Consider the following 57,518-nt stretch of genomic DNA (forward strand, 5'->3'; position numbering starts at 1 on the left):
TGTAATCACACCGTAAACACCTAACCAAGAGTAATTCGTGACATCAGGCCTTCAGTGCAAGCTAAAGACATGTCTTATCAGGAGCGGTATTTCGCCATTCATCAGCCCCAATGCTGCGCGATCTTCCGTTTCAGGAAGTCCACGCTGCGGGCGAGCTGGTCCATGCCATCCACACCATCTTCGATGCTGATCCAGCCATCGAAGCCTTGGCTTTTGAGTTCGGTGAAGATGGCGTCGTAGTCATTCAGGCCTTTGCCGATCTCGCCATGGCGGAGGCGTTTGGCGTAGCCCATGGCACCGCCTTCTTCCTTGCGCAGATCTTCGATGGTGCCTTCAGCCAAGTAGCGATCGCTGGCATGCATGGTGACCACGCGATGTGACACCCGCTTCAAGAGCTCAAGGGGATCTTCCCCGGCCAGATAGGTGTTGCTAGGGTCATAGTTGACCCCGAAAAAGGGATGCTCCACGGCGGCCACGAGCTGGCAGAAAACGTCCATCTTTTGGGCGAACTCGGGGTATTCCCAGAAATCGTCCTTGTAGTGGTTTTCGATGATCAGGGTGATGCCACGTTCCTGCGCATAAGGGAGGCAGGCATGGATGGAATCGGCCGCGAGTTTCACACCCTCATCCACGCTCAATTCAGGGCGACGCTGGCCGCTGAGCACGCGGCAGTAGCTACCGCCAAGAACCTGGGTCATGTCAATCCAGCGCTTTTGTTTGGCGATCTCCTTTTCCCGAAATGCAGCATCGGGATGTGTGAAGTCCGGGGAGCAGCACATCATGGGGATGACCTTGCCGGTATCTTCCACCTCCCGGCGAAAGCGGGGCCAGTTTTTCTCATCGGCCATTTCCAGGAAGCCTGCATACCATTCCAGGCCTTGAATATCGAGCTTGGAGGCAAGGGCGATCCATTCCGAAACGGACATTGTGCCCTCTTTGCAGAGCTGCTGCATGAATGCTTTGGGGAAGGCGGCGAGCTTGGGCATGGCAATAAAAGGGGTGCAGGAAAGACGGCCTAACAAATTATTTGCTTGGAATCGTGGAGGTATCTTTGGGTGGATTTCGACCGATGAAAGGGTGCTGCTCCAGATCCATGACTTGGCCGCTGATGGGGCCGCTTTCATCCGCCAGCCAGAAGATAGCGGCAGCGGCGATTTCCTCCGGCCAGAGGATGCGTCCGGCGGGAGCATAGACTTTGGGGAGATCCGTGTACCAGTCCTCACGCAGGCCGTGCTCGCGTTTGCGTTTGGCCTCGTTTTCCGTCAGTACCCAGCCGGGGTTGATCTGGTTCACACGCACGCCGTTTTCACGCATGAGGGTATCACCCAGATTGCGAGTGAGGGTCATCAAGGCGCCTTTGGAAATGCTGTAAGGGAGCAGGTTGGGCTCCCCACTGTAAGCATTGACACTGCCGATGTTGAGGACGCTGCCATGCGTCTTCGTCAGCGCCGGCAAAGCGGCCTTCGTGAGGAGAAAGGGAGCGAGGGCATTCACCGACATCATCTTCATGAAAAATGCGGCATCGGTGGTGTGGATGTTCCCCTGGGAAACCATAGCCGCGTTGTTCACCACGGCGTCCAACTGGCCATAGGTAGACAAGGCGAGATCGACAAGGCGCTGCGGGCAGCCTTCATTCGTCAAGTCTTCCACATGCGCCACAGCTTTATCTGCGCCCAGTTCTGCGACGACTTCGGCCGCGAGGTCTGCTTCCAGGCCATGAATGATGACACGCGCGCCTTCGGTCACGCAGCATTTCGCGATGGCCTTGCCAATGCCCGTAGCACTGCCGCTGATGAGGATGACTTTGTTTTCGAGACGCATGGTGTTGGGTTGAAAGATCGAGATGACTGAATGCTACTCGAATCCGCCTTCTTTCCGCCACGACAAAGACTGTGTGAAATCCGACATGCTCATGGGCACGACGGCGAAGGCGCTCCCAACACCTGCCAGTCACCTACTTCAAAGCCGCCACAGCCTTCTTGCCAAGATCCGCCAAGACATCCGCCAGATAGCTCCAATAGACTTCTTTCTCGATCGTGTCACGGACGATGGCAGCCGGGAGGAAACGGCGCATTTCCTTCATGAAGTCCTGGCGCATTTCTGGCTGCACTTTCAGAGCTGCGATTCGACCCTGAAGCAAGGTCACAAACTCGGCTTCTTCGCGCTGATGATCGCGGATTTTGATTGGGATGAGTTGGGTCGGGAGTTCGATGCCTTGCTGGGTGAGCCAGGTGATGTCCCAGAGATCGCGGTTCTTGATGCGGCTCTCCTGGAAAGCGAACGCGATGATCTTGTCCGCCAAGATTTCCTCGCGGCTCTGCGCTTGAAGAATGAGCCCCGAGGTGCCGAGGTCGATGCCGTAGAGATTACGCAGCATCATCGGGCGCGGGTCGTGACTGGAGATGGCGCAGATGTCGAGATGGATGCGCTGCGCTAGCAGATGCTTCTGGCCGGGACGTGTCTCGATGGTGAGCTTCCATGTGGACACCTTGCCACCGGTTTTGACCGGTTCGCTAACGCTCACAGGCAGTCCGTAGCGGGTTTGCAGCCGCTCGGTCAGCACGCGGGCTAATTCAGCAAGATCGCTCTTTTTGAAACGGCTGCCGCCCGTGAAGTCGAGGTCTTCGCTCAGCCTGGCGGAGCCGTAACAAGCTCTCAAGCAGGTGCCGCCAATAAACGTGAGACCAGCGAGCAAACCCGCCCCGCTCATCTCGCGAAGGATGTCGTGATGCAGCAGTTCCTTCTCCACCACGGGCCGCAGGGACGTCAGCTCCGCACGTGAGCGCAGTGCTTCGTTCACGAGTTGGTCAAACAAGCTCAAGCGCCACTTCCTCGTCCACGAGTTCCATGTTGCGGCGCGTGGCCTTCATGTCCCGCAGCGCCTGCCGCACCGAGGCACGCCAGAGATGCCTCTCCGGGTCATAGGTCAGCTCGCTGCTCACATCGTCAGGACGCTGAGCCGTATGCACGAACTCGATATGCCCATAGTCCCCGCAGTCTACCACATGGCTGCGCCCAGAGGTCATGAGGCTGATCCAGTTCATTGGCACCTGTGAGATCACACCCGCGTCACTCAGCACCGTCTCTAGACTGATGTAATTGAACTCTCCCGCCCGCAGCCGGGCCGCCGCATGAAAAAGTAAATGCCCCGCCGGATAGTCCGGCACCGGATAAAGATAGACTCCTCGGCAAACTCGCTTCAACAGCCCCGCCTTCGTCGCTCGCGACAGCAGCACCGCCAACTGCCCACACCCCGGCACCGCCGCCGCCAGATCCGACGGCGCAAACACACAATGCTCCCGATCCGCGATCGTGCGGAGAACTTGATCGAGTTGCCGGAGAGGCTGCATCGCTGGACTCTACAAAAGATTGCATGAAGTGCAATGTTTTGCGGTGTTCTCTAAAGAGCATCTCAAGGAGCGATCACTGATTTCACTGAATCACGTTCTGTGACAATCACACAATCTCATCCAAAATCCTGCAATAGACGCATTACAGATCATCCTCAAGTTGGCAGATGATGAAGTTGGGTTCTCGAAGTGATGCGTCATTTATGGGGACTGTAACTAGCTCTCTTTAATTGATGCCGAGTAACAGCGTGCGACGGTGCCTCAAAGGTGACAGCTTTGACGTGGTGCACATGTATGGTCTCTAAGTCAATACTGAGCGTTGGCGCACGAGTGTCTAAGTTGTGGTCAAAGAAATGGTTCAGGCCAAACATCCAATGCGTGGCGAGACTTTCATCTTCAAGTTCTGGGGGTGGAGGCATAGTTTCCAACACTCTGTAGTCGTCTTGAACACCATCGGAATCTCTCATCTCAAGTTGAACGTCCACCTTGGTTCCTTTTGGTAATTCCACCTCCTCAACTCTAGCTGCGTGGTGGAACAACACCACGTTCGATGATTCCTGTCCGGTTTGAACAGATGGAAAAACTATTCCATCCAATCGGGCTTCGTTAGCCAGGTAGTCGGCGACTGCTTGCGTGGGCAGATATTCTGACGCCTCTTCGTGCGGCATAACGGCGCGGGACATGAGATGACTCAACACCTCCAGAAAGTTACACCTCTGCATCTGCACAATGGTGGCAGGATCGAAAATGCTTCCGCCAGCGGATACCGATCTCAGGGCGGTCAAATCGAGCAGCCGAAGGGGCCGCATGATATTGAAAATGGCCAGAGCTACTTTGCTTCCGACTGGCGGCCGAACTTCAGATAGCGCCGTTCTGGCGTCTCGAGCTCCGTAGAACACAGCGATACCCCGCGCATTCATCCTTCCTGAACAGGCAGCCTCTGTGGGCGGCGTGCCGAGATGTTTCCACGGAGCTTTAAGAGACTCGGCCAGTTTGTCGTCTTCACCAGCAAAAACCCGTGCGCGGTAAAGAGCGTTAATTGGCATTCCTGGTCCTATCGTCACCACCACTCCTGTTCGACTGGTCGTTCGCAGTTCAGCAACTCCATTGAAAATCTGATCGAGGATCAGTTTGGCTGATGGTGAGAAGAAGCGGCTTTGAGTCTTGAGGCCACGCTCGAAATCATTCCATAGAACGAGGAACTCACCGTGGCCCGCATCCTTCTCAGTATAGTGAGACTCGTGCGAAAAAGCACACTCCTCTCCAACCTCGACCAGACCATGATCGTAGTGACGATCTTCTAGCACGCACCGGATGTCCTCTGCAATTTCTTCGCAGACATCAGCAGCGTTGAGAATCGCCCATTTTGCCTCCTCACCATCTCGATCCCACCCTACTTCTCGCGACATCGCATACTCAAACCCGTCGGGTTCGGTGGCGGTGCGCTCATAGTGTTCTTCAAAAGCGCGCTCAACGAGATCTGCAACTTCCTCAATAAAAAGTGTGCGCCCTTCTTCGTCGCAGTAGGAGCAGAAGCCCACGGTTCCTGTGGTTCGGATGAGGTTTTTGAGATGATCCTCTCCCACGCAATCGGAGCATACACGATTACTTTCTTCGGCATCTGGTTCAGATAAACTCACAGAAATTAATTGTTGATGACTAGCTTTTTTTGACGTGAATCTGCTTGGCAACTGCAAGAAGGCTGCATGGAGCGAGACTGTTACCTCATTTTTGGATCGTGGCTGTCATTTTTCTACAGGAGACCACCCAGAAGGCTTCTCACGCGAGTGATGCCTGGAATTCCACCGTCTTTTCCACTAAGGTTGGAGTATTGGAAATCGCACATTTGGGAGCTGCGGGCTGATTTACGACGGCACCTCAAACAACGTCATCGTCCGAGCTATGACCTCATGCAAGAAGCTGAGGGGCACTTTGCAGATGGGCTGCCATTTGCGCTCTTTCCAGTCCAGCGAGCGAATATGATCGCAGAGAACTAGGCCACCGATTGGAAGTCCAGCAGGGACGGCGAGTTCGAAGGGGTAGCCTTTGGCTTTGCTGGTGATGGGGCAGAAGATGGCGAGACCAGTTTTCTCGTTATAGCGGGTGTGGCTCAAAACGATGGCGGGGCGGCGGCCTGCCTGCTCACGCCCTGCTTGGGGATCGAAAACCAGCCAACCGAGAGTGCCGAGTTCGGGCACGGGCGGGCCTTTGGTCTTCATGGAGGCAGAACCTCCCGGCCCACGTCTGCACCCCATTCGGTCGCCAAGTGGAGGTTTTCAGGCGTCACTTGGTCGAGCAGGTCATCGAGATTAATCTTCTTCGGAGCAGCCTTCACGGTGAGCCCGGAAGCGCCGACTTTAAGCGTCACGGGATCGCCCTCCTTGACATGAATTTGCTTGGCGACGGCAAAAGGGATGCGCAAAGCGAGACTGTTGCCCCATTTTTGGATTGTGGCTGTCATGTCTCTACATTGAGGCTACTCATGAAACTTGTCAATGGTGCCAGCTTGATTCTACGGAGAAGACACCACCGCAGTTCGCAGCGCCGCCAGCTCACCCAACTCCTCAGCGCTCAACGCCCGATCAAAGACCGCCACGCCACCGATCCAGCCGGTGAAGCCGACGCTGCGGCTGCTGTGGATGACACGGCCGATGGTGAAGGGGCCGCCGCTTTGGGCGTCCTTCGGCGTGTAGAGATCGTGCGGGTACCACCAGGGGTTCAGTCGCAGGGCGACGAGATCACGAGCGACTTCTTTTCCGCCGCGCAGTGTCACCTCGATTTTGGTGAAGCGATGCTCACGCAGTTCGATGCGTTCGTCTGCGGATTCGCGCAGCACTTTCACGCTCAGCGGCTCGCCTTCTGGTGGATTGTAATATTGATCTTTCGGGAAGGCCTCGTCCTCGCCCTCCTGCTTGCCGGGCAGCTTCGCGTAATGGCCCTGCATGTAAGCATTGTAGGCAAAGGAGATGAGCTTGTCCTTCTTCGGGTTGTCCAGCCAGCGGTCGCCGGAGATGCCATCGAGCCAGCCGGTGAGTTCGTCCTTTTCATGGTCGAAGGTCATGGCAAAGCACTGCCACGAGGCATCGAGCACTTCATGGGATGAATCGGCGGGAACTTCGGGTGAAAGGCCGGCGGAGTTGCTCTTGTGCAGAGCATACTTGTTGAGGAAGGAACTCGCGCCGTTTTCCGAAACGTGCCCACAGGCACTGCCTTGTTTGTTGAGGCCAGCAAAGAGGGCGTATTGGCGCTGCCCACGCTCCACCTTGGCGATGGTGGTCGTGCTTTTTTCTTTCAAGTCGGTGCCTTCATGCCAGATGCCTGCGAGGGCGTGATTGCCACTTTCGCGAATGGCCCAGACGACGACCGTCACGGACTTGCCAGTACCTTTGATGTCCAGCGGGGTATCATGCAGCCGCGCACGCGGCACGAAGAGGAAGGGGCGGAAGTCCGGATCGCTCTCCTTCACAATCTGAATCGCCTGACCAAAAGGGCCACGCCCCAGGAGCGGGAAATCTGCATAGGTGGCCTCACGGCCCGCACCCCAGTAATCCTTGACGTAGTTCGCGGCATCCAGCGGGTAGTCTGTCTTGGCTCCTGCGGGCACATGGGCAGTAAAGCGATGAACGCCAGCAGGCTCACGCTTCACAAAGTCCCAGAAGGCAACGAGGCCGGGTACGCTGGTGACTTCAGCGACTCGGGAGGCGGTGGCTTGTTCGGCTGCATGAGTGAAGGCAGCCGCGCTCAGGGTGAGGAAAAGAAGGCGAATCATAGGCTGGGCTGATCTTGGCAAAACCCAAGCAGAGCGCCAGCCGATGTTTAGGCCTTTTGCATGCAGGGCTGTTCTAAAACCCTGCATGGCAACTTTCTGCCCGCCTACTTGGCGATGCCCTTGATGGCGAAGTCGTCATACTCCACGTCCACCGGATTGGTGGTGAGGCTGATCAGGGATTTGGTGGCATGGGTGATGCCATCAGATTTAAAGCTGCCGACTTCTTTGCCATCAATCGTCACCTTGAGCTCGTCGCCCTGAGTCTGCACCACCAGCGTGTGCCACTCCTGCAGGGCCAATTTCACAGGCAGGCGCTTGGCTTTTGCTGCCAGCATCTTCTTTTCATCTTCGGTGAGTTGATTGGCCTTTTTACGCTCATAGAGACCGCCTTCGAGATTGAAGCCGCCGGTTTTGGCGTCGGAGAGATTCACGCTCGTGGGGCTGATGGTGGCCTGGCAGATGTGGCCGGCATGGGAGCCCTTGTAGTTCTTGTCATCGAACCAGACATTGAAGCTCTTGGCCTTGTCGCTGACGAAGCGGAACTTCACGGACACTTCGAGGTCCTTTTCACCTTCGATGCGGATGTGATCCACAGCGGAGTGATCCGAGGTGGGTGCGGTGATGCCGACCAGCACACCGTCTTTGACAATGCTGGCGCTTTTGTAGTGGCCCCAGGCCTTGCCAAAACCTTCGGCAGTAAAGTCGTCGGAGAAAAGAACACGCGGATAGTCAGCCGAGAAGGCAGCATTGACCGTGAGAGAAAGGAGAGCCAGAGGCAGCAGGATTTTCATGGGAAGCTATTAACGTGAGGCTGGGAAACAACTAGCGTCGTTTTGTGGCGACGGCCTTTTTTACACGGGCCGTAAGACACTCTTCACCACCTCGCCTTTGTGCATTTTCTCAAAAGCTTCATGCCATTCCGTGACAGGCCAGACGCCGCCAATGATGGGTTTCACGTCGAACTGGCCGCTGGCGAGGAGAGCAATCACGCGCTCCCAGATCGGCCAGTTGTGACTGAAGCTGCCCTGAAGCGTGATGTTCTTCTGCACTAGGGGATCCATGTTGAAGCCGAGGGGCTGAGGCCCCCAGCCAACTTTGCTGATCCAGCCCGCTGGGCGGACGATATCGAGGGCGATCTTGAGCGTAACGCTGGCACCAGCGGCATCAATGACGCCATCGCAGCCGAGGCCATCGCGCTCCAGAGCCCACGGTTTGGCATCGCCGATGATCACCTGGCAGCCGTAGTGCTTGCGGGCGAGTTCCAGGCGATGGGCATCCTGGGGCAAGCCAACGATGGCCACCTCCGCACCACAAAGACGGGCCATGGCCGCGCAGAGGATGCCGATGGTGCCAGGGCCGAGAACGACCACACGGTCGCCTGGTTCAATGCGGGCATTCTTCACCACCGCATTATAGGCCACGCAGCAGGGCTCCGTGAGGCAGGCCTGCTCAAAGGGCAGATGATCTGGCACGTGATGCAGGATGCGGCTGGGCACCCGCACATATTTGGTCATGGCACCGTTCACGCCATAACCAAATCCTTTGCGGGTATTGTCCAGATTGTACAAACCCCGACGGGTCATGGGATTGTCCTTGGAAATGATGGCGGCGGTTTCAGACACGACGCGGTCGCCTTCCTTCCAGCCTTCGACGTCTTTGCCCACCTGGATGATGTGACCGCCAAATTCGTGGCCGAGCACCACAGGGTAGTTCACCGGCCAGGAGTGGTCTGCTGTCCACTGGTGAAGATCACTGCCGCAGACGCCCACATTGGCGACCTCCAGCAGCACGTCCTCCGCGCCGATTTCGGGCTGCTCGATTTCACGGATTTCGACAGAGCCTTTTTCAGGCGCGTAATTGACGACGGCGGCGGATTTCATGGGTTGGAGTTGCCATGATACGACAATGCCGTGGCTCATCACCACGACAAAGTGTGTGTGAATTGCGACAAGCCTGCCTTAGATGAGCCGGCCACGACGGCGGGTGCCGAACAAGGCCATGAGCCCGAGCAGCAGCAGCATCGCGCGCCCCGGCTCTGGCACCACCACAACGACTCCGAGGGTGGCAAAGTGGCTGGTATCCCAGAACAGGCCCGAGCCGGATATATCTGGCAGGTCCAGATCCAAGCCAGCATCCAGGTCGCCGAAACGGGCGTCAGGTCCCAAGTTGGTCGAGCTATTGAAGGCCGTGGTCCAGTCCACGAGGTTGAAGATCTGGCCATTCTGCGGTGTGAAGTTCAGAGATAGCACCTGGATTTTTGCTCCAGTCGCCTGATCCAGCGTGCCGGTGATGCTCACCTGATCGTGGTTTCCGAGGCCCCCCGCATTGGCGATGATGTAGTTGTTGTAGCCCAAGGAACCGTAGGCATTGCCGCCGAAGTTGTTGGTGCTGGTGAAGCTGGCGGTCGTGATCTGCAGTTGCAGGGTGGAGCCGCTGGCGAGGTTGAGCCCGGTGCCAAAGCTGAGCCTTTCCGCCGCATCATTCACACTCGAACCTGGGGCAATGATGGAACCACTGAGGGCGGAAATGGCCCCCGTCACGCTGCCCCCACCTTCCATAATCTGGCCGGCCTGTAGCTGGAAACCACCGCTGACGGCATTCACGTTGAAGGTCGCGCCCGTGAGGACACTGATCCTGGCAGAATCATTCAGCGAGCCGGTCGCCCCGAGGGTGAGCGTGCCCGCGGCGATGGTGGTGTTACCCGTGTAGGTGTTGACCCCGCTCAGCAACAGGGTGCCGGTGCCGGTTTTAAGCAGGTTGTCTGCACCTGTTCCGTTGTCGGTGATGATCCCGGCATAACCCAGGGTTTCTGCGGTGTTCACCACGTCCAGAATCCCAGTGCCAGTGCCGCCGGCCTCTCCCAACGCGATGCCGCGGTTCGAGTTGAGCGTGACGTTAGCCCCCACGGAAAGAGAGCCGCCGTTGAGCACGATGTTATCCGGAGTGGCTGTCACCGGGGCCGCGCCCAGGGAGTTGTCATTGTTGATTCGAAGGCTGCCATTTTCCACGGTCACCGCGCCCTCTGCACGCCAGTCCAGCGAAGCGGTGTTGTTGCCTGTCAGGGCGAGAGTGCCGATGCCCGTCTTCACCAGGCCGCCACTGCCAGTGATCGTGCCGAAGATCGTCTGCAAGGTGCCAGGGCCACTATTCACGGTGACGGTGCGCAAGCTGCTGCCCCAGGCGATGGCACCAGAGAGAGTCAACGCTGCGGGCACTGCGGGGCCGCGCACGCCCAGGGTAAAGTCACCGCCGACTGCCACGGCATTGGAAACGGTGCGGGCGGTGCCATCGGCCGTCAACGTGGTGTCTTGGCCCAGGGTCAAAGTGCCAGTGCCCAGAGGGCCGCTGGTCACCGTACCCGTCGTGCTGGCTCCGATGACCAGCCCACCAGACTGGAGATCCACCCCACCGGAAAAGGTGCTGGCTCCGCTCAGTTGCAAGAAGCCGTCACCCGTTTTGATCAGGCCCGCTCCCGTGCCCGTGATGGCGCTGGAAATGTTCAACGCCGCCTGTTCAGGCGAGAGTGCAGCTTCAGCATACCGAATGGCCGCGACGTCCACGGTGCGGGTGCTGCCGCCAAGACTCAGCGTGCCCCCAGAGATGGTCGCCGTGCTGCTCACATTGGAGGAAGTGACCTCGATGTTTCCGCCCAGTGTCAGCGTCCCACTGCCGACGTTGATGGCTGGGTTGGTGCTGCCACCCGTGTTGTTAAAGGTCACATTGTTCAGCGTGTTGCTACCCGTGAGGGTCAGGACCGAGGGACCATTCAAGGTCACGTCTTGGGCGGCGATGGTGCCATTGATTTGAGTGACGGTGCCTCCATTGAGGGTCAGCCCTCCCGCAGGCAGATTTCCCGCTGCACCCGCCGTGCCGATCTGAAGGATCTGACCGTTCACCACGGTGCCGCCGGTGTAGCTGTTCAGGTTGCTATTTAGCACCACTGGGAACTGGCCAAACACACCACCCCAGACCACTAAGCGCACCGCTTGGTTGTTGGTGGGGTTGTCAATGATCGCCGAATTGATGGTGAAGAGGTTCGCAGTGGCTTTGTTCTGATAAAAAATGAAGAGGTCGGTGGTGTCTCCAGGATTGATCCCACCCGCCGTGATTCTTCCCTGGTTAGGCGTGGTGCCGATCTGCGGGGTGAAAGTGACATCATTTTCCATGCTGGCGGAAAGGCCCCCACTGGTGAGATTCAGCACGTCTGTGGCATTCGCAAAGCTGATCACCGGAGCCGGGGTGGCCGTAGTTCCAATGAAGTTAAGCGAGTTGATGTTGAGGCCGCTTGCCGCCACGGCACCCGAGGCCGCCAGACGAATGTTTTGCGTCGGTTGGCTGGTGGCTGGCAGGGCACTGCCATCGTAACCGGCAAAGCCCACCGTATTCAAGGCACCGACTCCACCGGCAGTGTCATAACCGGCAAACTCCGCCGCATTGGTGTTGAAGTAGTTCGTCACGATCGCCCATGGACCCACGATGTTGTTGGTCGTAGCAAGCCCACCCGTAACCACAATATTTTCTGAAGAACCACCGGTGCTGGCCACAAGGCCCAGACGTTCCGAACTGGTGCCCGAGTAGCTCTGGCCAAAGTTCACCGTCGCTGCGGCATCGGCATCCCGCGTGAAGCCTGAAAGCGTCAGCGTGGCCGACTGCGGCATCAGGCTACCATTATTGCTACCTGTCGCAGCGGTGATGATGTTGCTGCCCTGAGCGAGGCTCACGAGGCCCACCGTTTCCGATGCCATGGAGCCGCCACGGCCATACAGGCTGAGGGTGCCACCGCGCAGAGTGATGCCAATGTCATCCGCCAGCCGGTTTGCATCGTCGGTCAGGAAATTGTTTTCAAAGCGCAGCGCGCCGTAGCTGAGATCCAGGCTGGAAGACTCCGTGATCTTGCCGCCATCACGCAGGCTGGTGACCCCGCCATTCAAGACCGTGGGGCCTGTGTAACTGTTTTCATTGGTGAGGTTCAGCGTGTTGCCATTGGAGCGGATCAAGGTCACCTCTCCCGTGATCTGTCCGGCAAAAGTGGTGCTGGTGGTCTCATTGATCACAAGCGTGGAGGAGCTGTTGGTGGAGGTGATGATGCCACCCGTCATGGGCGTTTCACCCGCCGTGCTGCCCAGGCTGCGCAGGGCACCCACCATTTGCGTGGTGCCGTTGAGATCCAGTGTCCCGCCGGTGTTGACATTGAGAGGCTGCCCGGCCAGGAGGGTTTGATGGCCGCCTGCCAGTTTCAGGGTGCCCTGATTCACGGTGGTAGCGCCCGTGTAGAGATTGGAAGCGGTGAGACTGAGGGTTCCCGCACCGGTCTTAGTTAGGCCACCCGTGGTGCCCGTAATGACGGAGCCGATCTCCAGATCTCCCAGTCCATGGACAATCAACTCGCGGTTGGAACTGGTGGAAAGCAGACCGCCCTGGATGCCCGAATTTCCTGTAAAGGCCAAGAGGCCGCCACTTTCAATATTCAGCGTCTGCATGGGGTTCAGTTCCACGCCACCAGAGCTGCGAAGATTCAGCGAGTTGATGGAGTAAGCTCCCAACCCGACTCGGCCAGCTTCCAGCGCCACATTGGTCCCTGCCTGAAGATGACCCAGTTCCTCACCCGCCACGGCATTCAGCGCTATGATCCCACGGACGGAATCGTAGGTGGCAAAGGCGGTGCCTGAACCCGTGATGGATTGATCCACAATCGCCCAGGGCAGGATACCGCGACTGGCCGTGCCCGCTGCACCTGTTTGACCCACAAAGGTAGGGGCCGTGGTGGCTTTCATCGTCGCCACACCCGCACCTGGGGTGTTGCCCAAATTATCACCACGAAAAAGCGCCGTGCCCTGCGCGCTGCGAGAGAAGCTGCCGCTATTCACCTGCAACGTCAGCGACTGGCTAGGATCTGCATCCAAGGTCAGCACACCAGCGGTGTTGCCCGTTGACAAGTTGCTGCTGGTGATGGTTTCCAAAGTCGGCGCGCTGGCATCGCCAAGGATGGTGAGATTGCCGCCGAAATGGACGCCTCGAGTTCCCAGCCGGTTATCCAGATGGCCTGATCGGTTATCCAGCACCAGGGTAGCCCCTGGGCTGAGCTGCACGGCAGCCCCACCGGCGATTTTTCCAGTGGTTCCGCTCAGCACCAGGGTGCCGTTGTTCACAAGGGTCGTGCCAGTAAAAGTGCTGGTGCCCGTGAGCGTCCAGGTACCGGTGCCCATCTTGATGAGTGTGCTGGCCCCGGTGGCAATAGGACTGGCGAGTGTGCCATTGCCAGCGCCGGTGAGCGTCAGTGAAAAAGTGTTTGAAGTGATGGTGCCCGAGGGGGTGAGATCTGCATTGGCCGTGATGGCGTTGGCACTGGTGAGATTCAGCGTGCTGCCTGCTTCTACCCCAATAGCCGCCGTGCCATTCAGCACGATGTCACCCGAGACTGTATTGGCCCCGCTGCCCGTGAGGCTGAGCAAGGCACCGGTGCTGTTGAGACCCGAAGAAAACAGGTACAGTTTGTCCGCTACGGTGATGCCACTCAGCCCGCCATTGAGATGCAGGGCCGTCTCCTGGTTGTTCACCCAAGTGGTGCCCACCGTGCTGCCTAAGGCCGCTGAGTTGGAGATTTTGAGAACGCCGTCCTGGACGATCACCGTGCCGTCCCAGCCTGTGTTCGCCGCATTGATTTCAAAGGTGCCGTTGTCAGACTTCACAAAGCCGTTGTTGCCAAGGAAAGCGCTGTTGAGAGTGAAGGTCTTGCCTGCGACCACCTGGAAGATGTTGTTGGTGGCCGCGTTGTTGCCCAAGGTGAAGCTGCGACTGGTCGCGAAGGTTTCGAGGGCACGGAAAGTCGAGGTGCTGTTGGAATCCGTCATCAGCACTTGGTTAGCCGCATTGCCCAAAGCGCCATCGCTGGAGACGGCGAGGCCCCCGCCGGTAATGAGGATGTTCCCCACGAAGTCATTGCTGCTGTTGGTGAGCTGAACCATGCCGGCACCGCGTAGGGTCAATTGCGAGCTACCCGTCACCTTGCCACTGAGCGTCAATGCCTGGATGAGGTTTGAAGGTTTGGCCGTGGCCAAGTTGAGAACGGTGTTGCCCGTGGCACCCGGGCTCAGGGTCGTCGTGCCGGAGAACTCCAGGCCGTAGCCGTTGTTGTTGGTCACCGTCAGCACATTGCCGCCGATGCTCAGGTTCCCCATGCGAATGGTCTTGTTGGCCTGAGTGCTCGTCCCCGCCAGCGTATTGACGGCGATGGTGGCATCTGCCCCCACCACGACATTTTGGCCGAACGTGAAGGTCTCCGGGGTGCCTCCATTGTTAGGCAGGGTGCCATTCGCACGCAGGTCCAGGGTGCCTCCGTTCAGCGCCACATCTCCACTGCCCAGGGCCTGGGAGCCGAGGATGCGCAGCGTGCCCGCATTCACGGTGGTCTGTCCGGTGTAGGCATTCGTGCCTGCCAGGGCCACAATGCCTGCGCCCGACTTGGTCAGCGCGCCTGTGGTGGAAAGGATGTTGGACGTGAGGTTCAACTGATCCGCCCCGACATCCGCGCGGATGACCAGTTCCCTGCCACCGCCAACCGTGATGCCCGTGCCGCCATCAATGGTTGCCGTAGAGGCTCCAGATTTCAGAATACCACCCGCAGAAACCGTCAGCGTGGCCCCAGAGGCAAGGCTGACATTGGAAGCATTGCTGATGCGCAAAGTCTCGATGCTGTCCGTGGTCTGGGCCGAAAGACTGCCCGTGAGATTCACATGCTTACCGCTGCCCGTTGCCAGGGTAGCCCCGGCGCCCACGCTCGCCGTGTTGCTATCCGTCGTGTAATCGAGTGCGCGGACAAACCCGCCCACATCGTAGGCGGCGTAGTTGGCTCCGCTGACAAAAAGACCAGCGTCCATGAAAGCACCTGCGGTGCGAGCCGAGGCAAACGCTACCTTTTGCAAAGCGGTGGTCGCTCCTGTACCACCCACGGTGAAATTGACGGTGGCTCCGCTGGAACGGTTAAAGCTCGCGAAGGTGAGCGTGCTATCAAAGGCGAGGGTGCGCTGAGAAAGGACCGTCGAGTCTCCGACCTCAAGTCGCAGCACGCCGAGCGTTTCACTGATGGCGGCAGTCGCTCCTGTATTATCGTAACGGAAGGTGCCGTTGCCCGCCATGACTAAATCTGAAGTGTCGGCGATGCGGCCCGTGTTACCATTGAGCTGGAGCACCGCTGGGCCACGCACGGTGGTGCTGCCACCATAGGTGTTGTTACCGCTGAGGGTCACATTCCCCACGCTGCTGCCCTGAATGCCCACTTCCAACGAATTGCCTGCACCCGTCAAAGCGCTGGAGACAGTGAGGGTGGAGCTGCCACCACCCAGGCGAAAGGTCGTGCCATGAGGGGTGAGGGTGCCGGAGTAAGTGGCATTGTTCCCAGAGCCCAGACGCATGTTGGGGAAAGCCGAAAGGTTGAGCGCCCCACCGCTGTTGGTCCAAAGCGCCAAAGTGCCAACGGAGGCCGTGTCCACACGATCCACAAAGGCTTGATCGATGGCGTAGTTCGCGGCGAGTGTGGCACCATAGTTCACCGCGACATTGCGGCCGGTCCCGCCCAGCGCAGCATTCTTGTTCACGATCAGGAAGCCCGCATTCACCGTGGTGCCACCCGTGTAGGTGTTGGTGCCCGTGAGGTAAACTCGCCCCTGGCCGGTCTTCGTGAGGCTGTAGCCGTTGCCACCATCGCTGATGTTGCCGCCAAGGGTAAGTTGGTTGCTATTGGAGGTGATGTTGATGTTGTCACTGAAGGTCACCGCTCCCGTGCCCAGGTTGAGACTCTGTGAACCGAAGAAGGAAAAGCTACCGTTGATCTCCACCGGGTTGTTGGTGGTCAGGGCCAAATTAGCGATGCTGGAGTTCAAATAACCGCTGTTGATTACCAGTTTGCCGCTGGTCGCTCCTAGAGAGGTGGCATTACCCAAGGTGAGGGTGCCTTCATTCAGCGTCACACCACCCGTGAAAGTGTTGGCCCCATTGAGGGCCAGGGTGCTGTTGCCAGGGCTGTTTTGCACGATGGCCACTTGGCCCAAACCGTCGCTGATGATGCCGCTCAAGGTAACAGGGCCCGTGCCCACGTTGGTTGCAAAGGGATTGGTCGTAAGAGCGGGCGAACTGACCCCTTTATTCGTGATCACTTTAAGACCCGTCGTCCCTGCAGAGATCGCCCCCGAGATGGTCAGGGTGCGGTCCGGCGCGGTGTTCATGACATCCAGCGAGCTATTGAGCACCACCGGCGCAGAGATCGTATCCCCCGCACTGGTGCTGATCTGCACGAGGCTGGCATTGGCTCCATTGGGCGTGTTGTCGAACGTCAGCGTGGTCCCGCCCGATGAACTGATGGTCAGCGCACGGCGGTCTGTGCTGTTGTTGTCACCGAGGCGGATGGCGCCAAGGATGCGGGAGGTGTCCAAGACAATGGTCTGGTCAGCCGTGACCAAGTTGGCGTTGGCCAGGAAAGCCGTGAAACCGGCACCGTCTGCAATCGTGCCGCTCCATTTGGCAGCTTCACTCCAGTTTGAACTTCCTCCAGTCGTGAAGATCCAGGTTCCATCGGCTGCCCGGAGGCTCCACTGAGGGATCAGAGAAAATGTGGCTGCCAGCAGGCAAAAGACGTGGGAGGAGAAACGGAATCGGGCACTGACCATGGTTGTGAAAAAGCAGATGATTGGAAGCAAAGAACCCTTACAGCAGGGTTTAAAGAAAGCCTTTGCTCTTCAGAGAGGGATTGTGGACATGACATCCGCAGCACGCCTAACCTGGAATCGGTAGCATGGTTGCAAATGACGTCCGGAAACACGAACATGCCTGGGGGAGGGCAGCGACATTGGGTGGGGGTCGGGAAAAACGTCATTCCACCCTAAAATCCTTCTTACATCGACTAAAATCCGACAAAGAAGGCAGCAAAATCGCTCACCGCAGGAAATGATAAAGGTTATTCCATAAACCACTAAACCAATCGCTCATTGATCGCCTTGGCAATCGCGCTGCCCCTGCTGCGTACCTGTAACTTTTCATAGACACTGCGGATGTATTCATCAGCCGTGTAATAGCCGATGCCAAGCTGCGCGGCCGCTTCCTTGATCGTGTGGCCTTGGACCAACAGTTGCAATATGTCATGCTCGCGTGGAGTCAGGCCATAGTCACGCGGGGGTTCGTTGGCCTTGGAAAGCATTTCCAATACCCGACGGGCGATGCGCGGATTGATGGGTGAGCCCCCGGCGGCCGCGGAACGAATGGCCGTGGCTATGTCTTCGGTGCCGGACGTCTTGAGCAAATAACCCGCAGCTCCGGCGCAAATGGCGCGGAAGATTTTCTCATCATCTTCAAAAACGGTGAGAATGACGATGGCCGCCTTCGGCGCGAGCTGGCGCAGCCGGGCGATGCCTTCGATGCCGCTCACGCCAGGCAGTTCCACGTCCAGCAGCAGGACATCAGGGGCTGGGTGCTCGACTAAAGCGGCGAAAGCATCTTCACAGGCGGTGAAACGCTGGGTGCAGCGCAGGTCATCCAGACGGTTGAGTGCACGCATGAGCCGCTCGCCATAGACTTTGTGATCTTCGACAAGCCAGACGTGGAGGGTGGGTGGAGTTTCAGCCATGGCGCGGGAAAGTGATGCTGACGGTGGTGCCCTGTCCTGGGGCGGAAGTGATGACGGCGGAGCCGCCGTGCTTGGCGGCGCGACGTTGAAGATTAGTGAGGCCCATGCCACCGCTGGATGCGTTCTCAGGCTCGAATCCGCAGCCATTATCTAGCACGGTCAGCACCAGGGTTCCCGGCCCCCGTCGCAGGGTGATCTCTGCCTGGGTGGCCTGGGCATGGCGTTGGAGATTGTGCAGGGTCTCTTTAAACATCAAAACCAGATCACGCCGCAGGTCCATGGGCGGAGGGCTCACCTCATCCGCTGAAAAGGTGTGGGAAAGGCCGCGCAGCATTCGGTCGGCAATTTCACGCAAATGCGCCACGAGGTCATCGCCGCCGTAGCTTCCCGTCTGAGCAAGGCGCACAATGTCACGCATGGAGTCCATGGTCTGCCGAGCTGTGTCACGGATCTCCTGAAGGTCGTGTTTCACCTCGCCATCACGCGCGGTGGTCAGGGCATCCTCGGTGATGAGCATGATGCTGCCCAGGCTGCTGCCGATCTCGTCATGCAAATCCTGCGAGATCCTTTGACGCAGATCATCCAGCTCGCGCTGCCGGATCCGCCGCTGGCGCAGGTAAGCACCTAACAAAATAAGCAACATGATCCCCACCAACAAAGTTAAAAGACCCCATCCCACCGCTTGAAGCCCCCTTATTAAGGCGGCTTGCCGAGCCTCCAAAACCTTGAGGCCCTGCATCGCCTCTCGTCGTGCCGAAAGGCCTGCGAGCCAGCCTGGAGCTTCGACAATGTCTGCCCCGCTGGCAAAGCCATCCACCAATGCCGAGGGGGACCAGCCATTGCCCTCGGTTTGATCCGATGCCTGCACGCTCTTTCCTAACGCCCGGTTTTGGCCCCCGGACCACACCTGCATTTCCGCCAGGGCCAGAACTACGCTGCCATTGCTGACATGAGGCTCCAGCACCTTCAGCCGCACCCAGCGGGCGCGTGCATTCGCCGTGGGAATGACCACCGGATTGTCCCCTGGCGAAGCCACGTAGCCACCCGACTGCGGTGAAGGGAAAACGTGAGCTGCCGACTCGGGGGTTTCGAGAAGCTCAATCTCATAATGCACGGGGAAACCATATCCGTGACTGTGGGCAAACTGGGGCGGCTGCGCGGGAAAGAGCCTCACCTCCTCGATGGGCATGACCTCCCCGAGATCCACCGTGACCCAGGGATTGGAGGTGGCCATGCGTTCACTCACAGGCTTGCTGCGAAAGCCCAGTGAGGGGCTGGAGCGAAGGCCCAAAGGCGGCCCCACCACCGAATGCCCATCCACCACATTGATGCGCCCCCAGTCCGGCCGGGTGCCCTGGCTGCTGCTGGCAAAAGCATGCGATGGCCCGATGGCCTCGATCCTGGCCGCCAGATTGTGCGGACCTTGCAGCAGCATGACCTCTCCAAGAGCGAAAAGGTAACGCTGATCTTCACGAAACAGTCGCGTGGCGGTGATGCGCACCTTTTGCGCCCGATGTCCCTGCGCGGGAATGACCACGGGCAGCAGGCCGGGATTGGGGAAATCTTCCTGCGTGTAGTCCGCCAGCAAACGGCGTTGCGTCTCTTCCCCCCCGCCCAAAAGCTCCACCCGAAAACGCAGCGGAAATCCGTACCCGGAAACAGCCGCCCCAGCACCCGGGGGCGGGGCCAGCAGGACCACCGCATCCAGACTTTCAGGCTGCCCGAGATTCAGCTCCATCCACTCCACCGTATCGGGCGAGGATGAGTAGTCGCTATGCCAGCCCAGGCGTTGCGTCACCTGCGGAGTTGGGGCGGGGGGCAACGTCAGCAGCTTGGCCTCCAAACTCTGCCGGGCGGTCTCGATGCGCCTCCACTCGGGACTCAGCCATGACCACGGAGAAGCCGCCTGCACGGAACTGGCCCCTAGCATGAGCAGCCAGGCAAGGCCCAGAGTCTGGCAGTTGGGGCATAGCATCCTGGGTGCAGGATAGCCAGCGGCGGCAGGCTACGCCACCTTCTTCTCTACCACCCTCTCCCCCGAACATTCGGGGGACTTGCAGGAACATCAGTCGGCAGCCGTTTTGGACTGTCCATGATTTGGCGGTGTCTTTACCTCTTTGCCCTCAGCCCGATGTTGGTTTCCCCAAACCTGCACGCGGCTGAACCATCGGCACTGGACAGCTTAGTGAAGCGTTTTTTCGCGGAGCACTGCACGAGCTGCCACGGTGAAAAGAAGCAAAAGGGCGACCTGCGGGTGGACAACCTGACGGTGAACCTGGACTCCCCCAAGTCCCTCATGCACTGGGAGGAAATCATGAACCGGATCAACTCCGGCGACATGCCGCCGGAAGATGAGTCACGCCCGAAACCAGAGGAGATCTCCCGCGTCGCGGAATGGATCGTCAGCCAGTTGCGCGAGGCCGAGGTGGCCAAACAATCCTCCGCCAGTGAGCGGGTCTCCTTTCGCAAACTGTCACGTGAGGAGTATGCGAACTCCATCCGTGATCTGCTGGGTGTGAACTTCGATGTCAAAGCCCCAACGGGCCTGCCCGAAGACCCGGACTGGAAAGGCTTTGAGCGCATCGGCTCCGTGCTCACCCTTTCCCCTGCCCACGTGGAAAAGTATCTCTCGGCGGCAGAAACCATCCTGGATGAAGCCTTGTCCCTGCGGCCGGAACCCAAGCGCGAGGTCATCCGCTGGGGCGCTTTTGACATGCGCTGGAAGGACTTTGCCAAGGAATATCAAGCCCGTGGCATTGCCGACCAGGTGCGCATCGAGATCGTGCCTAACAACTACACCACCGACACGTGGAATCTCGAGGTCAAGAACACTGGCGAGTACCTTCTGAAGCTGAAACTGAGCGGCCTGCGCTCGGAAGGCGGTCGCGCGCCCCGGCTAAAAGTGTACATGTCGAGCATTGATAAGACCCTCATCGAGCAAGATGTGGATGCACCGGAGGACAAACCCATCCTGGTAGAGGCGCGAGTGCATCTGGCCGCAGGCAAGTATCCCATCCGCATCATCAACTCCGTGCCGGGACCGAACCCGGAAGGCCGCCGCTCGCGGCACTCGGGCACCCCCAATGCCTTCACCACGGTGCGCAGCCGTGTGCCCTGGCAGTTGAAGCTGACTGACGATGATTTTAAACCCATCCAGCCAACCCTCATCGTGGACTCCGTGGAGTGGGATGGACCCATTGTGGACTCCTGGCCCACAGCAGCACACCAGCGGATTTTCTTTGGCGGTGAAAAGGCGGTGAAGGATGCCACTTACGCTCGCGAGATCGTTTCCCGCTTCGCCATCCAGGCCTGGAGACGGCCCGTGCAGGAGGGCGAGGTCACGCATCTGCTGAAGCCTTTTGAGCAGGCCCAGAAACTGGGAGACAGCTTCGAGCTTTCCGTGAGGAACTCCCTGCTGGCGGTGCTGTGCTCGAAGAGCTTCGTTTATCTGGAAGAGGGCGACGTGAAGAAGCCTAACCAAAAGCTCAACGATTGGGAGCTCGCCTCCCGCCTCTCCTATTTCCTCTGGAGCACCATGCCCGATGCACGCCTGCTCGAGCTCGCTCGCACCGGCCAACTGCACCCGCCAGAAAACTTGCGCGCCGAGGTGCGGCGCATGCTGAAAGACCCCAAGGCGCAGGCCTTTGCCACCAGCTTTCCACGCCAGTGGCTGCAACTGCGCAAAGTCGGCATGTTCCCGCCCGACAAGGTGCTTTATCCCGAATACGACGAGAACCTGGAGCAGAGCATGGTCGCCGAAACCGTGGGCTTTTTTGGCGAAATACTCAAAGGCAACCGCAGCCTGCGTGAGTTCCTCGACTCTGACTGGACGATGATGAACGAGCGCCTGGCCATGCACTATGGCTTTGATGGCATTCACGGGGACGAGCTCCAGCGTGTCTCGCTGAAACCGGAAGACCATCGTGGCGGCCTGCTCACCCATGCATCCATCCTCAGCCTCAGTTCAGATGGCACCCGACATCGTCCCGTACATCGCGGAGTGTGGGTGCTGGAGTCCATCATTGGCAAACCGCCGCCACCACCGCCGGCGAATGTCCCCGCCCTGAGCACGCCTGCACCCAATGCCAAGAAGACCACCGTGCGTGAAAAGCTGGAGCAGCACCGCGCCGACCCGAACTGCACCGCCTGCCATAACAAGATCGACCCTTTGGGCGTGGCCTTTGACAACTACGATGCCATCGGTCGCTGGCGCACAGTGGAAACCCTCAAGGAAGGCACCGGGGCCAATCCGCCGCTCGACCCCAGTGGCAAGCTGCCCGATGGCCGCGTGTTCGCGGATTCCACCGAACTGAAAAAGTTGCTCGTCGCTGACAGCGGCAAATTCGCCGCCGCCTTCACCGAAAAGCTGGCCACCTACGCCCTGCGCCGTGGCATGACCTTCTCTGATCGCGAAGAGCTGAAACAGATCGCCGAAGGGGCCAAGACCACGGATTACCGCCTGCTGTCCCTGATCGAATCCCTGGTTAGCAGCCCGCTGTTTTTAAAACGCTAAACCCCTGAGGGACCCGCCTTGAGAAACCAGGCCAGCTCCCGCCTGCCGCGATTCTTTTAAGGCGATGTGCAAGGCCGTGAAAAAAGCGGCTGCATTTTCATCTGGTTGCGTCTATCTGCGGGCTGTGATCGCCATTGCAACGGCCAGCCAGAAAGGCGGTGTGGGTAAAACCACGCTGTGCATCAACCTCGCATACTCCCTCGCCCGGCGCGGGTGGAACACCCTGCTCGTGGATACAGATCCGCAGGGAGGCGTGGGCCTTTCCCTCGCCCGGTCCACCAAGGCCAAGCAGGGATTTTATGACTTCCTCACGGGCGAGAAAAACTTCAGCAAGCTGGTGCTTCCCACCCGCCTGCCCGAGCTACAAATCCTCCCCGCAGGCCAATACGATGCCTGCGCCCGCCAGGGCTGGTCCCCGGCAGAGATCCCGGCCCGGCTCGCCGACCTGCTCCGCGCAGCGGAACTGCGCGGTGTGGACTGCCTGATCATTGACACGGCCGCCGGCCTGAACGGCATGTCCGAATCCGTGGTGAAGGCCTGCGATTACGTCATCCTGCCTCAGCAGGCCGAGCCGCTGGCCGTGCGCAGCGTACCCCACATGCTAGAGACGCTGTCTCGCTTCCGCGCCGAAGGGGCCGGGGTGAAGGTGGCTGGCATCCTGCTGACGATGGTGATGGGGGACAACCAGATCAGCCAGAAAGTGGTGGCCGAGCTGCGCGCCCTGCTGCCTGCCGATCTGATGTTCGAGCAGACCATCCCACGCATGTCCTCCTTTCTAGAAGCCAGCGCCATGGGAGTGCCTGTCGCTTTGATCAAACGTAACCCGCCCCCTGAGGCGCTGATCTTTGACCAGATCGCCGCCGAAATCGAACAGCGCACCGGCCTGCTCCAGGAACGCGAAGCCTCCGACAACCATGCAAGTCTCCTGGATTGACCCCGAAGAGGTCGCCGCGCTGGCTGAGTCCCTGCGCCCCTCTCTCCAACCCAAAACTCCCGCCAGCCCCCCGGCGGCTCCGCCCAAGCCGGAGCCCGTGGAGCCTTTGGTCAGCGAACAGACCGTGGCCACGGCCGAGGAACCGGTGCCAGAGCCCAATCTGTCCGCCTTCCGCCAACGGCTGCAATCCATCCGGGAAAAGGCCATCAACGCCGGACTGCTGACCCCCATGGCCACTCCCCCGGCCCCTCAGCCAGAGCCTGCGCAGGAAGCCCCTGCTGAGGCAACTGCTGAACAAGAGCCGCCAATCGAGCCTGAATCCTTGGAAGAACCGGTTCCCGAGGCCGCCTTTACGCCGAATCCCCCGCCCGTTCACTTCAGCCAAGCTCCGGTTTACGCCCCGCAGGTCCCCGTGCCAACAGGAGCCTCGATGAAAGAGCGCCTGGAAGCCTATTCCCTCTGGGCCACCCAGCAATGGAACGCCGCAGAGCTTTTGATTGTGGACGAATATGGAGACCTCCTGTGGGGCCCCCCCAAGAAATCCGGTCTGGTGCTTTCCACCATGATGGCCTGGAATGCCGCCATCCGTGCCAGCGCCCAGGCTGCCAGCGGCGCTGCCCAGACTTCCCAGCAGACGCTGGCCACAGGCGAAACGCTGACCATCATCCCCTGCCAAACGCGGCTGGGCGTGCTGCAAATCGCCGTTGTGAAGCCGCTGCCTCCCGAAATTGATGAAACCGTCTCCCTCAGCCAGGTGCTGGCCGAGGTGATGGACATCGCAGGCTGAGGCGGCCATCACAAAAGCACAGAACCCGGCAACATCCGTGGTCGCAAAGGCGGCATGGCCGCCTGTAGTCTGAGGGTCAGTCCCAACCATCTCTCATGAAACCACTCGATCTCCAGGTCAATGGCTACGCAGGCACCGATTTCAACCGCGACGGCCTCACGGCGGAGGCCCTCTATCACGCCTGCCATTGCCTGCGCGAAGACGGTTGCGATGCCATTTTGGCCACCTTCATCACCGATGACGTGGCCACGCTGGAACGGCGCATGAGCACCCTGGTGAGCCTGCGCGAAAAAGACCCGCTGGCCCAGGAAGTCATCGCGGGCATCCACATCGAAGGCCCCTTCATCAATCCTGAAAAAGGCTACGTCGGTGCGCACCCGCACCAGTGTGTGAAGCCAGCGAACATGGAAGATGCCAAGCGCCTTCTGGATGCCGCAGGGGGCCTTACCAAGATCGTCACTCTGGCCCCGGAGCACGACGCCAACTACCACGTCACCGAGTTCCTCTCCAGCAATGGCGTCACCGTTTCCGCAGGCCATTGCAATCCTTCCCTGGACCAGTTGCGCGCCGCCACCGAGAACGGACTCAGCATGTTCACCCACGTGGGCAATGGCTGCCCCATGCTGATGCATCGGCATGACAACATCATCCACCGCGCCCTGGCCCTACGGGACCGTCTCTGGCTCTGCTTCATCCCTGATGGCGTGCACATCGACTTCTTTGCTCTCCTCAACTACCTGCGCAGTGCGGGGCTGGAGAAAACCATCTTTGTTACCGATGCCATCTCTGCCGCCCGCCTGGGTCCTGGCGACTACACGCTCGCAGGCTGGGACATCAAAATCGGCGAAGACCTCGTCGCCCGCTCTCCTGATGGCTCCCACTTCGTCGGCAGCACCGTCACCATCCCGCGCATCCTTACCAATGGCCAGCAATCCCTGGGCCTGACCAAGGCCGAGCTGGCGCTGCTACTGGATACGAACCCGCGCAAGGCCGTGGGTCTCTGAAGCCTGGGCGAAGTTGTAACAGCCCGAGCTGGCCACCGAATCAAGGCGTGGCCAGCCCGCTCAGAAATTGTTCGGCAGCCCGCCGTTTCCGCATGGGAAAATTGACGTCTCCCAGGGGGTCTTTCAGAGATTGCAGCAGTGCTTTCCGCTGCGCTTCGTCCTTGATATTGCGGTAGTAGTCGGTGAACCCCACGGGATCCTGCATCAGCCATTCATAGGAGGCGTACCCCAGTCCCACATAACCGCCGTTGTTAAACCGCGGGGCTTCCCCAAACACAAAGTCCATGGCCGCACGTGGATTCTGCTCCGCCAGCCGTTGGGCATAGCCGCGATAGGCATCGTCATATCGGTAGGACTTGTCTACATGCAGGCGCAGCCACTCCCGTTGCTGGTTCATATCCGCCTCACTGAGTCGGTTTGAAACCGCCGAAAAGGCCCCCTGCCGATGGGCGTCGCTGGGCAGGGCATCAAACCAGGCCGTCAATCCCTGGGTGCCTCCCTGTTGGATGGCAGCCCGGCTCAACGTACCGGCGATGGCGCGGAAGAGCGGCTCATCAGGTTTCACCACGCTGAGCGCATAGGCTGTGGCGGATCTGAGGTCCCGGTTGGCATATCCCTGGATCACGCTAGCCAGGGCCGCATCCAACCGGTCCTCATCCAGCGCCTCATTTTCATTCAGCCACTTCACCGCCGCCTCGGGTTCCAGCGCGCCCCATTGTTCCACCACCCGGTTCACCGCATCAAAGTACCAGGGCTGCTCCGGGCCGTTCTTCTCGATCAAGGCCACAGCCTGTTTGGGATCCCGATGGCCGATGGTCTGCCAGAAAAGCGCCCACTCCGCTCCATATTGGCGACCTGTTTTTTTCAAGGTGGCAAACGCATCCAGTACCCCCTGCAACTCTTCGAGGCTTTTGAGACTGGCGATGAGCTTTTCAAAGGCAGCCCGCCGCTCCAGCGGGTTGGTCAGTTGCAGGACCGCCTGGGCCTGCATGGCCACCGTATCTTGCGCAAACGCAGCCTCCTTCGGTGTGGCCAAGGGTTTGGTGGAGGGGGCAGTCAGCGCAGGCGAAATGGTTTCCGTGATGCCCTTTGGCGCGGCCACCGCTGACGCAGGCTCAACCTTGGCTACCGTTCCTGCCTGTTGCCGCCAGAAAAAGAAGCCGCCCGCCAGAAGCGCAACGCCGAGGGCAAGAGCGGATGGGATCCTCATATCGGCAGAATGCTAGGCAAAAGCCGCCTTTTGCACCAGCCTAAATCTCCAAGCCCCTGCTAACCCCCATTCATGGCCTGGAGAAAAAGCCAGAGGGCCAACAGCAGCATGGGCAGCATTTGCAGAGGAGAGGCATGGGAAGAAGGGTCGGCATTCATGGCATTCAGAAGGTTTGGGTTCATCTTCGGGATGCCTGCTTTCGACGAAACTTGCCGAAATAGAATTCAAAGGCGCGTCAGCGGATGCTGGCGGTCCTTCAGCGGCAGCTCCACCCGCTGCCCGTGCAGACGGTGGGATTCAAAGATGCCCATCGTCATCTCCAGGGTCACCCGGGCGTCCTTGGCGCTGCACAGGGGTTCACGCTCTTCGCGGATGGCCGCGATGAGGTCGCGCCCAGGGGCCACATGGCCGCCCACCAGCTTGCGTATGTTTTCCACCGTCTCGATCTTGCCAATGCCTGCCGTGGTGATGGGCACCCAGGCTCGCGGGGTGGCCACCGGATCAAAGGGGCTGCCGGCCAGCAGATGCGCCACTGGTTCCTCATCAATCCTCAGGTCAATGATGCCTTCTGTCCCGATGATCTGCACACCGAAACCCGCGGTCTTGGTGCCCGCATTCTGCACGGAATCAAAAAAAGCGGGCAGGCCATCGGCCATCTCAAAGCGCGCATGCACTTCATTGCCAGCCAGGGGGCCGATCCCCTCGGCCCCTTCCTTCACATCCATCTTGGTCACCAGGCGGCTGTCCTGATACACCGTGGCAATGCAGGCCCTGGGATCTCCGGCAAAATAATGCACCAGATTGAATAGGTGGGAACCCAGCACCCACAGGTCCAGCGAGCCGCCACGGGCATCTTCCTTTCCGCGCACCCGATATTCTAACGGGCGGCCGATGGTACCTTCGGCGACCCGTTTTTTCAGCAGCGGTAGCACGGGATGATAACGGTTGCGGTGGGCCAGGGCCAGCCGGGTGCCGTGTTTTTCACAGGCGGCGATGACCTCATCCGCCTGCACCAGCGTGGGCATGAAAGGCTTTTCCATGTAGATGCCCCGCACGCCTGCCTCGATGGCGGCCATGGCCATCTCGTGATGCTGATCAATGTGCCGGGGACCGATGGCGACAATCTCTGGCCGGGTGTCTTTCAGCATCTGCCGGTAGTCGGCAAAACCTTTGTCGAGCTTCAGCTTTTTCAGCGCGCCAGCCAGCCCCTTTGGGTCCGCATCCGCCACGCCCACGATCTCCGTTTCTGGGATGTCCAGCCACATGGCGTCCAGCCCATGACCGAAATTGCCGTGCCCCGTGTGGCCGATCACAGCCACGCGGGTTTTGGCAGCCGCAGCACTCCAAGCTGGGTGCAAAGCAAGAGAGGAAGCCACGGAAGTGGCGAGAAAAGTACGTCGTTTCATAAGGCAGTCAGGACTGCCCATACAACGAGTTCCATGCCCCCAAAACTTCAGTCAGCCATCACTGGCCGTCTTTTTTCTCGATCTTGATCTTCGGAATGTTGGTCCCCAGCTTGTCCGCCAAATCTTCGAAGAAGTTTCCGCCATTCGTTTCCTTGTGATGGCGCATGTAAAGTCCGGCCAGCAGAGCAGCGATGAACAGGCCGATGACCACGATCGCCGTGCCACAGCCGCCGCCTTCGTCCGGATAGCCCGTGCGCTTGACCTTGGGGTTCCTCTTGGGCACAGGCGGGCGATAGTTGGCTTTCAGGATCGGTGGCGGCACGTCCTGAGGCAGCACCTCAGGCTGTGGCACATACACCGGCTCCGGGGCCTCCCCTGCGGCAAAGACCGCCTGCACATCGCCAAAACCCACCCGGTCCCCGTCCTGAAGCTGGGCTTCCTCGATTTCCACCCCGTTGACCCGGGTGCCATTGCTGGACTTCAGGTCGCTGACAAAACAGCCGGACTCATTCAGCTCAATGACTGCATGATGACCGGAAACCGAAGCAAACTCCAGCACGACAACGCTGTCCGGATGCCTGCCGATAGTCGTAGTACCTTCATCAAGCGTATGATTCAGGGTGCTACCGTCCTCCAGATAAAAAACGAGCGTGGCCATGGTGCAGGAAGTGGGAGAATGCTTTATTTCTTGAATGCCGGGCTGGCATTTCAATCTAAGCACACAGAATCTTGGCTTTTTCCCGATGCAATGCCTATGTTGCTCAAAGATCGCCTTTTGCACAAAGTCCTGCCATGATCCCTTTCCTTTTCAACCTCCGCCCTGCCAAAGCGGCCTTCACCTTTCTGGCGGCCCTTTGCCTCTTCACCTTCGTGTCGCCGGTGAATGCCGACTCCACCGAAGATGCGGAAGCTGCCGCCCAGGCCCTGGCGCGTGACCAGGAAAGCGCGGGCTACATCTTCCGGGCCGAAGCCTGGACTGGTGCCCTCAGCAAAGACATCGGCAAGGCGGTGAAAATGCAGCTCTTCAAGGGCAACGAATACTGCATCGGCGTGGCCATCCCTCGCAAAGAGGGAGTGCACATCAGCGGCTCCGTCCTCGATTTTAAAGGCGAGCCTGTGGGCGAAATCCAGCCCGTGGTGGATGGCTGGGGCTTCCTGCTTTTCTTCAAACCGAAGAAAACCGGCGTTTACGTCGTCACCGTCCACCAGACCGAGGCCGGCAAGAAGAAAGACACCGCCTGCGCCATCATCACCGGTTACAAATAACGGTCCCGCCGCCCATTGACTCCAGGGCGTTTGAAGGAATTTTGCTCTTGGCCGTCTAACCTGCCGACTGTCATGAAAGCCTTCACGCCTCTCCTGCTGACGCTTTTGGCGTTGGCCTCTGCGCATGCCGCGCCCCTGGAAAAGATTTCCACGCTCACGGGCAAGACCTACCGCCAGTGTGAAATCGTCAAAGTTCACCCGGATGGGGTGTCCTTCACCCATGCCCATGGGGCTGCCAAAGTCCTGTTCACGGATCTGCCCCAGGAATGGCGGACCCGCCTGGGCTATGATCCCGCCAAAGCCAAAGCCTACCAGCGCGAGCAGGAAGAACGCCGCCGGGCCCAGGCCGCCCTCCGCCGCAAACAGGAGGAAGAACGCGGCCAGGCCCTGCTGATGGCCCAGCAAATCGAGCATTCCCGCCTGCGCGGCATTGAGGTGCAGGCCCGAGCCGAACTGGAGGCGATGGCCAAAGCTCCCCCACCCAATCCGCCCCTCGTTCCTGAAGTCACCCCTCTGGGCGCTGTATTCGACAGCCGGGACTACCGTGGCGTGGGCTACCGGGATCGTTCTCCGTGGCTGGGTTACGGTTATGGCTACCCCTATTCCGGCTACCTGGGGGGTGGCTACTGCCCGCCTTACCTCCACCGCGCCTGCGCACCTTATTACCACGGCAGCTTCACCGGGCGGATCGGCGGGGTCACGTTCAGCATCAGCCGCTGAGATTCTGATTGGCACAGGGGGCGGGCCCTGGCCATGGTGACGGCCCATGGCCCTCCTTGAAGTTCGCAACCTCACCAAACGCTGGCCCGACGGCCGCCTGGCGTTGGATGACGTGAGCTTTGAACTGCGCCAGGGAGAGATCCTGGGCCTGCTGGGCCACAATGGCGCGGGCAAGAGCACGCTCCTCGGCATCACCCTGGGCATGGTGCGGCCAGATGAGGGGGAGGTGCGCATCGCCGGCCACTCCGTGCAGCAGGCACGGGCCGCCGCCGTCAGCCATGTGGGGGCGATTTATGAAGCCGCCCATTTTTACGACTACCTCACCGGCTGGCAAAATCTTCGGGTTTTGTGCTCCCTCTCCGGCTGGTGGGATGAAGAGGAAGCCCGCCGGGTGCTGAAGCTGGTGAACTTGGCAGACCGTGCCAGTCACAAGACCAAGACTTACAGCCACGGCATGCGCCAGCGGCTGGCCCTTGCCCAGGCCCTGCTGCCCAGGCCGAAGTGCTTGTTGTTAGACGAACCCACCGATGGCCTGGACCCTGAAGGCATCCGCGAGTTTCGCGAATTCATCTTGCGGCTCCGCTCGGACTTCGGCATGACCATCCTGCTCAATTCCCACCTGCTGGCCGAAGTCGAACAGATGTGCGACCGCTGCGTCATCCTCAAACAAGGGCGCAAGATGTACGAGGGGCCCGTGCCCTCGCGAGAAAACAAGCAGGGCGTCTATCACCTGCAAACCCGGGACACCGCGAAGGCCAAGGAAGCCATCGCCCGTGCCGGAGCTATGATGGATGCCGTCACCAGCTTGGTCGAGCTGCCACCGCATCTGGTCGGCCATGACCTGCTGAAAACCCTGGTGGAGGCTGGCGTGCGGGTGGACTCCTGGCAGCCGCACAAACCCACCCTGGAAGAATTTTACCTGGGAATGACCGGCGCATGATCCTCTTTTTCCGCCAGTGGCAGGGTGAACTGCTGAAGCTCTTTGCCCGCCGCCGCACCTTCATCGGTTTTGGGGCCTTCCTGCTGTTTGAAACCGTGCTGCTCATCGTCTCCCACCTGCAAGGAGTGGAGCGTTTTTTCGAACGCATGATCTCGCGCCAGGGCCAGTCGTTTGATCACTATTTCTCCGCCCTCACCCTGGCCCAGATCATCATCGGCTTTTCCGTGGTGCTGCTGGGCGCCATCTTCCTGGCGCTCGTCGCGGGAGACATCGTGGCCAAGGAAAACGAAGACGGCCACTATCGGCTGCTGCTCGTCCGGCCCATCAGCCGGGTGCGCCTGCTGTTCATCAAATACCTCACCTGCATCGGCTACACCTTTGCGCTGGTGCAGTTCATCACATGGTCATCCTTTCTGTTAGGCCTGTCGCTCAAAGGCTGGGGCGGCGGCTTCTTTGTCATGATCCCGGATGTGGGCGTGCTGGAGTTTTATGATTGGTGGCCAGGGCTGAAACGCTTTGCCCTCGCCTCCCTATTCCTGGCCTTCAGCATGAGCACTGTCAGCAGCATCGCCTTTTTCCTTTCCTGCCTGCCCATCAAGCCCGCCGCGGCCACCATCACCGCCCTCTCCTATTTCCTCATTGATCGCATCCTCCGGGAGACCAGCTTCATGGAAAGCTACGATCAGCTCCTGCTCACCAAGCACATCAGCAGTTGGGCTCGGTTACTGGCCCAGGACATCGCCTGGCCCCAGGTCATCCGCGCCTTCACCGTGCTCGCTGCCGTCAATGCCTCGCTCTTCATCGCGGGCGCAGCCGTATTTGAATCTAGAGACCTGAAATCATGACCTTGATCGAGACTGTCAAAGACCTGCGCGCCTGGAGAAAGGCTGCTGGCCACGTGTACTTTGTGCCCACCATGGGAGCCCTGCATGAAGGCCACGCCACCCTCGTGCGCGAGGCCCGGAACCTAGCGGGCGCGGGGGCCAAAGTCGCCGCCAGCATCTTTGTGAACCCGCTGCAATTTGGGCCTAACGAAGACTTCGACCGCTACCCTCGCACCCTCGAAACCGACCTCGCCATGTGTCAGGCCGCCGGTGCCGACATGGTTTTTGTCCCCAGCGTCAAAGAGGTCTATCACGCCGACCGCAGCATTCAGATCCAGGAAAGCAGCCTGTCTAAAGTCCTCTGCGGGGCCAGCCGTCCGGGTCACTTCGACGGTGTCTGCACCGTCGTGGCCAAGCTCTTCAACCTCGTCCAGCCGGACGACGCCGTCTTTGGCAAGAAGGACTACCAGCAGCTCGCCATCATCCGCCGCCTCGTCCGCGATCTGGATTTCCCCGTCGAGATCCACGGCATCGAAACCGTGCGCGAAGACGATGGCCTGGCCATGAGCTCCCGCAATCGCTACCTGAGCCCTGCCGAACGTGCCCAAGCACCAGCCCTGCGCGCCGCCTTGGTCAAAGCCCGTGAGGCGTGGCTGGGCGGCGTCACTGGCAGCCATCGACTGCTGGAGATCATCCACCAGCACCTCACCGACCACGCCCCCCTGGGCCGCAAAGACTACATCGCGCTCGTGGACCGCCACACCCTGCAGCCTCTGCACACCCTGGAAAACAACGGCCTCATCGCCCTCGCCGTGTTCTTTGATAAAGCGCGGCTGATTGATAACATCGAGCTGGTGAGGTAACCTCGACGAGTTTTTCATCTCCTTCACCAACCATGTCTGACTCCAAACCTCGCCAGCCCAAAACCATCACCCTCGAAATGCTTCAGAAGATGTTCGTGAACATCTTTGAAAAAACGGATTGGAACATGACGGGCGAGATGTTGTGGGGTTACTTTTTCACCCATCATGAGCCTGAGGCTTTGGTGAAAGCGAAGGACCTCCTGGTGGCTCAGGGTTATCGTTTCGTGGACATCTACCAGTTGGATGAAGCCGATGACCACGGCAACCGCCCCTGGTGGCTTCATGTGGAAAAAGAAGAGACCCACACACCCGCGACCCTGGATGCCCGCAACGATGAGCTCTACCAGTTCGCCTACGATCAAGGCCTGGACTGCTACGATGGCATGGACATCGGCCCGATTCAGGAAGCGGAGGAATAAGTGCCCCGAGGCCTGCCACCCCTAACAACCCGCTGGCGCGAGGTGTCATTCTCGCCATGTTTGGCGGTGTCATGAGTCCCGTCTTGACGAGAGGCAGCGCCGTTCCAACCCGGAAATCTTTGCCGACCTGTAGATCGGGGGCTCGATGCATGGCTTCAACCCGTTTATCCCTTTGTGATTGATTACGATTTTATCATTGTTGGCAGCGGTGCCGGTGGTCTGAGCGCTGCGCTGCATGCTTCCGAGCACGGAAACGTGGCCATCATCACGAAGCGGGGCACACTAGACTCGAACTCCAACTGGGCCCAGGGCGGCATCGCCTGCGTGACCAGTGAGGAAGACAGCATCGAGCAGCATGTCAGCGATACCCTCATTGCCGGCGCGGGGCTGTGCAACGAGGCGGCCGTGCGCACCATCGTCACCGAAGGGCCGGACCGCATCGCCGAACTCGTGAAATGGGGCGTGGACTTCGACCAGCGCGAAGCCTCCGACGGGCATCTGGAATTTGACCTCACCCGCGAGGGTGGCCACTCGCAGCGCCGGGTCTTGCACGCCGCCGATGCCACCGGGCGAGAGCTGACGGAGAAGCTGCTGGCGGCGGTGAGGGAGCGGCCCAACATCACCATCTATGAGAACCACTTCGCCATTGATCTCATCACCACGGCGAAGCTGGGGTTTGTCACGGAGGACCGCGTCCTCGGACTTTACGTGCTGAATGAATCCACCCATGAGGTGGAGACCTTCCGCTCAGACCGCATCGTGCTTTCCACCGGCGGCTGCGGGCGTGTGTACCTTTACACCACGAACCCCCGCGTCGCCACGGGCGACGGTGTGGCCATGGCCTGGCGCGCCGGGGCCAGCATCGCGAACATGGAGTTCATCCAGTTCCACCCCACCTGCCTGTATCACCCGCAAAAACGCTCCTTCCTCATCACCGAGGCCATGCGTGGCGAGGGTGCCCGGTTGATTGACAACAAGGGCAACGAGTTCATGCACAAGTATGACCCGCGCGGCTCCCTGGCCCCGCGTGACATCGTCGCCCGCGCCATTGACAGCGAGATCAAGCGCACCGGCGGCCCCTGCGTGTACCTGGACATCTCCCACCGCCCGGCGGAGTTCATCCTCAGCCACTTCCCGAACATCTACAAAGCCTGCCTGGAGGTGGACATTGACATCACCAAGCAGTCCATCCCAGTGGTGCCCGCCGCCCATTATCAATGCGGCGGTGTGGTGACAGATGTGAACGGGGCCACGCGTATCCGTGGCCTCTGCGCCGTGGGTGAGGTGGGCTGCACCGGCCTGCATGGCGCGAACCGCCTGGCCAGCAATTCCCTGCTGGAGTGCCTGGTCATCTCCCACCGGGCCGTGGACCACATGCTACGCAAGATGCCCATCGGCAAAGAGGCGGAGCAGACCTACACCCTGCCGCCCTGGCAGAGCGGCGAGGCTGTGGACAATGACGAACTCGTCGTCATCTACCACAACTGGGACGAGATCCGCCGCCTGATGTGGGACTACGTCTCCATCCTGCGCACCACCAAGCGCCTGCAACGCGCCGCCGCCCGCCTGCGCAACCTGAAGCGCGAGGTACAGGAATTCTACTGGAACTTCCGCATCACCAGCGAGCTCCTAGAACTACGTAACCTTGTGGAAACCGCCTCCCTTATCGTCGAATGCGCCATCCGCCGCCACGAAAGCCGAGGCCTGCATTTCACCCTCGATTATCCCGAGAAGGATCTGGTGAGGGAACCTGCGGACACGGTGGTGCGGAGGTATTGAGGGTCATCCATCACTCACAAGATGCTTCTTGTGAGGCGAGCTGAAGGCGCATTTCCATTTGATATCCCCAAACCTCAGCCACAGGAATATCTCGAATATCTATGGGAGGCAGGACCCGTTCAGCCGTCCACAGAGGAGGGTAAAAGAAGAAGCAGCGGTCTGGCTTCATGTCTGCGATGACCGTCTCACAGCCAGACCAAATCACATCGTCATAAAAGCCTCTGAAATCCGTGCATGCCCACGTGAAGAACTGGGTATACGAACAGTCCAACGGCTCCCATTCAAGGCTACGCGGAGCAAAATAGAAAACATCCCCTTTACCCGGTCCCAAGGCTCCTCCATCCAGGGCAAAGAAGCCACCAAAGGCATCATCAGCAAAGAGGTGAAATCCGTCTGACCTTCCTGTGTTCCACCCAGACAAAGATCGGGGAATAGCAGCACTTCCCGATCCAAGAATTCTCAGCCAGCCGTCTAAGATCGAAATGCCTCCGGTATGATAGGCAATTGCTCCCATCGGAGAACGTGTTGTGACCTGGGTATGATACAGAACGTCTGCAGCGAATTCAGAAGGAGGATGCACAACACAACGCCCAGGCTCAGCCAGTGCGGTTGTCCGCACAAAGCTGATGGCTGAATCTTCATCATTGATGAGTTCAGAAAGTGGGCGCATGGCCATGCCATACATTCATCGAATTCTAGTGTCCAAACTATTTCTCATGAGGACATTTCTAGCTAAACCGTGCTTTGTGAAATCCATTTAGATTATCCAACGATAGTTAGTCGAAAACATTTGCCCCCACTTTCTCAATCGCTGTTGCACCAAGTCAGGACTCCTGGACGCGGATACGGAAAGAAATCGGTGTAGGTTTCAAGATTGGAATCCCCTTGAATGACGACATGCACCCACGCTTCATGAGAATCACGAAGACGATTGCGGTCTACACTGAGGGTAGGCTTTAGCTGATGGTTTTCCAGAACCGCATCAATATGATCTGCATCGATTTCGTCGAGGCCCCTCGTCGCTCCATTACCACGATATTTGGGGCCACAGAATATCTCTCCGAGTTGAAGGTCGATGCTGTTTGACCCATATCCCTTGGATTTGGACAAGTCCTCATTTTCGATCGGAACATACATGCCTTCAATTTCCGACTGAAGGCAAGAGGTACCTCCCGTTTGGTTGCTAACCATGACACCAGTTTGACAGCAGATAATCAGGCCTGCGCCTGTTGCATTGTAGAGTCGGATGACGGGATTCATGCGTGGTAAAACAAATGAAAGCGAAGTTAGACAACGTCAACCCACCGACCCGTAAACGATTCTGCCAGCAACGGATGAATCATATTTCAGCCCAAGGAAAGAAGGGCACTCTCCCTCTTGAGCATCTGCCCCTCCCGCTCTACCTGTTCCCCTCGCCCACCGGATGAAGGACACCCTCGAAGATCTCGAACAATTCATCATTGATGTCATCATCCACAATCGCCGTGGCATGAGGGCGACTTTTTTGCGGATGGTGTTCTGGTTTCTCTCGGGCATCTACAAGGGGGCGGTGAGACTGCGGCTGTTTCTTTACCGTGAGCGTTTCATTCACGACCACCACCTGGGCGTGCCGGTGATCAGCATTGGCAACATCACGGTGGGCGGCACGGGCAAGACGCCGGTGGTGGAGCTGTTTTCCAAAGCGCTGCTGGCCAAGGGGCGGCGGGTGGCCATCCTGAGCCGAGGCTACAAGAGCAAACGCCAGCGCAAGATCCCCCTGAGCTGGCGCATCGCCGCGAAGCTGGGCCTGGCCCGCAAACCGCGCGAGCTGCTGCCGCGTGTGGTCTCCGATGGTGAAAAGGTGCTGCTGGATTCCTACGTGGCGGGTGATGAGCCCTTCATGCTGGCGCAAAACTGCAAGGGAGTGCCGGTGGTGGTGGATCGCAACCGCGTGAAGGCGGGGGCCCATGCCATCCGCAAGTTCGGCGCGGATGTGCTCATCCTGGACGATGGCCTGCAATACCTGAAGCTGAAGCATCGCCATGACATCGTGCTGGTGGACAAAACGGCCCCTTTTGGCACAGGCTACATGCTGCCGCGCGGCACCCTGCGTGAGCCACCCTCCAGCCTGCGCCGCGCCAGCTACATCTTCCTGACCAAGTCCGATGGCGACAGTGGCGAAATCATTGAGCAGATCCGCAAGCACAACCCGGTGGCTGAGATCATCGAGTGCCGCCACCGGCCCGTCCACTTTGAGCACATCCACACGGGTGAGCGCCTGCCGCTGGACACCTTTCGTGGCAAATACGTGGGCGCGCTGTCCGGCATCGCGGTGCCGGAGAGTTTTGAAAACGGGCTGAGAAAGCTGGGCGCGAAGGTGCATTGGGTGGCCCGGTTTACGGATCACCACCGCTTCCAGGAAAAGGACATCACACAGTTCATCGAACGTTGTGAAAAAGCCGATGCCCATGCCATCCTGACCACAGAAAAGGACTTTGTGCGCTTCCCTAAACTGCCGCCCGGAGACATCCCCATCTACTTCCTGCGGGTGGAGATCGAGATCATCAAAGGCCGCGAGATCTTCGACAAACTGGTGCGCCTGATTGCCGAGCCCCGCCACGTGACCCAGGGCCTCGTCAGCGCGGATCTGGTGGAGACCACGTCATGAGTGAAACCGCCACTCTTGAACTGACACACGTCCAGTTAGGCCAGGCGGCGGTGACACGTGAAGATGTGGTGGCACGGGAGGAGCCGCTGGAGATCCGCGTGGAGGGCCGCAGCGTGGCCGTGGTGATGCGCACGCCGGGTCATGATGAAGAACTGGTGGCTGGCTTTCTGGTCACAGAAGGCGTCGTCACCCGAGCCCGGGACATCCTGGAAATCTCCCAGTGCCCGAGCGTGAACAATGAATACGGCAACATCGTGGACGTGCTGCTGGGCGGGGCCGTGGTGAACTGGGAATCGCTGACACGCCATGTCTTCAGCGCCTCGAGCTGCGGCCTGTGTGGCAAGACGAGCATTGAGTCGGTGTTTCAGAAATTCACGCCGTTGAATCCCAACGAGTGCTCAGTGCTCAGTGCTCGGTCCTCAGACGAAGAGCTCGCATCGAAATCATCTGAAAACTGCGCACTGAGAACTGAGCACTCCTCCCCCTCGCTCTTTACTCCCACCATCACCCCCTCCCTCATCGCCTCCCTCCCCGCCAAGCTGCGGGCTGCGCAGGAGACTTTTTCCAAGACGGGCGGGCTGCATGCGAGTGCGCTCTTTGATCTGGAGGGAAACCTCATCGTACTGCGGGAGGATGTGGGGCGACACAATGCGCTGGACAAGGTGCTGGGCTACGCGCTGCAGCGGAATCTGCTGCCGCTCTCGCAACACATTTTGTTAGTCAGTGGGCGGGTGTCTTTTGAAATCATGCAGAAGGCCCTCGCCGGCGGCATCCCCATCCTGGCGGCGATTTCTGCGCCCAGCAGTCTGGCGGTGGACTTTGCGCGCGATTCAGGCCAGACTTTGATCGCCTTTCTCCGGGGCGAAACGATGAATGTGTATGCCCACCCCGGACGCCTGCTTTCCCCACCTCAGCCCTAACCAACTATGTCCAACCCTGTCAAAATCGTCGGCCCCGAGTCCCCTGCCCCGGCCAAAGTCACGCCCCCTGCGGAGGCCGTGTATTCCAATGTCACGCGCCTGTTCGCGACGCCGAATGAGGTCATCTTCGACTTCGGTCTGAACCTGAATGCCTTTGGCCCGATGGTGGAAGAAGACGCCAAGATCGTCAGCCGCGTGGTCACTTCCTACGATGGCGCGAAGCGCCTGTGGGCGCACCTGACCCAGACCCTGCAGGCCTATGAGCAGAAGTACGGCCCCATCGAGCTGGATGTGAGCAAGCGGATGAAGAAAGAGGAGGCCTGATCAGGCCACCGCCGGAGCGGGGAGTTCCCGCCCGATCTCCTCCACCCGGTAGCCGAAACCACTGCCACTGAGCGTGCTGAAGTCCACCACGCCCCCACGACGGCGGTAGAGGCCAGGGTGGATTTTTTCCTCCACCACGGAGGCGTCCGGGTAAAACTGCATGGCATTGCACTCCACGCCCTGGATCGTACCTGCATGGGCGGCAAGGCGCACGTGTGGGATGATGGCCAGCATGGGATTCGTGAGGTCCTGCACCATGAGCGGCATGCCGTGGGCCTTGGCCCAGCAAAGGCTGAGGAGCGCGCCGGTCTGCGTCTTGCAGGTCTTCAAGGCCACGCCCGACCAGCCTAAACGGCGGCCCAGACGGACGAATTCCCAATCGTGCGCGCTTTCATCCAGGAACAGCGGCTTGCGGGCGGAGACACTGCGCACGTCAATCTGGTGTGCTTCAAGATCGTAAGGGAAAGGTTGCTCCACATACAGCGTGCGGGCATACAGCTCAGGCTCATCGGCCAGGAGGCGATCCGTGATGTCATTCACATAAGCGGGATCTTTGACCGTGCAGTTGAAGTCCGCGCTCAGCCATTTCACCCCGTTTTCAAGGCCGATTCGGCCCACGCGCACCATGCGCTCATAGTCCCAAGCGGCATCGGTGCCGCGCAGCTTCACCTTCAGGCATTTCAGGCCATCGCGCTGGATCCAGTCGGCCAGCAAGAGGGGGTGCTCATCTTTCGGCTCGCTGCCAGTGAGGTCCGCCGTTTCCAGGGCATCCACACCGCCCACCAAGTGCCACACAGGCAGGACCTTGGGCGCCTGTTTGACCAGGTAATCTGCCGGGTAACGTCCTGCGAAGCTGACGTTGCTGCCTGCTTCTGGCTCCAGGAAAGCAGACAGGTCGCGGTTCATGAACTCTGCATTGTAAGTCTCGTAAATGTCACGGCCCAGGAGGTTGCCATACGCATCATGAACGGCGATGTCGAAGGCGCTGAAGGCCACCAGCGATCCCAGATAAGGCATTTCTGGACCGCCTGCGGCGACATTGGCTGCGGCCAGCGTTTCGGCCAACGGGCCGTGGATGAAATCCTGGCCGATTTCCATCGGGTGCCCCACCAGGCCCGACTGCACCAAACGGCTGGCGAGCTGGATGGAAAAAGCCTCCATGCGGCGGGCGCGCTCGGCCACGGCCAGAGTGCTAGGCCAGACCCAGGAAACGCTCAGCGGAGTCTCTCCCCAGCCCGTGGCAGAGCGGCCGTTCCGATCCTCCACCGTCACCTGGGTACGAAGGCAGACGGTGCTCGTCACCGTCTCAGGCCCGAACTTCAGCGGCACACGCATGGTGACGGGAAGGAAGTAAACCTGGGCCTGGGTGATGCGAATATCCGTGCTCTTCATAACTGTTAAAATCGGAGGGAGAATTTGAGTAACTATGAGGGTGTTTTTGCGTAGCAGAAATGACAGTGTCATCACTTACGTGAAACGTCATTCGACAGTACGTGACAGCCTGCTAAGCATTGCGCCCCGATGATTGGAAAATCCAGTTGGATTCAAAGTCTTTTCGCCTGGCTCCTTCCGGCTTTTGTCGGAACGGCCGTGGGCGGCGGGATGATCGTGGTCTTGAGTCAACCGGACACCAAAAGCAAGCTGGAGATGGAGGCCCTGAGCCAAAGCCCCAGCCTCGAAAAAAAGGAGCTCGAAAGCAGCTTTTCAACACTTCCCAAAAAACCCCAAAAAGCGACGCTGCAAGCAACCCCGCCCGTGGCGGAACCGGTGCCGGAAAAATCGGCCCCGCAGACTGTGGCCAAGGCAGCGCCCGCAGTTCCTCCACCAACACCAGCCCGTGCTTGGCAATGGCAGCCGCTGGTGGATGACGTGAACGAGCGCCTGCGCACAGAGATCCCAGACCTGGGCGAACTGCCCCTGCTCTACTACGCCGTTTTAAACGATGATGCTGAGTGGATCAGCCAACTGATTTCCCACGGAGCCAGTGCCAATGAGCCGACTCCCGGTGGAGATACGCCTCTGTGTGCGGCCATCCGCCACATGTCGAGCAGCAGCGTCAGCGCCCTGATTTACGGTGGGGCCGATGTCCAGCAGCCGGGTTTTGAAAAGCAGCCACCCATCGCTTTGGCCTCCCTGCGCCGTGGCACGGACATCTTGCGCAGCCTCACCGCCGCCGGGGCCGACCCCAACACGCGCTTTGCCAGTCCGGTGGCCCAGGCGGTGCTGGACCGCGTGATGATCAAGGACCTGAAACACTCGCTGGAAAATGACCGGGGAGTGACCCCGCTCATCGCCTGCGCAGCGCGTGGGGATGTGGAAGGTGCGGCTGAACTGCTGCGCGCAGGGGCCAAAACAAGCTACTGCACCACCCGCTACAAACGTTACCCCATCAACTTTGCGGCCACTCAGGGTTACCTCTTCCTCATGCGTATCATTCTGGGCCGCCAGCCCGAGTCTGAACCGCAGATCCTGGTGACGGTGGACCTGAGCAAACAGCGCGCCTGGGTGACGCAGGAAGGGCAGGTCATTGATACCTGCCCCGTCTCCACGGGCCGCGAGGGTTTCTCCACCCCCGCAGGGCGCTACGTGATCACCGATAAGCACCGGGCCTGGACCTCCACGCTTTACCATGTCTCCATGCCCTTTTTCATGCGACTGAACTGTAGCGCCATCGGCCTGCACAGCGGCTACGTCACGGGACGGCCCGCCTCCCACGGCTGCATCCGCCTGCCGTATGACAAGGCGAAGAAGTTCTTCAGCCTCGTGCGGGTGGGGGACGAAGTACAGATTGTTCACTGATCGCTCAACCGAGTACCTGCTTCGCCAATGTGGCGGCCAGGGCCTTGGGATCTGACAAAGAGCCCGTTGCCTCCAGTTCCACCGGGGCCACGGACAAATCGGCTTCGTTAAAAACCCGCACCGCCATGGTGAGTTGGTCTCCCGTGATCCAGGTATGGGCACCGACAGGGGTCTGGCAGCCTGCTCCCAGCAGACGCAGGAACTCGCGCTCAACGGTCACCCGGGCCTCCGTTTCAGCATGGTTCAGAGCACGCACGGCCTGGATGGAGATTTCATCTCCAGCACGGCATTCAATGGCGATGGCACCCTGCCCTGCGGCGGGTAAAAAGGTCACGGGATCCAGCGTCAAGGCGCTGAGGGTGTGATCTTCGATCTGAATCTGGCTGCCTTGCATGAGGCCCAGGCGGATCAATCCGGCGGCGGCCAGCAACACCGCATCCAGCGGCTGTTCGCCGAGAACTTTTTTAACGCGAGTGGGCACATTGCCACGGATCTCAACGATCTCCACATCCGGCCGCAGCCACTTGAGCTGGGCGGCACGGCGAACGCTGCTCGTGCCCACGCGGGCCCCCTGAGGCAGTGTTTCCAGGGTGCAAGCTTCCCGAGTGATCAGCACGTCTTCAATCGGTGCGCGTGGCAGCACGGCGGCGATGACAAAACCCGCCGCCAAGTCCGAAGGCACATCCTTCAGGCTGTGCACGGCGGCATCAATCTCGCTGTTCTCCAGGGCGATCTCCAGCTCCTTGATGAAGATGCCTTTGTCCACATGGGCCACCGCATTGAATTCAGAAAAACGCAGGTCCTGGCGCTTGTCACCACTGGTCTGGATGATCTGGCGCACCACATTCAGGTTCGCATGCGCGGCCTGTAGGTCCTCCGTGACCATGCGGGTCTGCGTGAGTGCCAGTTCGCTGCCGCGAGTGCCGAGAGTGAGGATAGGTTGGGACATGGTCGAGAAAGGGCGCGCGGACACTCCTGTGCGCCTGGAAGGTGGCGGCAAGGAAAATCCGGCAGAAGAATGTGCCCATGTTTGCCTGCAAAGCGCGCCGGGTGCAAAGGAATGATGTTTTGACAGGCACAATGCGCCCTTTCATGGTCGCAGGATGATTGTCCCTGAATTCTGGGCCGAGGGCCGGATCAAAGCACGCGTGGATGACCATCAGGTCACCGTGCGCCGGTTTGGCTGGTCCGACATCAGTCAGGAAGAGGCCCAGGCCCACGCCGATGAACGGGCCAAGGCGGCCCTGCATGAAATCGCCGCCGGGGAGATGGTGGAAAAATACGAGCCCAAGATGGCCTACAACGGCGCGGAGGGTGTGCCCATCCGCGAGGAAATCCTGGCCCGTCATGGTGAGGCGGTCATCACCCGGAACCTTTACGGTGCGCGCTGCCTGAATACCCCCGACGTGCTCTTTGCCGATGTGGACTTTGGCCAGAGTGTGCCGCTGAAACTGAGCTGCTCCGTTTATCTCACCCTGGTCGCCTTCGCCACCGGGCTCGGCCTGTGGCAGGGGTCCGTCAAAGTGACCGTGATCAGCCTCTTGATCGCCCTGGTCGTCGGCTCACCCCTGGCTTTGGCCCTTTTCCGCCTTTTTGAAAAAGCCACAGGCGGACCTCGCGAACGGGCACACCAACGCATCCGCCAGTTTTCCCGAAAGCACCCGGACTGGCATCTGCGAGTGTATGAGACCCCCAAAGGCCTGCGCGTTCTGGTCATGCACACCACCTTCGGCGCACGGGACGAGGTAGTTCAGCACTTCTTTGAAGCCCTGGATGCCGACCCGATCTACATCCGCATGTGCCGCAACCAGCACTGCTTCCGCGCCCGGCTCAGTCCCAAACCCTGGCGCATCGGCATCCGCGAGCACATTCGCCCCCGGCCCGGTTACTGGCCGGTGAAGCCTGAGCACTTGCCCGCCCGCCATCGTTGGATCGCCAACTATGAAGCCAAGGCCCAGGACTACGCCGCCTGCCGTTTTCTGGAACGCCTGGGCAGTAGCAACGTCCATCCCACCGCAGATGCCTTGCGCATCATTCATGATGAGCTATGCCAGGCGAACACGACGCTGAAACTCGCGTGAACATTGCACCCGCCTAACCAATTTTCGTTTTTTCACTTCACGCCCAACTCGGCAAAGATGGCCTTCTGCAGCCTCAGGTATTTTTCCGCGTAGTAGCTGGTGAAGGTGGCCAGTTGTTCCCCATCCGTTTGGGCGACTCCCAACCAGGATTGACGCAGATCGGCACGGTCTTTTTCAGAAGCGATCTTCGCCCCCACGGCATGGGCCCAGGAGCTGATGGCGAGCACGGCGATGCCGTGCCGCTGCCAGCCACGGGCGGCATTGATGTCGGCAATGGCTTCCTGGATCTCCTCCAGGCTGTGGCTGTGAAGGGCGAGCCGGGTGCGGGCTTCCGCCAGCAGCACACGGGCCATAGGCGAATCCCGCATCTGATGAATGGCGTGGGCCATGAATTCCACGCCCTGCTCGCGTTCCTTCGCATCCTCGCTGTGGCTGAGAGCATGGCCGAGGATGAGGTAATCCTCGCGCTCTTTCGGTTTGGCATCGGCCAAGGTGACCATCACCCGATGGTAGCTGCGAGTGTCATCCGCCAAATCATGCGCGGTGGCTAACAAAGCGCGCGCAGGGATGCTCTGGGGGGCCTTATGAACCAAGTCCTCAAGCGTGCGAATAGCATCCTCCACCCGGCCTTGGATCAAGTGCTGTTCTCCCTCTAGCAGTCCGACAAAGGCCTGCGGCACGCCAGCGGCGGTGCATTCACGGATGCTGGCGGTGATCCACTCATCCTCACCACTCATGATAGCAAACTGGGCGGCCTCCACCGCGCGCTGGGCCTTTTCAATTTTTAACCTAACATAAAGCGTGGTTGATATCGCCAGCCCCACGAGCAGAGACAAGGCGACCAAAGTGACGGTGATGAAGGCCGCGCGATTTTTCTGCATCAGCTTATGCAGGCGATAAACGGTGCTAGGCGGACGGGCGAGGACCGGCTCGTGATCGAGATGACGCTGGAGGTCATCAGCCAAGGCGCTGGCCGTGTCATAACGGCGACGGCGATCCTTTTCCATGGCCTTCATGACGATCCAGTCGAGATCGCCCTTCAGCAGGCCGATGAGCTTGGGCGCCTCGCTCTGGCGGTGACTGGCCACGGTGCTGACGGTGGCTGCGGCCAATGTCTTCAAAAGGGTGGAAGGCTTCTTCGGCTCGCGTTCGCGAATGAGGCGGCGCATCTCATCAAAACCCGCCTTCATCAGCTCGTCCTGGCTGAACGGGGTGTAACCCGTGAGCAGTTCATAGAGCAGCACGCCGAGGGCGTAAATGTCGCAACGGGTATCAATGTCCAGCCCGCTGAGCTCCGCCTGCTCCGGGGCCATGTAGAGCGGAGTGCCCACCATCTGCTCGAAGTGCGTGAAGAGCGTCTTGTCCGTGAGGCGCTGCTGCATGGCCTTCGCCACACCAAAGTCGATGACCTTCGGCACGGGCACACCGTCATGGAGGGTGACGAGGATGTTCGACGGTTTCAGGTCGCGATGAATGACCCCCTTCATGTGGGCGTGCTGCACCGCGCGGCAGACCTGGATGAACAGGGTGAGCCGCGCCTCCGGGGTGAGCAGGTGCTCATCACAAAAGCGTGTCACCGGCACGCCGCGAACCAATTCCATGACAAAAAAGGGACGCCCGGTTTCAGTCGCGCCAGCATCCAGGACACGCGCGATGTTCGGATGATCCATCAAGGCAAGAGCTTGGCGCTCCTGCTCAAAGCGGGCGATGACCTCCTTGGTGTCCATGCCCGCTTTGATGATCTTCAAAGCCACACGGCGCTGCACGGGGTGGGTTTGCTCCGCCATCCAGACGGTGCCAAAACCGCCCTCCCCGATCTGCTGGAGCAGCTTGTAGGGACCGATGCTTTGGCTCTCCGAAATGGCAGGGGCCGAGGGAGCCGTGGGCGGCTCCAGATGCACGCGCATGAAGTTCTCTGTCTTCAGCGAATCAAGCAGGGCCTCCACCCGGCGGCGCAGAACGGGGTCGCTCTGGCAATGCTCATCAAGCACACGCTGCCTCTCCCTGGGATCCTCCTGGGTCAGGAGAGCATGAAAAATTTCCTCCTCCGTCATGGGGTCGCCAGGGAAGGGGAGTCGTCCGACAAGAGGCTACTGAAGGTCGCGCTCGACCTCGAGGATGCGTTGAAGGGCATCGAGAAACTCGTCGGCAGCCTCCAGCGGCAGCATGATGGTGTCACGGCGGCCACGCACGTCTTCCGTGATTTTGATCACCCGGCCACGCTCATTTTCCTTGAGGTCCAGAAAGAAGATCTTCCGGTCCGTCATGATCTTTTCGGAGTGCAGCGCTGGGCTGCCGCGCCTCGGCTCTTCAGATTCGTCGTTCCTCATTGAGTGTAAACCTCCAGGTCCCGTGTGCAGTTGAATTACAAGGGTGAGTGTAGAAATCAGCCCCCGCTTGTCAACGCTTACTCTCCGAAGTTGCGGACGAAGTCGGCGATCTGCTGCGCATCCTGCAGGTTCACCTGACGGGTGGCGGTGCATTCCTCCACGCTCAAGGCCTGACGCCGGGCCACACGACCCGCCTTCCACACCCAGGCACGCGGATTGTAAGGGCCGACCTGACGCGGATCGCTCCAGGTATGGATGCCCAGCGTGCGGTCATTCACTGCGGCGGCCATGTGCATGGGGCCGCTGTCCACACTGATGACAAAACGTGCCTGCCGGAGCCCCCAGATCAGCTCTGCCAGGGAGGTGCGATTGCTGAAGTCCACCACATGGGATCCCTGGGGGATGGGTGCGCCCTGGGGCATGCCCACCAGCACCACAGGCAGCGGGGCAAGGGCATCGCACAGCCGCTGCAATACTTCAGGCGATAGCGATTTACCCTCTCCACGGGACCAGGGATGCAGGACGATCAAGTCCTCACGCTCCGGCCAGCTCACAGGCCTGTGGCCCTGGGCCAGGGGAAACGTCAGGTTCTCTGCATCCACCTGGATGCCAAAGGCGCGTGGCAGCGCCAGGTAACGGTCCACCGCATGAGCCCCGGCATCCACTGGCACAATGTGGTCATGAAAAAAACGCGCCCCTTCGCGAGAATCCGATAGCCCCACCACAGGCCGCGAGCGCCGGGACCGGGCGATGTAGCCGCTGCGAAACAGACCCTGAAAATCCAGCACGATCTCCGGCTCTTCACGGGGCAGGGCACCCCAGCCTTTGGCCCAGCGGCGCATGACCAGCAGGCCGCCGAGACCGCGACACTGCTTGCGCGGAAAGGAAATCACCTCATCCAGCAAAGGCGAACCCTGGAGCAGGGGAGTCCATTCGGTATTGGCCAGCCAACGCAACCGCAAATGCGGGTAGGCCTGGCGGATGGCCTGCACAGCGGGCAGGGTGTGGACGATGTCGCCTAGCGAACTGGGTTTCACGATCATGGCGGATCGGAATCCAGCCAGGGAAGGCAGCCCAGAATCGCTCATTTATTTGCCAAGGGACAGGCGCTCAGCCAGCAGGGAGGGCAGCCCGGCGGCACGGATTTTGTCCTGCGCCGTCTGGATGTCGTATTCCAGGCGGCGAATGGAGATCGTCTGCGCCTGCACATCATAGATGGCATAGGCCGCACGCCAGTCTCCGTCGCGGGGCTGGCCCACACTGCCCACATTGACAAAATATTTCACGCCGCGCTGAAGAGTGACGTCATTGCCGCGGGCGGCGCGCACGGAGTCATCCTTTTCAAAAATGCGCGGCACATGCGTGTGACCGTAAAAGCAGACCTGGGTAAACTGATAGCTGAAGCTGGCCATCGCATCAAAACGATTGGTCACGTAACCCCAGGCACCCGGTGAATCCAGGGTGGAATGGACGATGGTGAAATCCCGCACCTGACGCACCAGCTTCAGTTCGCGCAGCCACTGGCGCTGATCATCGTTCAACTGCTGCCGTGTCCACAGCAGCGCCGCCTGCGCCAGGGGATTCAGTTCGTCGAGCTGGCTTTCGCTGGCCGCACCTTCGTCATGGTTGCCACGGACCACGGGGCAGCCCATTTGGCGCACCGTTTCCAGGCATTCCACGGGGTTCGCGGCATAACCGACGATGTCACCGAGACAAACGTAATTGGCACAGCCCTGCTCCTGGGCGTCCCACAGAACAGTCTGCAGGGCCTCCAGATTAGCATGAATGTCTCCGAAAATGGCAAATTTCATCGAGGTTGAGCGATGGGGTAAAAGGTGGCATCATCGGGATGACCGAAGGGAAATCAAGCATTTCGGCACGGTAGCCCAAGGTAGTTACTCCAAATTCGGCCCTGGGTGACAGTGTTTATAGGCTTAAATCTGCCGGCCAGTCCATCTGCGACTCACCGTGCATGATCTCCGCAAGCACCGGCACATCCAGGAATTGCTGCATCACCATGCGGTTGGAGATGCTGGCCAGGTCACGCTCGTCGTGAGTATTGTTGAGGATGATGCCCGCACAGGTTAGGCCGCGGGCCTGGATGTTTTTCACCGTCAAAATCGTGTGGTTCAGGCAGCCCAACTTGTTGTTCACCACGACAATGATGGGAATAGACAAGTCGCCAGCAAGATCCGCCATGCTCAACTTGTCCGTCAGGGGCACTTCCCAGCCACCGGCTCCCTCTACCAGCACGTGGGAAAATCGGGCCGCCAAGGAGAAAAAGCCCTGCCTCGCGGCCTCCACATCCACCTTTTTGTTTTCCAGCAGGCCTGCGGCAAAAGGGGAGGCTGGCACTTTGAGATACACGGGGTTCACTTCCTCCAGCGTCACCGCCTCACCACTGGCCTGGCGCAGTGCATGGGCATCCATGCGGTCCCCGCAGGCCAGGGGCTTGTAACCCACGGCCGCGTGACCTTCGCGGCGCAGCGCCTCGATGAGCAGGCTGGTGACATAAGTTTTGCCAGCGTCGGTATCGGTGCCGGTGATGAAATAGTGCATGAGGATACGCTATGCCGCGCCGAAGCAGGCTCGGCAATGCTTGTTTGTCCGTTCTGGTGCTACTCCGCACGGATGCCGATTTTCTCCACCGGGATGGCCTTGAACCCGAGCTTAAAGGCCGGGGATTCGGGTTTCAGACGCCAGTCGTCCTTTTTCCAGTCCACAAAGAGCGGATCGGCAACGAGGCTGTTTTTGTCCCAGCCGGCAGACTGCCACGCGGTCCATTCATCCAGAGGCTCGGCTTCGGAAATGCGGATGTCATCCAGGAACACCTGGCCCTGGGGCTCGTGACAGTCCACACGGAGCCAAAAAGCCTTCATCCAGGGTTTCCAGCCGGTTTCGTTCTCACGCAGCATGCGGCCGGTGGCCTCGACTTCCTGCCACTCACGGGTCGCGATGATGCTGGTGCTGCCCGCCTGCCAGTAACCCTCGCCATTTTTAAACGACGCCAAGGCCAGGCTGATTTTGGCGCTGGGTTCCGTGGATCGAATGCGCAGCCTCACCCGGTAGGCGGCTCCGGGTGTGATGGGCACGTCAGGGCCATGAAAGACGCTTTTCGGATTCTTGGGATCTTTCCCCAAAGCGCAGTCCACGCGCAGGGCTCCTTCAGCGGCGACGAGTTGCACCTCCTGGTTAGGCCGGTGATTGAATCCCCAGCCTTTCGGGGTTTTGCCAGCCGGGGCCTGATCGAAATTCTCCGCCACCAAAGGTTCACCTTTGTCTGGCCCAACCTGATTGATGCCCGTGACGATGGGGTGCCCGCCATTCCAGGCGAGGTTGTAATCAATCGTATTCCACTGCGGCGAGGCATGGCGGACATCGCCATACTTCACGCCGGGCGTGTCGCCTAACATTATGTTATACCGAAATACATTGCCACTCATCATCGTCCCGTCTCCACGGATGGCATCCTTCGGGTGGAGACCCATGTTGCGCATGGTTTTCCACGCCGGCTGGCCGATGACGGATTCGTAGCCCTTCACCATGGTGGGGTAATGACTATCATAAAAACGCATCGTTTTCGTCCAGCCATGGAGATCAAACTGGAACTTACCACCGAGGGCGAAGACGTTGTTTTCCACCACGCAGTCACGGGCGTTGTGCATGTGGATGGGCGTGTGGGCCACGCGGAAGACGATGTTACCGATGATGTCCAGGCCACCGCTATTATCATCGGGATAGAGGCCAAAGGTGAACCAGGGATGCTTCAGGCCGCCGGCCTCCTGGCCGCAGCCGACGATGTCGTGGATGAGGTTATACCGCCACTTGCTGCCACGGCTGCTGATCCAGTCCCGCCCGCCCGTGTAGATGGCCCCGCCGTCCTGAGTCTCCAGCACCAGGTGATGCAGGTGGTTATACTCCACGATGAGATTGTTCCCACTCATCTGCACACCCATTCGTGGGCCGTCATGGATGTGATTGTGCGCGGCCGTGAGGTCCACGCCATGAAGAGCGATACCGCAGGCGTTTTTGTTAAACACACCCATGTGATGAATGTGATTGTCCTCCGCGATGTGACCCGGACCCGTCAGCGTTTTGCGGTCGCCGCCGCTCAGGCTGATGCCGTTGCTACCCGTGTAGCTGATTTCATTGCGGGACAGGCGCACATTTTTGCCCCCGCTGACACCGATACCGCTGCCGCTGAAGGCCCCCACCTGAGTAAGGGTGCATCGCTCCACCCGGCAATTCTCCGCGCCGTCGAAGGTGATGGCGCTGCCATGGCAGCCGGTGAGGGTGAGGCAGCTCAAAGTGATGTTTTTTGCCCCCGTTTTGACCTTGAAAAAACTCTCCAAGATAGGCAGGCGGACTTCCTGATCTGCCAGAGGCTGAGGAGGCCAAAAGTACAGCGTGCCCGTGTGCTTGTCATAAAACCATTCGCCAGGAGCATCCAGTTCCTCCAAGGCATTTTGGAAGTGGTAGCGGTTGTGCGGGTGCAGATCGTAGCTGCAATCTTTCTTGAGGGTGAGCCGTCCGGTCTCAGGGTCTAGCGACTGGATGGGCTCAATAAAATTCCACCAGCCATATTGGGCAAAGATATCCAACTCCACATCCTCTGGGTGCGCCCATTTTCGGATGTCGGCAGGTTTCACATAGAGATGACGTTTCCACAGATGCCCCTCTGGAGCACCCGCCGGGGGAAACTCCGCCACAAAGGCCCAGCCACCATAGAGCGGATCTGCCACGTCAAAGTTCGGGTATCGGGCCAGCACTTGGCGCTGGCCGGCAAAGAGGAGCTGCTTGGGCAAAAATCCCTTGGGCAGGAGTTTGGAAACGTCGGCCTTGAGGATTTCCCCCGCATGGGCTTGCCAGCCAGTGACAATTGGCGCACCTATGAGGCTGGCGCCTTTTCCCGTGATCGTGAGCTGGGAATCCTGGGCCTCCAGCACAAGAGGCTGGATGATTTCCGTGATGCCTTCAGGTAGTCGCAGCGTCACGGGCTCTTGATTACCAGAAAGGCGCATCTCGCGCACTTGTTGCAAGGCCTGTGACAAAGATAGGGCAGGGGAGACATGGAGCTCCACCGCCCCCAATAAGGGCGCACAGAAACCAAGGGCCAGTAGAAACAAGGGACGTTTGCAGCACATGAGGCGGCAGAAATACATCATCCCACCTGCCATTCCTCTAGAAAACAGCCCTTCTTCCAATCTACCTGCCTTTGAATCTGACCCCTTGATTTCTCTCCCCCAGGCCTGCGAAGGTGAAAAGCATCAACTTCTGCTTTGGGCATTTGTCATTTGCCCGTCATTCGTCATGCTGTCATCCCGGCATCCGACCCTCTTTCCCTCCATCATGCTCCCTGTCTCTGAACAACTCGAAATCCTCAAGCGCGGCACCGTGACCATTCACAGCGAGAAAGAACTCGCGGCGAAACTGGCCAAGGGCAAACCCCTGCGCATCAAACTGGGGGTGGACCCAACCTCGCCAGACATCCATCTAGGCCATGCCGTAGCCCTGAGAAAGCTGCGCCAGTTTCAGGACCTGGGGCACCAGATTGTGCTCATCATCGGTGACTTCACCGCCATGATCGGCGACCCCAGCGGCCGCTCCACCACCCGCCCGCCGCTGACTTACGACGAAGTGCTGGCCAATGCCAAGACCTACACCGACCAAGCCTTCCTCGTCCTCGACAAAGACAAGACGGAGGTCGTCTTCAACGGCAACTGGTTCAAAGAGATGCCTTTCATGGAAGTCATCAAGCTGAATGCCCGCGTGACCCTTCAGCAGATGCTTCAGCGTGAAGACTTCAAAAACCGCGTGGCCAATGGCACCGAGGTACGCCTGCACGAAATCCAATATCCCATCATGCAGGGCTGGGACAGCGTGGTGGTGCGGTCGGATGTCGAGATCGGCGGCAGCGACCAGTTATTCAACATCTTGGTAGGCCGTGACCTGCAAAAAGAAGAAGGCATGGAGCCACAAATCTGCATGACCCTGCCTCTTCTGGAAGGTCTGGACGGCGTGAAAAAAATGTCCAAGTCCCTGGGCAACTACGTGGGCCTCACCGATGCGCCGAAGGAGATGTTCGGCAAGCTGATGAGCATCCCAGACGAGCTGATGGCTAAGTACTACCTGCTCGTCCTCGGCGAAGAGCTGGATGCAACGATGCATCCTATGGAAGCCAAAAAAGCCCTCGCTGCTAAATGCGTGGCCGTTTACCACAGCGAAGCCGCCGCCCAAGAATGTCGCGACGACTGGGACCTGCGCTTCAGTAAAAAAGACCTCGCGAATGTCGAACTGCCCCTGCTCACCCTAGCCGATCGTCGCGATGTTCTGGGCGTGGTGCAGCATGCCTACCTGTCCGTCTTTGAGCAGACCGTCTCCGGCGGTGATGTACGTCGCCTCGTCCAGGGCGGCAGCATCCAGCTCAACGGCGAAAAACTCACCGATCCCAAAGCCGAACCCGCCTGGGAAACCGGCGCGGTGCTTAAGCTGGACAAGAAGAGGAGTGTGCGGCTGGCATAAGCACCCGCTTTTGAGAAAAGCACCTTTGCCTCTGGAACCTCATCTCTTCCAGCGGCGGGTGATGTCGTGCTGGCTCAGCCCGCGCGGTCTTGGCAGCCCTCAGGCTGCTCACTCGCCCTGGAGTTCCTGCCGCAGTTTTTCGGTGCCGTCGCGCAGGCCCTGCAGGCCGGTTTTCCAAATTTCAAATTGCGCGTGGGCAGACTGGTAAGCAGGGTCCACCAACAGTTCGTCCAGAGCCAGGAGGGCTTCATGCATCCAGTTGAGACAGCGGCGGGTGATGGCCAGGACAAAACCGCGTTGCATCGGATCTGCCAGCTCCCGGCGTGAGTGCAGGGCTGCGGACAGCTTGCCACTGGCCTGCATGAGGTTGGTCATGAACCGGTCCGCTGGCTGGTCGCGGATCTCTCCTCGGCTTTCATTGATTCCTGTGCTGCCAATCTCTCGCAACACCTGCACGAGGAAGTCATAGGACTGGGCTTTCAGGGGATGCGGCTCGTCCGCCTCCCGGTTATCGTCCTCAATGTCGTCGCTGCCGTCATCCACTTTCCAGGACTCACCTTCCTCCGCATCCGTGGCGGCTTGGTTCATCAGTTCAGCCCACTCGCGGCGGCGCTTTTTGTCCGGGCTGTCATCCTCGGAAGGTTCCACGCCTTCCTGGGCATCGGCCATGTCTTCCAGCAGGTTGTCCCAGCCCATGACAAAGGCGGTCTTTTCATCGGCGTCTTCATCTTCGCCGTACTTTTCATAAGCTTCCATGCCCGCATCATTCAGGCGGTCGGAGGCTTTGAGCTGTTCTTCCCACTGCTCCTCGGTCATGGCGACATCCGTGTCGTCCTCGTCATCCTCCGTAGGTTCGGGACGCTGGATGATCGCGGCCAAAAAGTCGCGCATGGCCTGCAAGTTAGCCAGTCTTTGGGCTCCCTCTTCATCCTCATCCATCTCCCAGACATGCTCAGAAATGGTGATCTCCAGGTCGGCACTTTCGACTACGCAGCGGCCCTGCTCGATTGTGAACCATTCCAGGTAAAGGCTGTTGCGCAGCTCGGTCGGCACGTCGGCGATGCGGTCTTCCCGGTAGGCCTGACGCCACTCTTCCTCCGGCACGGTGAAGACCTTCACTTTGCGGGAGGCGGTGATGTCACCCACCATGCCGTTTTGCACCCGGTTCAGCCGCTGGAGTTCCGGCTGCGGCTGGGAGGCCGGATTGACAAAGGAAACCCGAGTGCCCGCGACATCGCGCCAGGCATCGCCATCGAGGTCCAGCTCGATAGGCTCCTCGCGGCCCAGCAGCCACAGCCGACCACGGACGCGACCGCGTTCGGTGTTGTCGATTTCACCATGGGTGATGGCGGTATGGATGCGTAGTGCCACGTCAAAGAAAGGGGGGAAAGAGGGCTGAGAGACGGCGGGGGCGAGATCAGGCTTTCAAGGCCTGCTCAATGTCTGCCCACAGATCCTCCACATGCTCAATGCCGACGGAAAAACGCACGAGGCCATCGGTGACACCGGCGGCTTCGCGGATGTCTTTGGGGATGGAGGCGTGAGTCATGGTGGCAGGGTGGCACACGAGGGATTCGATGCCGCCCAGGCTTTCGGCCTGTGTGAAAAGGCGCAGTCTGCGGATGAAAGTGAGGGCCTGTTCCTGCATGTGCCCAAAGTCAGCCAACAGCATGCCCGAGCCCGCGCTCATCTGCTTCTTCGCCAGCTCATACTGAGGATTCGACGGCAGGAAGGGATAACGCACACTTTTCACATCGGCCCGGGCTTCCAGGCGGGTGGCCAGTTCCAGAGCATTGGCACTGTGGCGCTCCATGCGCAGAGCCTCGGTCTTCACGCCGCGAGAGGTCAGCCAAGAATCAAACGGGCTGGGCTGCAAACCGAGGGCCTTTTGGGCAAAGATCATTTTCTCCTGCCACTCGGCCGAGTTTGAGCACACCGCGCCGCCGAGGGCATCGGAATGGCCGTTCGTGTACTTCGTGGTGCTGAGCAGGGAGAGATCGGCCCCCAGATCCAGCGGACGCTGCAACAGGCTGGAGGCAAAGGTATTGTCCATCACCACCGTGGCACCGACGCTGTGCGCAACCTCGGCGATGGCACTGATGTCCAAAATTTTGAGCAGCGGGTTTGTGGGAGACTCCAGCCACACCAGGGCTGGCTTGATCTCGGCGATGCGGGCGTAATTCGCCGGGTTGGCCAGGTCCACATACTCGATCTCCACGTTGAACTTGCGCAGCACGCGCTCAAACAGGCGATAGGTGCAGCCGTAGATGTTTTGTTCGGAGACGATGGTGTCCCCAGCCTTCAGGCCAAAAGCAATGGCGGTGATGGCGGAGACACCGCTGGCGAAAACTGTGCAGTGCTGGGCATTCTCCAGGCTGGCCAGGGTGTTTTGCAGGTTCCGGTAATTCGGGCTGCCACTGCGCGTGTAGTCAAAGCCGCCAGGATTCCCCGTCTCGTAGGTCGAGGTCATGTAAATCGGGGGGATCACCGCGCCCGTTTCGCTGCGGTAATCCTGGCCGATGTGGATGGCTCGGGTCTCAAAACGTGCTTCGCTGGGCACCGTGGGGTCGTCTTTCATGGTCGGACGTTTACCCAATCATGCCACGGCGAAGATGCAAGCCTGGGGGCAGTGCCGATGTTCAACCTTTGGCGGTCCAAGCCAGTGCATATTGCCCAAAAGCTGACCGCCAAAGACACCCGGGATCACCCGGTATCACTTCTCCTTCGCTGTTTCCACGTCCGGCAGGAACACCGTCAGCAGACCCAGCAGAGGGAGATAGGCACAGACACGGAACACAAAGTTGATGCCCTGGCTATCCGCCATGGCCCCGAGCACGGCGGAACCGATGCCGGCGATGCCGAAGGCCAGACCGAAGAATAGCCCTGCGATCATGCCCACTTTCCCCGGCATGAGCTCCTGCGCATAGACCAGGATGGCGGAAAAGGCGGAGGCCAGCACCAGACCGATGATCACTGTCAAAATCGCCGTGGTCATCAGGCCTGCATGCGGCAGCCAGAGGGCAAAAGGGGCCACCCCCAGGATGGAGACCCAGATGACCTGCTTGCGGCCAATGCGGTCTCCCACCGGGCCGCCGATGATCGTACCCGCGGCCACCGCAAAGAGAAAGACAAACAGGTAATATTGCGACTGCTGCACCGAGACCTGGAAACGATCCATCAGGTAAAAAGTGTAGTAATTGGTTAGGCTGGCCAGATAGACGTATTTGGAAAAGATCAGCACCACAAGCACGGCCACGGCAAAGGCCACGCGCCCGGTTGTCGGTGCCTCACTGGCAACAACCGAAGCAGGCCCGCGCCGCCTGTGGATGCGGTGCAGGTTTCGCGCCTGCCACTGCCCCACCTGGAACAGCACCAGCACGCCGATCATGGCAATGATGGAGAACCACGACAGGGCTGCCTGCCCATGCGGCACGATGAACCATGCGGCCAGCAAAGGACCGACGGAGGTGCCCGCGTTGCCTCCCACCTGGAAGAGAGACTGGGCCAGCCCGCGTCGGCGTCCCGCCGCCATGTGGGCGATGCGTGAAGCCTCGGGGTGAAACACGGCAGATCCTGCGCCCACCAGGGCGGAAGAGATGAGGATCGTCGGGAAACTGTGCGCTTGTGAAAGCGACAGCAGGCCCACCAAGGTCATCCCCATACCCACGGGCAGGGAGTAGGGCATGGCCTTTTTGTCCGTGATGTAACCGACCAACGGCTGCAGCAGGGAAGCGGTGACCTGGAAGGTCAGCGTGATGAGACCCAACTGGGTAAAGGTGAGCCCGTAGGATTCTTTGAGCACCGGATAAATCGCTGGGAGCAGGGCCTGAATGGTATCATTCAGCATGTGGGCAAAGCTGATGGCAAAAAGCAGCGCAAACACGGTTTCCGTGGCATTCTGCTGGGGCCTCACCAGCGGGGGGGCCTCCTCGATCACTGTCTCATTCATAGGGACGATGACTCTTCCCAAGAAGTCGCCGAAACTCAAAGGGCAGCCCTGGTGCTCATCCGAGTCTCAATGGTATTTTTCTCGGATTGCCTCCCGGAACTCAGCGGGGGTGTCACCGGCATAACGGCGGAAAAAGCGGCTGAAGTAAGAGGGATCCTGAAACCCTGTTTGATAGCCGATTTCCGAAATGCTGAGGTCCGAATGCAACAGCAGGCGCTTCGCATCCAGCAATCGACGATGGCGGATCAGCTCTCCGGCCGAGTGGCCTGTCTCCTGGTGAATGACGTCATTCAGATGATTCACCGTGACTCCGAGCTGCTTCGCGTAAGGAGCCAGAGCCTGCCACTCGCGGAAATGATGTTCCAAAGCCAAATGAAACTGACGCGCGAGAAGGGCGGCCCGGGTGGGTTCGGATCCCGGGTGGCCTGCGGCATCCAGACGGCTCGCCTCGATAAACAGGATGCGCAGAAGAGCGCGCAGCACCTCCATGACACCACGCCTGCCGCCATCATACTCACGTTGCAAGTCCACAAACAGCTCTAGGAGGCGACCTGCCTCCTTCTTCTTGACCTGGAACCAGGGGGCGGCACCTGGGGCGAAGAAAAAGGGCAACTCCACCAGCATGCTGGGCGGTGGCGACTGATGATCAAAAAACGCCTGGGTGAACGAGGCCACCGTGCCACGCATGGAGGCCGCACGCGGGTAAATGGTGTGAACCTGCCCAGGACTGAGGAAAAACAGCGTGATGCCAGTGACATCATATTCACGGAAATCATGCATCAGCCGGGCCGGCCCCTGAATGAGGAAGAGCTGGAAGAAATCATGAAAATGAGGGATCAGCCGCTGAGGTTCCTGGCTCATGGAAAGCTCTAGAGGCATCACGACCACCCCCTGCTCACGCAGGCTGTCCTGCCCGTAGTCGCTCATCTGGAGCGAGGGGATGGTGCGGCGGTTCATGTGGCTGGGATCAAAGCACGAATCCCCGCTAAAGGCCAGTACTTGAGAGGGCCACCATCCTTTAGGCCAGGATATCCTTCGCCACTTCACCCGCCACATCCGTGAGGCGAAAGTTCCGCCCTGCATAACGATAGGTGAGACGCTCATGATTGATGCCCAGCAGGTGCAGGATGGTGGCGTGCAGATCATGCGTGCCCATCACCCCTGTCGCTGCGGTATCGCCCATTTCATTCGTGCTACCATGCACGTAGCCGCCTTTCACACCGCCGCCCGCCATCCACATGGTGTAGCCACCGCCATTGTGACCCCGGCCATTGTAGGCCTCATTGTCGTAGCCGGAACCACGCCCAAACTCGCCGCCCCAAACAATCAGGGTATCGTCCAGCATGTTGCGTTGTTTAAGGTCTGCAATCAGGCCGGCGATGGGCTTGTCTATCGAATGACATTGGCGGCCCAGGTTTTCACGCAAGCCGTTGTGATGATCCCAGCCAGGGGAGGTGAGCTGAATGAAACGCACCCCTTTTTCCGCCAGCCGACGGGCCATGAGGCACTGGGTGCCAAAGCGTTCCGTATCACTGGTATTGAGGCCG

The 57,518-nt window shown here is 59.6% G+C and carries 49 protein-coding genes (1 of these 49 running past the window's edge); 17 read left to right on the forward strand and 32 right to left on the reverse strand.

What is annotated here, in order from left to right; all coding sequences use genetic code 11:
* Window positions 1-101: 101 nt before the first annotated feature.
* The 13 genes from ABEB25_RS14180 to ABEB25_RS14240 form a co-directional block, all read right to left on the reverse strand.
* A complete protein-coding gene (locus tag ABEB25_RS14180) occupies window positions 102-986 on the reverse strand; it encodes a sugar phosphate isomerase/epimerase family protein (protein ID WP_345737066.1) in 885 nt (294 codons plus the stop codon).
* 37 nt (window positions 987-1,023) lie between these two features.
* Window positions 1,024-1,821, reverse strand: coding sequence for an SDR family NAD(P)-dependent oxidoreductase (locus ABEB25_RS14185; protein ID WP_345737067.1), 798 nt, complete (start codon window positions 1,819-1,821; stop codon window positions 1,024-1,026).
* A gap of 133 nt (window positions 1,822-1,954) precedes the next feature.
* On the reverse strand, window positions 1,955-2,800 hold the full coding sequence (locus ABEB25_RS14190; protein WP_345737068.1) for a nucleotidyl transferase AbiEii/AbiGii toxin family protein: 846 nt from the start codon (window positions 2,798-2,800) through the stop codon (window positions 1,955-1,957).
* Between the two features lie 7 nt (window positions 2,801-2,807).
* Window positions 2,808-3,350, reverse strand: coding sequence for a type IV toxin-antitoxin system AbiEi family antitoxin (gene abiEi, locus ABEB25_RS14195; protein ID WP_345737069.1), 543 nt, complete (start codon window positions 3,348-3,350; stop codon window positions 2,808-2,810).
* Between the two features lie 197 nt (window positions 3,351-3,547).
* Entirely contained in the window at window positions 3,548-5,047 is a 1,500-nt protein-coding gene (locus ABEB25_RS14200; protein WP_345737070.1) for an RES family NAD+ phosphorylase, read from the reverse strand.
* A gap of 168 nt (window positions 5,048-5,215) precedes the next feature.
* A complete protein-coding gene (locus tag ABEB25_RS14205) occupies window positions 5,216-5,569 on the reverse strand; it encodes a type II toxin-antitoxin system PemK/MazF family toxin (protein ID WP_345737071.1) in 354 nt (117 codons plus the stop codon).
* On the reverse strand, window positions 5,566-5,811 hold the full coding sequence (locus tag ABEB25_RS14210) for an AbrB/MazE/SpoVT family DNA-binding domain-containing protein (protein WP_345737072.1): 246 nt from the start codon (window positions 5,809-5,811) through the stop codon (window positions 5,566-5,568). Before ABEB25_RS14210 ends, ABEB25_RS14205 begins: the two co-directional genes overlap by 4 nt.
* A gap of 51 nt (window positions 5,812-5,862) precedes the next feature.
* Complete coding sequence (locus tag ABEB25_RS14215) at window positions 5,863-7,119, reverse strand: hypothetical protein (RefSeq protein WP_345737073.1); 1,257 nt, start codon at window positions 7,117-7,119, stop codon at window positions 5,863-5,865.
* 104 nt (window positions 7,120-7,223) lie between these two features.
* Window positions 7,224-7,910 carry a 3-keto-alpha-glucoside-1,2-lyase-like domain-containing protein gene (locus ABEB25_RS14220; RefSeq protein ID WP_345737074.1) on the reverse strand — a complete coding sequence of 229 codons (687 nt, stop codon included), beginning with the start codon at window positions 7,908-7,910 and terminating at the stop codon, window positions 7,224-7,226.
* Window positions 7,911-7,970: 60 nt separating this feature from the next.
* Window positions 7,971-8,999, reverse strand: a complete 1,029-nt coding sequence (locus ABEB25_RS14225; protein ID WP_345737075.1) for a zinc-binding dehydrogenase — start codon at window positions 8,997-8,999, stop codon at window positions 7,971-7,973.
* Between the two features lie 78 nt (window positions 9,000-9,077).
* The gene (locus ABEB25_RS14230) at window positions 9,078-16,781 is read right to left on the reverse strand and encodes a beta strand repeat-containing protein (protein ID WP_345737076.1); all 7,704 of its coding nucleotides are present in this window, start codon (window positions 16,779-16,781) and stop codon (window positions 9,078-9,080) included.
* Window positions 16,782-17,083: 302 nt separating this feature from the next.
* Window positions 17,084-17,734 carry a response regulator transcription factor gene (locus ABEB25_RS14235; RefSeq protein ID WP_345737077.1) on the reverse strand — a complete coding sequence of 217 codons (651 nt, stop codon included), beginning with the start codon at window positions 17,732-17,734 and terminating at the stop codon, window positions 17,084-17,086.
* Entirely contained in the window at window positions 17,727-19,709 is a 1,983-nt protein-coding gene (locus tag ABEB25_RS14240; protein ID WP_345737078.1) for an ATP-binding protein, read from the reverse strand. Before ABEB25_RS14240 ends, ABEB25_RS14235 begins: the two co-directional genes overlap by 8 nt.
* A 210-nt stretch (window positions 19,710-19,919) precedes the next feature.
* Between ABEB25_RS14240 and ABEB25_RS14245 the strand changes: the two genes are divergently transcribed.
* The 4 genes from ABEB25_RS14245 to ABEB25_RS14260 all read left to right on the forward strand — a co-directional run bounded on the left by ABEB25_RS14245 (window position 19,920) and on the right by ABEB25_RS14260 (window position 24,972).
* Window positions 19,920-22,247, forward strand: coding sequence for a DUF1592 domain-containing protein (locus ABEB25_RS14245; protein ID WP_345737079.1), 2,328 nt, complete (start codon window positions 19,920-19,922; stop codon window positions 22,245-22,247).
* Window positions 22,248-22,371: 124 nt separating this feature from the next.
* Window positions 22,372-23,181, forward strand: coding sequence for a ParA family protein (locus ABEB25_RS14250; RefSeq protein WP_345737080.1), 810 nt, complete (start codon window positions 22,372-22,374; stop codon window positions 23,179-23,181).
* A complete protein-coding gene (locus ABEB25_RS14255; RefSeq protein ID WP_345737081.1) occupies window positions 23,162-23,968 on the forward strand; it encodes a hypothetical protein in 807 nt (268 codons plus the stop codon). The genes ABEB25_RS14250 and ABEB25_RS14255 overlap by 20 nt, the downstream gene beginning before the upstream one ends.
* A gap of 95 nt (window positions 23,969-24,063) precedes the next feature.
* On the forward strand, window positions 24,064-24,972 hold the full coding sequence (locus tag ABEB25_RS14260) for an N-acetylglucosamine-6-phosphate deacetylase (RefSeq protein ID WP_345737082.1): 909 nt from the start codon (window positions 24,064-24,066) through the stop codon (window positions 24,970-24,972).
* 40 nt (window positions 24,973-25,012) lie between these two features.
* Here ABEB25_RS14260 and ABEB25_RS14265 read toward each other — a convergent pair whose 3' ends face one another.
* From ABEB25_RS14265 to ABEB25_RS14280, 4 genes are read right to left on the reverse strand one after another with little or no spacing between them, the layout of a single operon-like run.
* Entirely contained in the window at window positions 25,013-26,182 is a 1,170-nt protein-coding gene (locus ABEB25_RS14265) for a hypothetical protein (protein ID WP_345737083.1), read from the reverse strand.
* 59 nt (window positions 26,183-26,241) lie between these two features.
* A complete protein-coding gene (locus tag ABEB25_RS14270; protein WP_345737084.1) occupies window positions 26,242-26,364 on the reverse strand; it encodes a hypothetical protein in 123 nt (40 codons plus the stop codon).
* Window positions 26,365-26,406: 42 nt separating this feature from the next.
* Window positions 26,407-27,588 carry a Gfo/Idh/MocA family protein gene (locus ABEB25_RS14275; protein WP_345737085.1) on the reverse strand — a complete coding sequence of 394 codons (1,182 nt, stop codon included), beginning with the start codon at window positions 27,586-27,588 and terminating at the stop codon, window positions 26,407-26,409.
* A gap of 58 nt (window positions 27,589-27,646) precedes the next feature.
* Window positions 27,647-28,246, reverse strand: coding sequence for an FHA domain-containing protein (locus ABEB25_RS14280; protein WP_345737086.1), 600 nt, complete (start codon window positions 28,244-28,246; stop codon window positions 27,647-27,649).
* Window positions 28,247-28,380: 134 nt separating this feature from the next.
* Here ABEB25_RS14280 and ABEB25_RS14285 point away from each other — a divergent pair, with 134 nt between their 5' ends.
* The 7 genes from ABEB25_RS14285 to nadB all read left to right on the forward strand — a co-directional run bounded on the left by ABEB25_RS14285 (window position 28,381) and on the right by nadB (window position 34,399).
* Entirely contained in the window at window positions 28,381-28,854 is a 474-nt protein-coding gene (locus ABEB25_RS14285; RefSeq protein WP_345737087.1) for a hypothetical protein, read from the forward strand.
* Window positions 28,855-28,926: 72 nt separating this feature from the next.
* A complete protein-coding gene (locus ABEB25_RS14290) occupies window positions 28,927-29,574 on the forward strand; it encodes a hypothetical protein (RefSeq protein WP_345737088.1) in 648 nt (215 codons plus the stop codon).
* 46 nt (window positions 29,575-29,620) lie between these two features.
* The gene (locus ABEB25_RS14295; RefSeq protein ID WP_345737089.1) at window positions 29,621-30,514 is read left to right on the forward strand and encodes an ABC transporter ATP-binding protein; all 894 of its coding nucleotides are present in this window, start codon (window positions 29,621-29,623) and stop codon (window positions 30,512-30,514) included.
* A complete protein-coding gene (locus tag ABEB25_RS14300; RefSeq protein ID WP_345737090.1) occupies window positions 30,511-31,359 on the forward strand; it encodes an ABC transporter permease in 849 nt (282 codons plus the stop codon). Before ABEB25_RS14295 ends, ABEB25_RS14300 begins: the two co-directional genes overlap by 4 nt.
* Window positions 31,356-32,201 (forward strand): pantoate--beta-alanine ligase, encoded by an 846-nt coding sequence (gene panC, locus ABEB25_RS14305; protein WP_345737091.1) that lies wholly within the window; start codon window positions 31,356-31,358, stop codon window positions 32,199-32,201. The genes ABEB25_RS14300 and panC overlap by 4 nt, the downstream gene beginning before the upstream one ends.
* 32 nt (window positions 32,202-32,233) lie before the next feature.
* Window positions 32,234-32,620 carry a ribonuclease E inhibitor RraB gene (locus ABEB25_RS14310; protein WP_345737092.1) on the forward strand — a complete coding sequence of 129 codons (387 nt, stop codon included), beginning with the start codon at window positions 32,234-32,236 and terminating at the stop codon, window positions 32,618-32,620.
* Between the two features lie 174 nt (window positions 32,621-32,794).
* On the forward strand, window positions 32,795-34,399 hold the full coding sequence (nadB, locus tag ABEB25_RS14315; protein WP_345737093.1) for an L-aspartate oxidase: 1,605 nt from the start codon (window positions 32,795-32,797) through the stop codon (window positions 34,397-34,399).
* Window positions 34,400-34,409: 10 nt separating this feature from the next.
* Here nadB and ABEB25_RS14320 read toward each other — a convergent pair whose 3' ends face one another.
* Window positions 34,410-35,075, reverse strand: coding sequence for a DUF2625 family protein (locus ABEB25_RS14320; RefSeq protein WP_345737094.1), 666 nt, complete (start codon window positions 35,073-35,075; stop codon window positions 34,410-34,412).
* Window positions 35,076-35,203: 128 nt separating this feature from the next.
* Window positions 35,204-35,659: a DUF6210 family protein gene (locus ABEB25_RS14325; RefSeq protein WP_345737095.1), complete on the reverse strand. Its 456-nt coding sequence runs from the start codon at window positions 35,657-35,659 to the stop codon at window positions 35,204-35,206.
* A gap of 163 nt (window positions 35,660-35,822) precedes the next feature.
* Between ABEB25_RS14325 and lpxK the strand changes: the two genes are divergently transcribed.
* The 3 genes from lpxK to ABEB25_RS14340 are packed head-to-tail and all read left to right on the forward strand — an operon-like array spanning window position 35,823 to window position 38,290.
* Window positions 35,823-37,046, forward strand: coding sequence for a tetraacyldisaccharide 4'-kinase (gene lpxK, locus ABEB25_RS14330; protein WP_345737096.1), 1,224 nt, complete (start codon window positions 35,823-35,825; stop codon window positions 37,044-37,046).
* Window positions 37,043-37,966, forward strand: coding sequence for a formate dehydrogenase accessory sulfurtransferase FdhD (locus ABEB25_RS14335; RefSeq protein ID WP_345737097.1), 924 nt, complete (start codon window positions 37,043-37,045; stop codon window positions 37,964-37,966). The genes lpxK and ABEB25_RS14335 overlap by 4 nt, the downstream gene beginning before the upstream one ends.
* 6 nt (window positions 37,967-37,972) lie before the next feature.
* Window positions 37,973-38,290, forward strand: coding sequence for a DUF3467 domain-containing protein (locus tag ABEB25_RS14340; RefSeq protein ID WP_345737098.1), 318 nt, complete (start codon window positions 37,973-37,975; stop codon window positions 38,288-38,290).
* On the opposite strand, the gene ABEB25_RS14345 is transcribed toward ABEB25_RS14340, so the two are convergent.
* A complete protein-coding gene (locus ABEB25_RS14345; RefSeq protein WP_345737099.1) occupies window positions 38,291-39,682 on the reverse strand; it encodes an enolase C-terminal domain-like protein in 1,392 nt (463 codons plus the stop codon).
* Window positions 39,683-39,811: 129 nt separating this feature from the next.
* Here ABEB25_RS14345 and ABEB25_RS14350 point away from each other — a divergent pair, with 129 nt between their 5' ends.
* A complete protein-coding gene (locus tag ABEB25_RS14350; RefSeq protein ID WP_345737100.1) occupies window positions 39,812-41,089 on the forward strand; it encodes a L,D-transpeptidase family protein in 1,278 nt (425 codons plus the stop codon).
* Window positions 41,090-41,093: 4 nt separating this feature from the next.
* Here ABEB25_RS14350 and hemC read toward each other — a convergent pair whose 3' ends face one another.
* Window positions 41,094-42,038: a hydroxymethylbilane synthase gene (gene hemC / locus ABEB25_RS14355; RefSeq protein WP_345737101.1), complete on the reverse strand. Its 945-nt coding sequence runs from the start codon at window positions 42,036-42,038 to the stop codon at window positions 41,094-41,096.
* Window positions 42,039-42,192: 154 nt separating this feature from the next.
* Between hemC and ABEB25_RS14360 the strand changes: the two genes are divergently transcribed.
* Window positions 42,193-43,170 carry a hypothetical protein gene (locus tag ABEB25_RS14360; RefSeq protein ID WP_345737102.1) on the forward strand — a complete coding sequence of 326 codons (978 nt, stop codon included), beginning with the start codon at window positions 42,193-42,195 and terminating at the stop codon, window positions 43,168-43,170.
* Between the two features lie 32 nt (window positions 43,171-43,202).
* Here ABEB25_RS14360 and ABEB25_RS14365 read toward each other — a convergent pair whose 3' ends face one another.
* The 6 genes from ABEB25_RS14365 to ABEB25_RS14390 all read right to left on the reverse strand — a co-directional run bounded on the left by ABEB25_RS14365 (window position 43,203) and on the right by ABEB25_RS14390 (window position 50,521).
* Window positions 43,203-45,224, reverse strand: coding sequence for a serine/threonine protein kinase (locus ABEB25_RS14365; RefSeq protein WP_345737103.1), 2,022 nt, complete (start codon window positions 45,222-45,224; stop codon window positions 43,203-43,205).
* Window positions 45,225-45,260: 36 nt separating this feature from the next.
* Entirely contained in the window at window positions 45,261-45,500 is a 240-nt protein-coding gene (locus tag ABEB25_RS14370; protein WP_184205479.1) for a DNA-binding protein, read from the reverse strand.
* 77 nt (window positions 45,501-45,577) lie between these two features.
* The gene (locus tag ABEB25_RS14375; RefSeq protein ID WP_345737104.1) at window positions 45,578-46,543 is read right to left on the reverse strand and encodes a glycosyltransferase family 9 protein; all 966 of its coding nucleotides are present in this window, start codon (window positions 46,541-46,543) and stop codon (window positions 45,578-45,580) included.
* A gap of 45 nt (window positions 46,544-46,588) precedes the next feature.
* Complete coding sequence (locus tag ABEB25_RS14380; RefSeq protein WP_345737105.1) at window positions 46,589-47,311, reverse strand: metallophosphoesterase family protein; 723 nt, start codon at window positions 47,309-47,311, stop codon at window positions 46,589-46,591.
* A gap of 115 nt (window positions 47,312-47,426) precedes the next feature.
* The gene (bioD, locus tag ABEB25_RS14385) at window positions 47,427-48,059 is read right to left on the reverse strand and encodes a dethiobiotin synthase (RefSeq protein WP_345737106.1); all 633 of its coding nucleotides are present in this window, start codon (window positions 48,057-48,059) and stop codon (window positions 47,427-47,429) included.
* A 59-nt stretch (window positions 48,060-48,118) separates the two neighbouring features.
* A complete protein-coding gene (locus ABEB25_RS14390) occupies window positions 48,119-50,521 on the reverse strand; it encodes a right-handed parallel beta-helix repeat-containing protein (protein ID WP_345737107.1) in 2,403 nt (800 codons plus the stop codon).
* 328 nt (window positions 50,522-50,849) lie between these two features.
* Between ABEB25_RS14390 and tyrS the strand changes: the two genes are divergently transcribed.
* Entirely contained in the window at window positions 50,850-52,022 is a 1,173-nt protein-coding gene (tyrS, locus tag ABEB25_RS14395; protein WP_345737108.1) for a tyrosine--tRNA ligase, read from the forward strand.
* Window positions 52,023-52,130: 108 nt separating this feature from the next.
* Here the strand turns inward: tyrS and ABEB25_RS14400 are convergent, their stop codons facing one another.
* The 5 genes from ABEB25_RS14400 to ABEB25_RS14420 all read right to left on the reverse strand — a co-directional run.
* On the reverse strand, window positions 52,131-53,393 hold the full coding sequence (locus ABEB25_RS14400; RefSeq protein WP_345737109.1) for a hypothetical protein: 1,263 nt from the start codon (window positions 53,391-53,393) through the stop codon (window positions 52,131-52,133).
* 46 nt (window positions 53,394-53,439) lie between these two features.
* Complete coding sequence (locus ABEB25_RS14405; RefSeq protein WP_345737110.1) at window positions 53,440-54,600, reverse strand: trans-sulfuration enzyme family protein; 1,161 nt, start codon at window positions 54,598-54,600, stop codon at window positions 53,440-53,442.
* Between the two features lie 135 nt (window positions 54,601-54,735).
* A complete protein-coding gene (locus ABEB25_RS14410) occupies window positions 54,736-55,971 on the reverse strand; it encodes an MFS transporter (RefSeq protein WP_345737111.1) in 1,236 nt (411 codons plus the stop codon).
* 66 nt (window positions 55,972-56,037) lie between these two features.
* Window positions 56,038-56,928, reverse strand: coding sequence for a helix-turn-helix domain-containing protein (locus ABEB25_RS14415; protein ID WP_345737112.1), 891 nt, complete (start codon window positions 56,926-56,928; stop codon window positions 56,038-56,040).
* Window positions 56,929-56,989: 61 nt separating this feature from the next.
* Window positions 56,990-57,518 carry the 3' end of a DUF1501 domain-containing protein gene (locus ABEB25_RS14420; protein WP_345737113.1) on the reverse strand. The gene runs 821 nt beyond the window's last position, so the window shows 529 of its 1,350 coding nt (coding positions 822-1,350); the start codon falls outside the window, past its right edge; the stop codon is at window positions 56,990-56,992.

Origin of the sequence: Prosthecobacter algae, from assembly GCF_039542385.1 — a bacterium.
Taxonomy (GTDB): Bacteria; Verrucomicrobiota; Verrucomicrobiia; order Verrucomicrobiales; family Verrucomicrobiaceae; genus Prosthecobacter; species Prosthecobacter algae.

What these genes read in the sequence shown, in the direction of transcription:
- ABEB25_RS14300 (WP_345737090.1), top strand. Translation starts at nt 30,511, where the DNA reads ATGATCCTCTTTTTCCGCCAGTGGCAGGGTGAACTGCTGAAGCTCTTT.
- ABEB25_RS14240 (WP_345737078.1), bottom strand. Translation starts at nt 19,709, where the DNA reads ATGCTATGCCCCAACTGCCAGACTCTGGGCCTTGCCTGGCTGCTCATG.
- ABEB25_RS14285 (WP_345737087.1), top strand. Translation starts at nt 28,381, where the DNA reads ATGATCCCTTTCCTTTTCAACCTCCGCCCTGCCAAAGCGGCCTTCACC.
- ABEB25_RS14225 (WP_345737075.1), bottom strand. Translation starts at nt 8,999, where the DNA reads ATGAAATCCGCCGCCGTCGTCAATTACGCGCCTGAAAAAGGCTCTGTC.
- ABEB25_RS14405 (WP_345737110.1), bottom strand. Translation starts at nt 54,600, where the DNA reads ATGAAAGACGACCCCACGGTGCCCAGCGAAGCACGTTTTGAGACCCGA.
- ABEB25_RS14375 (WP_345737104.1), bottom strand. Translation starts at nt 46,543, where the DNA reads ATGATCGTGAAACCCAGTTCGCTAGGCGACATCGTCCACACCCTGCCC.
- ABEB25_RS14280 (WP_345737086.1), bottom strand. Translation starts at nt 28,246, where the DNA reads ATGGCCACGCTCGTTTTTTATCTGGAGGACGGTAGCACCCTGAATCAT.
- ABEB25_RS14290 (WP_345737088.1), top strand. Translation starts at nt 28,927, where the DNA reads ATGAAAGCCTTCACGCCTCTCCTGCTGACGCTTTTGGCGTTGGCCTCT.
- ABEB25_RS14380 (WP_345737105.1), bottom strand. Translation starts at nt 47,311, where the DNA reads ATGAAATTTGCCATTTTCGGAGACATTCATGCTAATCTGGAGGCCCTG.
- ABEB25_RS14325 (WP_345737095.1), bottom strand. Translation starts at nt 35,659, where the DNA reads ATGAATCCCGTCATCCGACTCTACAATGCAACAGGCGCAGGCCTGATT.
- ABEB25_RS14260 (WP_345737082.1), top strand. Translation starts at nt 24,064, where the DNA reads ATGAAACCACTCGATCTCCAGGTCAATGGCTACGCAGGCACCGATTTC.
- tyrS (WP_345737108.1), top strand. Translation starts at nt 50,850, where the DNA reads ATGCTCCCTGTCTCTGAACAACTCGAAATCCTCAAGCGCGGCACCGTG.
- ABEB25_RS14215 (WP_345737073.1), bottom strand. Translation starts at nt 7,119, where the DNA reads ATGATTCGCCTTCTTTTCCTCACCCTGAGCGCGGCTGCCTTCACTCAT.
- ABEB25_RS14340 (WP_345737098.1), top strand. Translation starts at nt 37,973, where the DNA reads ATGTCCAACCCTGTCAAAATCGTCGGCCCCGAGTCCCCTGCCCCGGCC.
- ABEB25_RS14230 (WP_345737076.1), bottom strand. Translation starts at nt 16,781, where the DNA reads ATGGTCAGTGCCCGATTCCGTTTCTCCTCCCACGTCTTTTGCCTGCTG.
- lpxK (WP_345737096.1), top strand. Translation starts at nt 35,823, where the DNA reads ATGAAGGACACCCTCGAAGATCTCGAACAATTCATCATTGATGTCATC.
- ABEB25_RS14390 (WP_345737107.1), bottom strand. Translation starts at nt 50,521, where the DNA reads ATGCGCCTTTCTGGTAATCAAGAGCCCGTGACGCTGCGACTACCTGAA.
- ABEB25_RS14360 (WP_345737102.1), top strand. Translation starts at nt 42,193, where the DNA reads ATGATTGTCCCTGAATTCTGGGCCGAGGGCCGGATCAAAGCACGCGTG.
- ABEB25_RS14350 (WP_345737100.1), top strand. Translation starts at nt 39,812, where the DNA reads ATGATTGGAAAATCCAGTTGGATTCAAAGTCTTTTCGCCTGGCTCCTT.
- ABEB25_RS14205 (WP_345737071.1), bottom strand. Translation starts at nt 5,569, where the DNA reads ATGAAGACCAAAGGCCCGCCCGTGCCCGAACTCGGCACTCTCGGTTGG.
- ABEB25_RS14270 (WP_345737084.1), bottom strand. Translation starts at nt 26,364, where the DNA reads ATGAACCCAAACCTTCTGAATGCCATGAATGCCGACCCTTCTTCCCAT.
- ABEB25_RS14310 (WP_345737092.1), top strand. Translation starts at nt 32,234, where the DNA reads ATGTCTGACTCCAAACCTCGCCAGCCCAAAACCATCACCCTCGAAATG.
- ABEB25_RS14220 (WP_345737074.1), bottom strand. Translation starts at nt 7,910, where the DNA reads ATGAAAATCCTGCTGCCTCTGGCTCTCCTTTCTCTCACGGTCAATGCT.
- ABEB25_RS14265 (WP_345737083.1), bottom strand. Translation starts at nt 26,182, where the DNA reads ATGAGGATCCCATCCGCTCTTGCCCTCGGCGTTGCGCTTCTGGCGGGC.
- ABEB25_RS14210 (WP_345737072.1), bottom strand. Translation starts at nt 5,811, where the DNA reads ATGACAGCCACAATCCAAAAATGGGGCAACAGTCTCGCTTTGCGCATC.
- ABEB25_RS14235 (WP_345737077.1), bottom strand. Translation starts at nt 17,734, where the DNA reads ATGGCTGAAACTCCACCCACCCTCCACGTCTGGCTTGTCGAAGATCAC.
- ABEB25_RS14185 (WP_345737067.1), bottom strand. Translation starts at nt 1,821, where the DNA reads ATGCGTCTCGAAAACAAAGTCATCCTCATCAGCGGCAGTGCTACGGGC.
- ABEB25_RS14275 (WP_345737085.1), bottom strand. Translation starts at nt 27,588, where the DNA reads ATGAAACGACGTACTTTTCTCGCCACTTCCGTGGCTTCCTCTCTTGCT.
- ABEB25_RS14335 (WP_345737097.1), top strand. Translation starts at nt 37,043, where the DNA reads ATGAGTGAAACCGCCACTCTTGAACTGACACACGTCCAGTTAGGCCAG.
- ABEB25_RS14255 (WP_345737081.1), top strand. Translation starts at nt 23,162, where the DNA reads ATGCAAGTCTCCTGGATTGACCCCGAAGAGGTCGCCGCGCTGGCTGAG.
- ABEB25_RS14180 (WP_345737066.1), bottom strand. Translation starts at nt 986, where the DNA reads ATGCCCAAGCTCGCCGCCTTCCCCAAAGCATTCATGCAGCAGCTCTGC.
- ABEB25_RS14295 (WP_345737089.1), top strand. Translation starts at nt 29,621, where the DNA reads ATGGCCCTCCTTGAAGTTCGCAACCTCACCAAACGCTGGCCCGACGGC.
- bioD (WP_345737106.1), bottom strand. Translation starts at nt 48,059, where the DNA reads ATGCACTATTTCATCACCGGCACCGATACCGACGCTGGCAAAACTTAT.
- abiEi (WP_345737069.1), bottom strand. Translation starts at nt 3,350, where the DNA reads ATGCAGCCTCTCCGGCAACTCGATCAAGTTCTCCGCACGATCGCGGAT.
- hemC (WP_345737101.1), bottom strand. Translation starts at nt 42,038, where the DNA reads ATGTCCCAACCTATCCTCACTCTCGGCACTCGCGGCAGCGAACTGGCA.
- ABEB25_RS14365 (WP_345737103.1), bottom strand. Translation starts at nt 45,224, where the DNA reads ATGACGGAGGAGGAAATTTTTCATGCTCTCCTGACCCAGGAGGATCCC.
- ABEB25_RS14320 (WP_345737094.1), bottom strand. Translation starts at nt 35,075, where the DNA reads ATGGCCATGCGCCCACTTTCTGAACTCATCAATGATGAAGATTCAGCC.
- ABEB25_RS14345 (WP_345737099.1), bottom strand. Translation starts at nt 39,682, where the DNA reads ATGAAGAGCACGGATATTCGCATCACCCAGGCCCAGGTTTACTTCCTT.
- ABEB25_RS14370 (WP_184205479.1), bottom strand. Translation starts at nt 45,500, where the DNA reads ATGAGGAACGACGAATCTGAAGAGCCGAGGCGCGGCAGCCCAGCGCTG.
- panC (WP_345737091.1), top strand. Translation starts at nt 31,356, where the DNA reads ATGACCTTGATCGAGACTGTCAAAGACCTGCGCGCCTGGAGAAAGGCT.
- ABEB25_RS14410 (WP_345737111.1), bottom strand. Translation starts at nt 55,971, where the DNA reads ATGAATGAGACAGTGATCGAGGAGGCCCCCCCGCTGGTGAGGCCCCAG.
- ABEB25_RS14415 (WP_345737112.1), bottom strand. Translation starts at nt 56,928, where the DNA reads ATGAACCGCCGCACCATCCCCTCGCTCCAGATGAGCGACTACGGGCAG.